Source organism: Serinicoccus sp. CUA-874, from assembly GCF_001942225.1.
Taxonomy (GTDB): Bacteria; Actinomycetota; Actinomycetes; order Actinomycetales; family Dermatophilaceae; genus Ornithinicoccus; species Ornithinicoccus marinus.
This window is the reverse complement of the sequence record NZ_MKJZ01000033.1, coordinates 56677-114347: the sequence shown is the minus strand read 5'-3', so window position 1 is coordinate 114347 and position 57671 is coordinate 56677. Positions and strand designations below refer to the sequence as shown.

Annotated in this window: 47 protein-coding genes and 9 pseudogenes (2 of these 56 only partly in view); 35 read left to right on the top strand and 21 right to left on the bottom strand. The window is 72.9% G+C overall.

The window, feature by feature from the left end; genetic code table 11:
- Positions 1–8: pseudogene (locus BJF80_RS21580) on the bottom strand (NupC/NupG family nucleoside CNT transporter) (it extends 1281 nt beyond the left edge of the window).
- Positions 9–123: 115 nt separating this feature from the next.
- Between BJF80_RS21580 and BJF80_RS09410 the strand changes: the two are divergent.
- The 9 genes from BJF80_RS09410 to BJF80_RS09370 all read left to right on the top strand — a co-directional run bounded on the left by BJF80_RS09410 (position 124) and on the right by BJF80_RS09370 (position 7070).
- Positions 124–546, top strand: coding sequence for a hypothetical protein (locus tag BJF80_RS09410; protein ID WP_075813115.1), 423 nt, complete (start codon positions 124–126; stop codon positions 544–546).
- A gap of 34 nt (positions 547–580) precedes the next feature.
- Positions 581–898 carry a hypothetical protein gene (locus BJF80_RS09405; RefSeq protein WP_075813113.1) on the top strand — a complete coding sequence of 106 codons (318 nt, stop codon included), beginning with the start codon at positions 581–583 and terminating at the stop codon, positions 896–898.
- Positions 898–2850 (top strand): DNA/RNA non-specific endonuclease, encoded by a 1953-nt coding sequence (locus BJF80_RS09400; protein WP_075813111.1) that lies wholly within the window; start codon positions 898–900, stop codon positions 2848–2850. The genes BJF80_RS09405 and BJF80_RS09400 overlap by 1 nt, the downstream gene beginning before the upstream one ends.
- Positions 2851–2859: 9 nt before the next feature.
- Complete coding sequence (locus BJF80_RS09395) at positions 2860–3363, top strand: hypothetical protein (RefSeq protein WP_022925777.1); 504 nt, start codon at positions 2860–2862, stop codon at positions 3361–3363.
- A 102-nt stretch (positions 3364–3465) separates the two neighbouring features.
- Positions 3466–4536: a hypothetical protein gene (locus BJF80_RS09390; protein WP_075813109.1), complete on the top strand. Its 1071-nt coding sequence runs from the start codon at positions 3466–3468 to the stop codon at positions 4534–4536.
- Positions 4529–5023 (top strand): hypothetical protein, encoded by a 495-nt coding sequence (locus BJF80_RS09385; RefSeq protein WP_075813107.1) that lies wholly within the window; start codon positions 4529–4531, stop codon positions 5021–5023. Before BJF80_RS09390 ends, BJF80_RS09385 begins: the two co-directional genes overlap by 8 nt.
- Positions 5023–5541: a hypothetical protein gene (locus tag BJF80_RS09380; protein WP_143554060.1), complete on the top strand. Its 519-nt coding sequence runs from the start codon at positions 5023–5025 to the stop codon at positions 5539–5541. The genes BJF80_RS09385 and BJF80_RS09380 overlap by 1 nt, the downstream gene beginning before the upstream one ends.
- Before the next feature lie 170 nt (positions 5542–5711).
- The gene (locus tag BJF80_RS20785) at positions 5712–5834 is read left to right on the top strand and encodes a hypothetical protein (RefSeq protein ID WP_269087392.1); all 123 of its coding nucleotides are present in this window, start codon (positions 5712–5714) and stop codon (positions 5832–5834) included.
- A gap of 270 nt (positions 5835–6104) precedes the next feature.
- Complete coding sequence (locus tag BJF80_RS09370; protein ID WP_143554059.1) at positions 6105–7070, top strand: hypothetical protein; 966 nt, start codon at positions 6105–6107, stop codon at positions 7068–7070.
- 10 nt (positions 7071–7080) lie between these two features.
- Here the strand turns inward: BJF80_RS09370 and BJF80_RS09365 are convergent, their stop codons facing one another.
- Positions 7081–7863, bottom strand: coding sequence for an IclR family transcriptional regulator (locus BJF80_RS09365; RefSeq protein ID WP_075813103.1), 783 nt, complete (start codon positions 7861–7863; stop codon positions 7081–7083).
- A 38-nt stretch (positions 7864–7901) separates the two neighbouring features.
- The gene (locus BJF80_RS09360; protein ID WP_075813101.1) at positions 7902–10451 is read right to left on the bottom strand and encodes a glycogen/starch/alpha-glucan phosphorylase; all 2550 of its coding nucleotides are present in this window, start codon (positions 10449–10451) and stop codon (positions 7902–7904) included.
- A gap of 106 nt (positions 10452–10557) precedes the next feature.
- Here BJF80_RS09360 and BJF80_RS09355 point away from each other — a divergent pair, with 106 nt between their 5' ends.
- Together BJF80_RS09355 and BJF80_RS09350 are read left to right on the top strand one after the other, a co-directional pair.
- A complete protein-coding gene (locus tag BJF80_RS09355; protein WP_075813099.1) occupies positions 10558–11577 on the top strand; it encodes an NADP-dependent oxidoreductase in 1020 nt (339 codons plus the stop codon).
- Between the two features lie 68 nt (positions 11578–11645).
- Positions 11646–12544: pseudogene (locus tag BJF80_RS09350) on the top strand (RtcB family protein); the annotation flags it as partial.
- 34 nt (positions 12545–12578) lie between these two features.
- Here the strand turns inward: BJF80_RS09350 and BJF80_RS09345 are convergent.
- Entirely contained in the window at positions 12579–13214 is a 636-nt protein-coding gene (locus tag BJF80_RS09345) for an ASCH domain-containing protein (RefSeq protein WP_075813097.1), read from the bottom strand.
- A 25-nt stretch (positions 13215–13239) separates the two neighbouring features.
- Between BJF80_RS09345 and BJF80_RS09340 the strand changes: the two genes are divergently transcribed.
- On the top strand, positions 13240–13974 hold the full coding sequence (locus tag BJF80_RS09340) for a glutamine amidotransferase (protein WP_075813095.1): 735 nt from the start codon (positions 13240–13242) through the stop codon (positions 13972–13974).
- A gap of 1438 nt (positions 13975–15412) precedes the next feature.
- On the opposite strand, the gene BJF80_RS19290 is transcribed toward BJF80_RS09340, so the two are convergent.
- A complete protein-coding gene (locus BJF80_RS19290) occupies positions 15413–15898 on the bottom strand; it encodes a glycosyltransferase (RefSeq protein ID WP_202817179.1) in 486 nt (161 codons plus the stop codon).
- 901 nt (positions 15899–16799) lie between these two features.
- Between BJF80_RS19290 and BJF80_RS09325 the strand changes: the two genes are divergently transcribed.
- The 6 genes and pseudogenes from BJF80_RS09325 (at position 16800) to BJF80_RS09300 (ending at position 23019) form a co-directional block, all read left to right on the top strand.
- Positions 16800–17138, top strand: a complete 339-nt coding sequence (locus BJF80_RS09325) for a hypothetical protein (RefSeq protein ID WP_143554058.1) — start codon at positions 16800–16802, stop codon at positions 17136–17138.
- A 107-nt stretch (positions 17139–17245) separates the two neighbouring features.
- On the top strand, positions 17246–18862 hold the full coding sequence (hutH, locus tag BJF80_RS09320) for a histidine ammonia-lyase (RefSeq protein ID WP_414899292.1): 1617 nt from the start codon (positions 17246–17248) through the stop codon (positions 18860–18862).
- Positions 18863–18959: 97 nt separating this feature from the next.
- Positions 18960–20616 (top strand): annotated as a pseudogene (gene hutU / locus BJF80_RS09315) (urocanate hydratase).
- Between the two features lies 1 nt (position 20617).
- The gene (locus BJF80_RS09310; protein ID WP_075813089.1) at positions 20618–21940 is read left to right on the top strand and encodes a YjiH family protein; all 1323 of its coding nucleotides are present in this window, start codon (positions 20618–20620) and stop codon (positions 21938–21940) included.
- A gap of 36 nt (positions 21941–21976) precedes the next feature.
- Entirely contained in the window at positions 21977–22399 is a 423-nt protein-coding gene (locus BJF80_RS09305; RefSeq protein ID WP_075813086.1) for a PPOX class F420-dependent oxidoreductase, read from the top strand.
- 77 nt (positions 22400–22476) lie between these two features.
- The gene (locus BJF80_RS09300) at positions 22477–23019 is read left to right on the top strand and encodes a Uma2 family endonuclease (protein WP_158068511.1); all 543 of its coding nucleotides are present in this window, start codon (positions 22477–22479) and stop codon (positions 23017–23019) included.
- A gap of 26 nt (positions 23020–23045) precedes the next feature.
- Here BJF80_RS09300 and BJF80_RS09295 read toward each other — a convergent pair.
- Positions 23046–23512, bottom strand: a pseudogene (locus tag BJF80_RS09295) (aminoacyl-tRNA deacylase).
- A 121-nt stretch (positions 23513–23633) separates the two neighbouring features.
- Here BJF80_RS09295 and BJF80_RS09290 point away from each other — a divergent pair.
- From BJF80_RS09290 to BJF80_RS09260, 7 genes and pseudogenes are all read left to right on the top strand, one after another.
- Entirely contained in the window at positions 23634–24887 is a 1254-nt protein-coding gene (locus BJF80_RS09290) for an allantoate amidohydrolase (protein ID WP_237767521.1), read from the top strand.
- Positions 24884–26293, top strand: a complete 1410-nt coding sequence (locus BJF80_RS09285) for a formimidoylglutamate deiminase (RefSeq protein WP_075813084.1) — start codon at positions 24884–24886, stop codon at positions 26291–26293. Before BJF80_RS09290 ends, BJF80_RS09285 begins: the two co-directional genes overlap by 4 nt.
- Before the next feature lie 23 nt (positions 26294–26316).
- Positions 26317–27531 carry an imidazolonepropionase gene (gene hutI / locus BJF80_RS09280; RefSeq protein WP_075813082.1) on the top strand — a complete coding sequence of 405 codons (1215 nt, stop codon included), beginning with the start codon at positions 26317–26319 and terminating at the stop codon, positions 27529–27531.
- Positions 27532–27617: 86 nt separating this feature from the next.
- On the top strand, positions 27618–28946 hold the full coding sequence (locus tag BJF80_RS09275) for a sensor histidine kinase (RefSeq protein ID WP_075813080.1): 1329 nt from the start codon (positions 27618–27620) through the stop codon (positions 28944–28946).
- Entirely contained in the window at positions 28943–29644 is a 702-nt protein-coding gene (locus BJF80_RS09270) for a response regulator transcription factor (protein ID WP_075813078.1), read from the top strand. The genes BJF80_RS09275 and BJF80_RS09270 overlap by 4 nt, the downstream gene beginning before the upstream one ends.
- Before the next feature lie 135 nt (positions 29645–29779).
- Positions 29780–30558: pseudogene (locus BJF80_RS09265) on the top strand (ABC transporter ATP-binding protein).
- A gap of 10 nt (positions 30559–30568) precedes the next feature.
- A complete protein-coding gene (locus tag BJF80_RS09260) occupies positions 30569–33226 on the top strand; it encodes an ABC transporter permease (protein ID WP_083673575.1) in 2658 nt (885 codons plus the stop codon).
- A gap of 11 nt (positions 33227–33237) precedes the next feature.
- Here the strand turns inward: BJF80_RS09260 and BJF80_RS20780 are convergent, their stop codons facing one another.
- The 7 genes and pseudogenes from BJF80_RS20780 to BJF80_RS21785 all read right to left on the bottom strand — a co-directional run.
- Positions 33238–33360, bottom strand: coding sequence for a hypothetical protein (locus BJF80_RS20780; protein ID WP_269087391.1), 123 nt, complete (start codon positions 33358–33360; stop codon positions 33238–33240).
- 544 nt (positions 33361–33904) lie between these two features.
- A complete protein-coding gene (gene recD / locus BJF80_RS09250; RefSeq protein WP_414899291.1) occupies positions 33905–35470 on the bottom strand; it encodes an exodeoxyribonuclease V subunit alpha in 1566 nt (521 codons plus the stop codon).
- On the bottom strand, positions 35356–35823 hold the full coding sequence (locus BJF80_RS20070) for a hypothetical protein (protein WP_237767520.1): 468 nt from the start codon (positions 35821–35823) through the stop codon (positions 35356–35358). Before BJF80_RS20070 ends, recD begins: the two co-directional genes overlap by 115 nt.
- Complete coding sequence (locus BJF80_RS20775) at positions 35795–39208, bottom strand: UvrD-helicase domain-containing protein (RefSeq protein ID WP_321166376.1); 3414 nt, start codon at positions 39206–39208, stop codon at positions 35795–35797. The genes BJF80_RS20070 and BJF80_RS20775 overlap by 29 nt, the downstream gene beginning before the upstream one ends.
- A pseudogene (locus BJF80_RS21170) lies at positions 39136–39294 on the bottom strand (UvrD-helicase domain-containing protein); the annotation flags it as partial. The pseudogene BJF80_RS21170 and the gene BJF80_RS20775, both read right to left, overlap by 73 nt.
- Positions 39291–41616 (bottom strand): annotated as a pseudogene (locus BJF80_RS21790) (hypothetical protein). The pseudogenes BJF80_RS21170 and BJF80_RS21790, both read right to left, overlap by 4 nt.
- A 234-nt stretch (positions 41617–41850) precedes the next feature.
- Positions 41851–42924: pseudogene (locus BJF80_RS21785) on the bottom strand (exodeoxyribonuclease V subunit gamma); the annotation flags it as partial.
- Here BJF80_RS21785 and BJF80_RS09235 point away from each other — a divergent pair.
- On the top strand, positions 42923–43789 hold the full coding sequence (locus tag BJF80_RS09235) for a methylenetetrahydrofolate reductase (RefSeq protein WP_237767519.1): 867 nt from the start codon (positions 42923–42925) through the stop codon (positions 43787–43789). The pseudogene BJF80_RS21785 and the gene BJF80_RS09235 overlap by 2 nt on opposite strands.
- Positions 43790–43924: 135 nt before the next feature.
- The gene (locus BJF80_RS09230) at positions 43925–44719 is read left to right on the top strand and encodes an IclR family transcriptional regulator (protein ID WP_075813076.1); all 795 of its coding nucleotides are present in this window, start codon (positions 43925–43927) and stop codon (positions 44717–44719) included.
- Positions 44720–44846: 127 nt separating this feature from the next.
- On the opposite strand, the gene BJF80_RS20050 is transcribed toward BJF80_RS09230, so the two are convergent.
- From BJF80_RS20050 to BJF80_RS09220, 3 genes are all read right to left on the bottom strand, one after another.
- Complete coding sequence (locus BJF80_RS20050) at positions 44847–45020, bottom strand: hypothetical protein (protein ID WP_237767518.1); 174 nt, start codon at positions 45018–45020, stop codon at positions 44847–44849.
- Positions 45005–46219 (bottom strand): aminomethyltransferase family protein, encoded by a 1215-nt coding sequence (locus tag BJF80_RS09225; RefSeq protein WP_237767517.1) that lies wholly within the window; start codon positions 46217–46219, stop codon positions 45005–45007. The genes BJF80_RS20050 and BJF80_RS09225 overlap by 16 nt, the downstream gene beginning before the upstream one ends.
- Positions 46220–46379: 160 nt before the next feature.
- A complete protein-coding gene (locus tag BJF80_RS09220; protein WP_075813074.1) occupies positions 46380–46946 on the bottom strand; it encodes a TIGR03086 family metal-binding protein in 567 nt (188 codons plus the stop codon).
- A gap of 51 nt (positions 46947–46997) precedes the next feature.
- On the opposite strand from BJF80_RS09220, the gene BJF80_RS09215 reads away from it, so the two are divergent.
- The 4 genes from BJF80_RS09215 to BJF80_RS09200 all read left to right on the top strand — a co-directional run bounded on the left by BJF80_RS09215 (position 46998) and on the right by BJF80_RS09200 (position 48829).
- Positions 46998–47852, top strand: a complete 855-nt coding sequence (locus BJF80_RS09215) for a helix-turn-helix domain-containing protein (RefSeq protein ID WP_075813072.1) — start codon at positions 46998–47000, stop codon at positions 47850–47852.
- 75 nt (positions 47853–47927) lie between these two features.
- A complete protein-coding gene (locus tag BJF80_RS19065; protein WP_075813070.1) occupies positions 47928–48197 on the top strand; it encodes a hypothetical protein in 270 nt (89 codons plus the stop codon).
- A complete protein-coding gene (locus tag BJF80_RS19060; RefSeq protein ID WP_075813068.1) occupies positions 48194–48409 on the top strand; it encodes a hypothetical protein in 216 nt (71 codons plus the stop codon). The genes BJF80_RS19065 and BJF80_RS19060 overlap by 4 nt, the downstream gene beginning before the upstream one ends.
- 48 nt (positions 48410–48457) lie before the next feature.
- A complete protein-coding gene (locus BJF80_RS09200) occupies positions 48458–48829 on the top strand; it encodes a nuclear transport factor 2 family protein (protein WP_075813066.1) in 372 nt (123 codons plus the stop codon).
- A gap of 38 nt (positions 48830–48867) precedes the next feature.
- Here the strand turns inward: BJF80_RS09200 and BJF80_RS09195 are convergent, their stop codons facing one another.
- Positions 48868–49125 (bottom strand): FitA-like ribbon-helix-helix domain-containing protein, encoded by a 258-nt coding sequence (locus BJF80_RS09195; RefSeq protein ID WP_075813064.1) that lies wholly within the window; start codon positions 49123–49125, stop codon positions 48868–48870.
- A 264-nt stretch (positions 49126–49389) separates the two neighbouring features.
- Here BJF80_RS09195 and BJF80_RS09190 point away from each other — a divergent pair, with 264 nt between their 5' ends.
- The 3 genes and pseudogenes from BJF80_RS09190 to BJF80_RS09180 form a co-directional block, all read left to right on the top strand.
- Positions 49390–51993, top strand: a complete 2604-nt coding sequence (locus tag BJF80_RS09190) for a GcvT family protein (protein WP_237767516.1) — start codon at positions 49390–49392, stop codon at positions 51991–51993.
- Positions 51993–52763, top strand: a complete 771-nt coding sequence (locus BJF80_RS09185; protein WP_075813062.1) for an electron transfer flavoprotein subunit beta/FixA family protein — start codon at positions 51993–51995, stop codon at positions 52761–52763. The genes BJF80_RS09190 and BJF80_RS09185 overlap by 1 nt, the downstream gene beginning before the upstream one ends.
- Positions 52760–53553: pseudogene (locus tag BJF80_RS09180) on the top strand (electron transfer flavoprotein subunit alpha/FixB family protein); the annotation flags it as partial. The gene BJF80_RS09185 and the pseudogene BJF80_RS09180, both read left to right, overlap by 4 nt.
- Positions 53554–53564: 11 nt before the next feature.
- Here the strand turns inward: BJF80_RS09180 and BJF80_RS20770 are convergent.
- The 3 genes from BJF80_RS20770 to BJF80_RS18405 form a co-directional block, all read right to left on the bottom strand.
- A complete protein-coding gene (locus BJF80_RS20770) occupies positions 53565–53699 on the bottom strand; it encodes a hypothetical protein (protein ID WP_269087402.1) in 135 nt (44 codons plus the stop codon).
- 61 nt (positions 53700–53760) lie between these two features.
- Positions 53761–54195, bottom strand: coding sequence for an aminoglycoside phosphotransferase family protein (locus BJF80_RS18410; RefSeq protein WP_075813060.1), 435 nt, complete (start codon positions 54193–54195; stop codon positions 53761–53763).
- Positions 54126–54695: a hypothetical protein gene (locus BJF80_RS18405; protein ID WP_075813058.1), complete on the bottom strand. Its 570-nt coding sequence runs from the start codon at positions 54693–54695 to the stop codon at positions 54126–54128. Before BJF80_RS18405 ends, BJF80_RS18410 begins: the two co-directional genes overlap by 70 nt.
- 41 nt (positions 54696–54736) lie before the next feature.
- Between BJF80_RS18405 and BJF80_RS09165 the strand changes: the two genes are divergently transcribed.
- Positions 54737–56599, top strand: coding sequence for a cell wall-binding repeat-containing protein (locus BJF80_RS09165; RefSeq protein WP_143554054.1), 1863 nt, complete (start codon positions 54737–54739; stop codon positions 56597–56599).
- A 12-nt stretch (positions 56600–56611) separates the two neighbouring features.
- On the opposite strand, the gene BJF80_RS09160 is transcribed toward BJF80_RS09165, so the two are convergent.
- Positions 56612–57671 carry the 3' portion of a dihydrolipoamide acetyltransferase family protein gene (locus tag BJF80_RS09160; RefSeq protein WP_321166389.1) on the bottom strand. Its footprint extends 341 nt past the window's final position, so 1060 of the gene's 1401 nt are visible here — the last part of the coding sequence; its start codon lies beyond the right edge, outside the window — the gene reads right to left on this strand; it ends in the stop codon at positions 56612–56614.

Sequence of the window (57671 nt, the reverse complement as noted above, 5' to 3'; positions counted from 1 at the left end):
ACGTCCATCGTGACCTCCTGGTATGCCTCGTCGTGGGTAGCGCCGACCGTACCGCGTGGTGCGGGGTCGGGGTCAGGGTGGTTAGTCTGTGGCCACGACCAGTCGACAGCGAGGGGAGCGGTCGTGGAGCCGAGTGAGCAGCAGCAGGCGGTGCGCGCGGTCGCGCAGCGCTTCGTCGAGATCGCGCCGGCCGGGTGGGCCCGGCTCGTGGGCAACTGGGAGGCGACCCGGGTCGACGGCCAGGTCAACCTCAACTACCTGACCCTGGCGGTGGTCGACCTGCAGGACCGCTGGGGGATCGGGCAGCTCGACTTCGACGAGCCGCTCTACGACCTGGTCGTCGAGCTGCACGAGGGCATGGGCTCCTCCGGGGATCGGTGGAGCGTGCTCGACCTCGAGGTGGACGCCGACGGGGCGTTCCGCACCTCCTTCGGCTACGGCCAGCCCAAGCGCAGCCTCGGCATCGAGGACGAGGAGTCGATGGGGCGGTTCCAGAACTACCTGGCGACGTGGGTCGCCGAGCACGGCGAGCGCCCGCAGCGCTGAGCGCGCGGGCATACCAGGACGAAGGGGGAGCGCGATGGCGGGCGACGACGAGGTCACCATGGTGCCCAACCCGTACCGGACGGCACTGGAGCAGGCGCGGAACCGGTCGGTCGACCCGGCCGGTGACATCAAGGAGGCCCTCGACAAGGCCGACCGGGCCATGTCGTCGGGGTGCTGGGTGAGCACGACGGCCGACGACTTCGGCGCGGCGCTGGCGGAGCACAAGCGGACCCTGGGGCGGGTGCGTGGCGACGCCATCCAGGACTTCGACGACGCGATCGCGGGCCAGCCCGAGCGGGTGGAGTCGACCGCCTGGCAGACCCGGTGGCAGAATATGGCGGGGTTGCGCTGATGGCGACCTGCTCGATCCACATCCCGGGCTTCACCGACCTCGTCGCGGGCGTGGAGAAGGTGCGCTCCGACCTGCCGCTCGACCGGAGCACGGTGTCCGGCAACCTCAGCGGGGTCATGCTCGGGACCGGCTCGCTCTCCCGGGTCGACGACGTGCTCAGCTGGGCCGACGATGAGGTGCGCGGCCTACACCGGCGACTGGCGATGGCGCAGCAGATCGAGGCCTCGACCCCGGGCGTGCAGATGTATGCCCAGTTCGACGAGGACGACGTCTCCACCAAGAGCCAGGCCCAGGTGGAGGCCGACGCGAAGAAGGTCGCCGACTACCTCGAGGAGGGCGGGGAGATCCCGCAGGAGATCCTCGACCTGCTCGCGGAGGGCCAGAACGACCCCTACTTCGCGCAGGCCCTGGCCGAGCGGGTCGACCTGGAGGACCTGTCCAACACCATCGCTGGCGCCGGGACCCCGCCGGTGAGCACCGGCTACGACCCGGACTACCAGGAGAAGGTGGAGGCCTGGCGTCAGGACTACGACGCGCTGCTGGACGGTCTGGGGCAGACGATGGGTCTGGCCTCGCGCGGCACCGGCGACGTGGCCCCTCCGGAGGGGTGGAGCCAGCAGTGGATTGACGCGATCACCACGACCGAGCCGCCCGGTCAGGCCTCCCGGCTGGCGGCGGTGGTGTCCCGTGGCCGGTGGTCGACCGACTTCACCGTCGACCTCACGCAGGCGCTCTACGACTACGAGACGGGGGACGAGGGCCACAAGGGGATGTGGAACGCCAGCGCGCATCCCATGGGCACCTATGCCGGTGCCACGCTGCCGGACGGCACGCAGGCCTACGACCCCATGGCACTGGTGCTAGAGGCTGTCGCGAAGGATCCCGAGGCGGGGATGCGGATCTTCGAGGAGTCGGGCACGACGACGGTGGAGGTCGACGGCGAGGACCACGAGGTGAGTGTCTTCATGGACTACCTCATCTCGCAGCGGAGGTGGCCCGTCGACGACGGTGAGGCCGCAGGCCAGATGATCCTGGCCGCCGCCACCCCCTACGAGGGGGGATCGGTCTACTCGGCCGAGGTCGCCGACGACGCCTACTGGGCGAGCGAGGCCTTCAAGCAGGAGGTGGAGTCGCGCGGCGAGGACGACCCGTGGTGGTCCTCGGCCGGGCACATTGTCCTGGACGCCCTTGGCCTGATCCCCGGGATCGGCGAACTCGCCGACCTCGCGAATGGCGCCTGGTACTACGCCGAGGGCAATGTCGTCGACGGATCGCTGTCGATGGTGGCACTGGTCCCGCTCGGTGGGCAGGCAGCCACCGGTGCCAAGTGGGGGCGGAAGGTCCTGACGGGCGAGGCGGCAGAGGCCGTCCTCAAGAACCTCGACAACGTGCCGCTGAACCAGATGGATGAGTCGGTGCAGCTGCTCGCCAAGGCCGACAACGTCGAGCCCGGCGTCTTCCGGTTCGACTCGATGGACGACTTCAACCGGGCTGCCAACAATCCCCACCCCAACGTGCGCTACGAGTACGACGGGATGTCCTGGCGCACCGATGTCGAGGGCAGGCCGATCGAGGTCGGTGGGGAGCTCAAGCTCAACCCTGTCGGCCGTAACGACCCCAAGCTGCAGACCGACATCGGGAAGGGCCCGGGATCACGCGACTCCGATGTGGGCTTCCACCTCATCGCCGACTCCCTCGGTGGCCCGACCAACCGGCTCAACGTCCTGCCCGGCAACGGCAAGCCGATCGACGACGGGCTGGCGAACCTCAACCAGGGCGCCTACGCGAAGATGGAGCGAGAATTGCGGGACGCCCTGAAGCACGGCAAGAGTGTCAACATCGACATCCGACCGATCTACCCCGACGCCAGCGATTGGAGACCGTCCGAGTTTCGAGTCACTGCGTTTGTCGATGGCCGGCTCCGGCGCTTCGGGCCGTTCGTCAACAAGTAAGGAAGCACTATGAGCCAGGACATGCTGATTGATGAACACGTTGAGCACATTGTTGCAGTCCTAACTGCCGAACACTCGCAGTGGATTCGAGCGGTGGCGTGGGTGGGGCGGCTGCAGGACAGCGCTGGGACGCCAGCTGAAGGTGACATTTACCTCAATCGCGTTTTGTGCTGGGAGGACGGGGAGGTCGTTCCGAAGTACTACGCCGGCGTCGACGACTACGACGCCTATCTCGCTATTTCGCAGATGACTTCTGACGTCGATTGGACCCAGTTCAGGCTGGTCGCAGATCGAGATGGCGGCCGACAGGTCGAGTTCGTGACGAACGAGCCGCGGCGTCAGGTCGAAGGCTCAGCAACCGACCCGTACTGGCACCAGGTCGACGACTACCTCGAACTGAACCGGGAGGAGGTCGATGCGCTTGTGGATCGGCTGCGGGACAGTGGCGACCTACCAGGAGAGAAGAAGAAGTCGGGCCGAGGGGTGCTCAGCTATTTTCGACCAGGCACCTGACGGCGAGCGCCGGGGGGGTCTGACAGCGACACAGCGCAAAACGCTAGTTGGACGCCCTCATGCGTGCAGAGTATGTCGGTCCATCAGCAAAGAGGAGAGACGATGTCTTCAAGCGAGCTCGAGACGGCCGTTGGCGACATCGTCGATGCCTTCGCTGAGTCGTTTCCGAACTGGATCAGAGTCGTGCTCTGGATCGGCCGTCTGGACTACGAGGCGCGCCCCACCGACACCAACATCCGGCTCAATCGAGTCTTGTCGTACACAGGTGGCGAGGTGGTCGCCGACTACTACACCGTGATGCGCACGATGTCTCCGATCTATCGGCGTATCGATGCGCTGACGCATGACGTGGACTGGGCCCAGTGCCGGATTGTGGCTGACCGCGACGGCAAGCACCAGATCGACCTTGTGACCGACGAGCCGCCGCGAAACCTTGAGGGCGCAGGGACTGACCCCTACTGGCGCCAGGTCCACGACTATCTGGAACTGAACCGTGAGCAGGTCGATGCTCTTGTGGAGCGGCTGCGAAGCAGCGGCGCCTGCCCGGTGGGGAGAAGAAGCGGGGCCGAGGGGTGCTCAGCTACTTCCGCCCGGGTACATGATCAGAGACCACGAGAGCATGTTCACATGAGCGACCCAGCATCGGTGGACCGGCAGGTGGAGGTGATCGTCTCCCTCGTCACCTCCGAGCACCCGCTGTGGATCCGCGCGGTGGTGTGGGTCGGCCGACTTCAGAATGATGACGGCTCACCTGCCGAGAGCGACATCTACCTCAACCGGGTCCTGTGCTGGAAAGACGGTGATGTCGTCGCTGAGTACTACACCGGGTTTGACGACTACGACGCCTACCGCGCGATTTCGCAGATGACGTCTGACGTCGATTGGACCCAGTTCAGGCTGGTCGCAGACCGAGATGGCGGCCGACAGGTCGAGTTCGTGACGGACGAGCCGCGGCGTCAGGTCGAGGGCTCGGCAACCGACCCGTACTGGCGTCAGGTGCATGACTATCTGGAACTGAACCGTGACGAAGTCGATGCGCTCGTGGAGCGGCTGCGGGCAAGCGGGGATCTTCCCGGTAAGGAGACGCGTGGCGGACGCGGTCTGCTCAGCCTCTTCCGACACCGTCGCGGCCAGCCGTCAGCTTCGACCCGAGAGGACTCTCGCGATGGATGAGCAAGCGCGGCTACACCTTCAGCGCTTCGCCGAGGCCTACCGCGAGTCCGCGCCCGAGGGCTGGGTGCGCATCGTCACTTGGTGGGCCAAGTTGGGCGACAGTGCTGATGAGGCGTCTATGAGCGCGGTCCAGTCGCCCGCGGAGGTAGTCGTCAGGGGAGCCGATGGTGTGCTACGGCAGGAGTCGCTGGCCCCAGATTTTCCCTGGATGCACGTCAAGGCGATGGACGAGGCGCTCAAGGGGGAGCCGGAAGAAGGATGGCTGGTCATGCGGGTCGAGATCGACGCCGACGGCCACGAGCCGCGCGTGGGGTTCGACCACGACACGCTGGTCCGGGCGGAAACATCGCTCCAGGACCCGTGGGCGGACGAGGTACATCACTACCTGGAGCGGCACCGTGAGGAGCTGGAGCGGATGAGCGGACCGGCCACGACAAGCACACCGGAGGACCAGCCGCGCCGTCGGTGGAATTGGTGCAGGTCGTGATGAACAAGGTGGAGGGAGTTGCAGTGCTGTCAGGCGAGCTCGATGCGCAGGTCGGCCAGATGGTCACCGCCTGCACCCAGGACTTCCCCGACTGGATCCGGGTGGTCATCTGGGTGGGCAGGCTCATGGACGGCAGCGAGCCCACGGACACCACCATCCGCCTCAACCGTGTGCTCTCCTACCGAGGCGGCGGGGTGGTGGCCGACTACTACACCGGCCTGGGGACGGCACCGATGTACCGACGCATCGACGAGCTGACACAGGACGTGGACTGGACGCAGTGCGGGATTGTGGCCGACCGCAATGGCGCACGCCAGGTGCAGTTGGTGAAGGACGAGCCTCGGCGTCAGGTCGAAGGCTCGGCAACCGACCCGTACTGGCACCAGGTCGACGACTACCTCGAACTGAACCGGAAGGAGGTCGACGCGCTCGTGGAACGCCTCCGAGCGAGCGGGGACCTGCCCGGGGAGAAGAAGTCGCGACGGGGAATTCTCGGGCTGCTTTCAGGTGGAGCATGAGTGCCGACACTGGCGATCTCCAGGGGACTCTTGCCCCGCACCTCGACGAGATCGTCGCGACGCTGGTCGGGGGCCAACCGGCGTGAATCAGGGTGATCTTCTGGATAGCACGTCTGGCCGAGCCGGACGGGTCCCCGGCACCTGCTCATCTCAGGCTCAGGCTCAACCGGGTGGTGTCCTGGGTGGACGGCGCGGTCGGCGCGGTCGGCGCGGCCTATGGCAAGGCGTTCGGGCTCTCGGACGAGCTGCGGGCCGTGGACGACAAGACAGTCACTGTCCGTGGACGCAGTTGAGACTGGTGGCAGATCGTGATGGCCAGCGCGAGCTGCGGCTGGTCGATGATGAACCTCGCCGACAGTTCGACGACTCGGCGAGCGGCCCGTACTGCCGACAGGTTCACGACTACCTGGACCTGAATCGTGACCAGGTCGATGCACTCGTGGATCGGCTGCGGGCAAGCGGGGATCTACCGGGTGAGAAGAAGAAGTCGGGCCGAGGGGTGCTCAGCCTCTTCCGACACCGTCGCGGCCAGCCGTCAGCTTCAAACCGAGAGGACTCTTGCGATGGATGAGCAAGCGCGGCTACACCTTCAGCGCTTCGCCGACGCCTACCGCGATGCAGCCCCCGACGGCTGGGTGAGAATCGTCACATGGTGGGCCAAGATGGGCGACTCGCCCGACGAGGCATCTCTTGACGCGACCATGACGCCTGCTGTCGTGATCTTCCGGGATCGCAGCGGTGTCTTGGTGCAGGAGCCCATCGAGCCGGCGAGCGAGCCGCTGCAGGACCTGCTCCAGCTCGAGGCTCTGGATCAGGACGACACCGGTTGGCTCGTCATGCGGGTCGAGATCGACGCGGACGATCCCGAACCACGCGCGGAGTTCGACCACGACACCCTGGTGAGGGCCCAGACGTCGCTCCAGGACCCGTGGGCGGACGAGGTACATCACTACCTGGAGCGACACCGTGAGGAGCTCCGGGGGCTGCCGGCGGAGCCGACGACGGAGGAGGCCAGGCCCGCCCTGGTCGACGTTCCCGGCGTGCACGAGATCGCGGACCGGATCGTGGACGGCCTGACCGGTGACCACTCGTCGTGGATCCGCGTCGTGATGTGGATCGGGCGACTCCAGCAGGAGGACGGGTCGACGGCACCGAACAACCTGCGGCTCAACCGGGTGATCACCTGGGACGGAGCGCAGCTCGCGGCAGAGTACGGCCGCACCTCGACGGCTCATGACGCTATCGAGGCGCTGTACGAGGCCGCCGGTGGCGTGGACTGGACCCAGCTGAGACTGATCGCCGACCGGGACGGTCCCTGCTCGATCGTCGCCGTGATGGACGAGCCGCGACGACCGGAGGAAGGGGCGGCGACCGATCCCTACTGGCGGCAGGTCCACGACTACCTCGAGCTCAACCAGGACGAGGTGGAGGCGCTGGTCGAGCGGCTTCAGGACCACGGCAACCTGCCTGGTGACCGAAGCGGGCAGAAGCGTGCCGGTGTGCTCGGCTGGCTGCGGCGCCGGGGTTGATACCTGTCGGTCAGCCCACCGGTGAGCGCCCCTGGCCGCGGTGACCGAGCCGCGCCGACAGCTCGGACGCCGTCTGCCGGACCAGCCGGACCACGGCGTCGATCCGCAGGTCACGGTCCGCGGGGTAGGTCACGGCGACCCCGGCCACCGGATGGCCGGAGTGGTCCAACACGGCTGAGGCGACCGACGCGAGCCCGGGGGTCACGAGGCCGTCCTCGACGGCATACCCCCGTGCGCGGGTCTCGGTGAGGACCCGCCGCAGCTCGACGAGGGAGCGCGGCCCCTCCTCGTGCCGCTGCACGAAGGCCTCGCGCGAGGGGAAGAGCGCGCGCACCTGCGCCGCCGGGAGCGCCGCCAGGATCGCCAGCCCGCTCGCGGTGAGGGTCGCGGGCAGGCGCACCCCGGCGTCGGTGACCAGCGAGGGTCGCCCGGCGACCCGCTCCTCGATGACGTAGAGCACGTCCGGCCCGTGCAGCACCGCCAGGTGCGCGTTGTGCCCGCACGCGTCGGCGAGCCGGGTCAGCCGCGGGCGGGCCAGCCGTTGCAGCGGCGCCTGCCGGGTGTAGGCCGAGCCCAGCTCGTAGGCGGCGACACCCAGGCCGTAGCGCCGCTCCTCGGGCAGGTGCACGGCATACTGCTGCTCGACGAGGACCGTGAGCAGGTGGTAGGTCGTGGACCGCGGCAGCCCCAGCTCGCGGGCGATCGTCGCCGCCGCGACCGGTGTCGCGTGCCGAGCGAGCAGCGTGAGGATGGCCAGCGCGTGACCCGCGGCGGGTGCATTGCTGGTCCCCATCCTCCCGAGGGTAGGCGCTCACCCGCCTCCGCGGGCGCTCACGCGTCCCCGGGCAGCCAGATCCGGTCGAGGTAGTCGCGCATCGAGCGGTCGGAGGAGAAGAACCCGCAGCGGGCGACGTTGAGGATCGTCGAGCGGCTCCACGCCTCGGGGTCGGCGTAGGCCCGCTCCACGCGGTCCTGGGCTTCGAGGTAGGACCCGAATCCTGCCAGCGCCATGAACGGGTCGTGGTTGAGCAGGTTGTCCAGCACCGCCGAGACGGCGCCCCGGTCGCCGCCGGTGAAGTGGCCGCTGCCGATGAGGTCGATCGTGGCCTTGAGCACCGGGTCCGCCTCGTAGAACGAGCTGGGGACGTAACCCCGCTGGCGCAGTTTCTCGACCTCCGGCTCGGTCATGCCGAAGAGGAAGAAGTTGTCCTCGCCGACGAGGTCGAGGATCTCGACGTTGGCGCCGTCGAGGGTGCCGATCGTCAGGGCGCCGTTGAGCGCGAACTTCATGTTGCCGGTGCCCGAGGCCTCCTTGCCGGCCAGCGAGATCTGCTCGGACAGATCGGCGGCCGGGATGACCTTCTCCGCGAGGGTGACGTTGTAGTTGGCCGGGAAGAGCACCTGCAGCCGGCCGTCCATCACCGGGTCGGTGTTCACCGTCTCCGCGACCGAGTTGATGAGGAAGATGATCTCCTTGGCCATGTGGTAGCCCGGCGCCGCCTTGGCGCCGAAGAGCACCGTGCGCGGGGTCACCTGGTCGATCGGAGTGCGGCCCGAGAGGACTCCCTCGTAGACCGAGACGACGTGCAGCAGCTTGAGGGTCTGCCGCTTGTACTCGTGAAGCCGCTTGACCATGACGTCGAGCAGGTGGTCCTGCGAGAGCTCGATGCCGTCACGGACGCGCAGCAGCTTGCCGAGCCGCTCCTTGTTGGCGTCCTTGACGTCCCGGAACCGCTGCCGGAAGTCGGCGTCGTCGGCATACGGCTCGAGCTGGCGCAGCTGCTCCAGGTCGGTGACCCAACCGGTCCCGATGGTCTCGTTGATGAGGTCCGACAACCGCCGGTTGGCCAGGTAGAGGAAGCGGCGCGGGGTGATGCCGTTGGTGACGTTGGTGAACTTCTCCGGCCACATCGCGTGGAAGTCGGGCAGCACGTCGTCGCGCAGCAGCTGGCTGTGCAGCTCGGCGACGCCGTTGACCTTGGCGCCCGCGACGGTGGCGAGGTAGGCCATCCGCACCGCGCGCTGCGGCTGCTCGGCGATGATCGACATCCGCCGCACCCGGCCCTCGTCGCCCGGGAAGGCGTCGCGCACCTCGAGCAGGAACTCTTCGTTGATGCGGTAGATGATCTCCAGGTGGCGCGGCAGCAGCCGCCCCAGCAGGTCGACGGGCCACACCTCGAGCGCTTCGGGGAGCAGCGTGTGGCAGGTGTAGGCGAAGCACTGCTGGGTGATGTCCCACGCCTCGTCCCAGTCGAAGCCCTTCTCGTCGACGAGGATGCGCATGAGCTCGGGCACCGCGATGACCGGGTGGGTGTCGTTGAGCTGGAAGATGATCCGCTCGGGCAGACGGTGGAGGTCGAAGTCCCGGGGCAGGGTGTTCTCGATGAAGTCGCGCAGGCTGCAGGCGACGAAGAAGTACTGCTGCTGCAGCCGCAGCTCCTTGCCCTGCGGCGTCGAGTCGTCGGGGTAGAGCACCTTGGAGATGTTCTCCGCGAAGATCTCCGCGCGGGAGGCCTGGGCGTAGTCGCCGGCGTTGAAGGTCTGCAGGTCGAAGGCCTGGTTGGCCTCGGCGCTCCACAGCCGCAGGGTGTTGACGACGCCGTTGCGGAAGCCGGGGACCATGTAGTGGTAAGGGACGCCGCGGACCTGCCAGGCGGGGACCCAGCGGGTGTGCTCGGTGCCGTCCTCGTCGCCCGAGGTCTCGGTATGCCCGCCGAAGCCGACCTGGACGGCGCGCTCGGGGTGCGGGAACTCCCACGGGCTGCCCAGGCGCAGCCAGCTGTCCGGCTCCTCGACCTGGCGGCCCTCGACGAAGGTCTGCCGGAAGATGCCGTACTCGTAGCGGATGCCGTAGCCGATGCAGGGCTGGTCCATCGTCGCGAGCGAGTCGACGAAGCAGGCGGCGAGCCGCCCGAGGCCGCCGTTGCCCAGGCCGGGCTCGACCTCCTGGCCGCGCAGCGCCGCCATGTCGATGCCGCACTGCTCCATCGCCTGCTCGGCGATGCCCTGCAGGTCCGAGGCGAGCAGGTTGTTGCCGAGCTGGCGGCCCAGGAGGTACTCCGCCGAGAGGTAACCGACCATGCGCGTGGGGTTCTTGCGGCGCCGGTGCCCGGTCTCCAGCCAGGACGCCATCAGGTAGGAGCGCACGGTCCGGGCGAGCGCGAGGTACTGGTCGTTGATCGTCGACTGCGACAGCTTGACGCCCTGCCCGAAGTTGAGCTGGTCCAGGAACTCACGGACGAAGCCGTCGACGGTGCGCGGCGGCGAGGTCACCGGGCCGGTCGCCAGCTCGTGCGACGCCTCGAAGCTGGGGCCGCGCCGGTTGGCGTCGGCGGACGGGCTCTCGTCGGTGATGACGGGGTGCGGGTGCGTGGAGGTCACGAGTCGTAACCCTAGGGCCTCGCTGGTTCCCGGGCATACCTCGCGCGGGGCGTGTGTTGGCAACCGGGCCCGCCCTGAGAGCACCCGAGACCGGAGGAGACCGACAGTGACCCCAGCCGACCAGTCCGCCCCCGCCCGTGAGGTCCGCCTCGTCGCCCGCCCGCACGGGTGGCCCGAGCCGTCCGACTTCGAGCTCGCGACGAGCGAGCTGCCCGAGCTCGCCGACGGGCAGGTGCGGGTGCGCAACGAGCTGATCTCCGTCGATCCCTACATGCGCGGTCGGATGAACGACACCCGGTCCTACGTCGCGCCCTTCGAGCTGGGCCGGGCGATGGAGGGCGCCGCCGTCGGGGTCGTCGAGGAGTCCCGCGCCGAGGGGTATGCCGTGGGTGACCACGTCCTGCACCAACTCGGCTGGCGCGAGGAGGCCGTCGTGGACGCCGAGTCCGCGCGCGTCGTCGACACCGACGCGGCGCCCGCCCCCGCCTACCTCGGGGTGCTCGGCATGACCGGGCTCACCGCCTACGCCGGGCTGGTCCGCGTCGCGCAGCTGCGCGAGGGCGACGTCGTCTTCGTCTCCGGGGCCGCCGGAGCGGTCGGCAGCGTGGCCGGCCAGGTGGCCAAGGCGCTCGGCGCGTCCCGCGTGATCGGCAGCGCCGGCTCCCAGGAGAAGGTGGACCACCTCGTGGACGAGCTCGGCTTCGACGCCGCCTTCAACTACAAGGACGGCGACGTCGCCGCCCAGCTCGCCGAGCACGCGCCCGACGGGATCGACGTCTACTTCGACAACGTCGGCGGCGAGCACCTGGAGGCCGCGATCGGGGCCCTGCGGCAGGGTGGCCGGATCGCGATCTGCGGCGCGATCTCGAGCTACAACGACACCGAGCCCGCGCCCGGGCCCCGCAATCTGGCCCGGCTCATCCAGGTGCGCGGCACGATGACCGGCTTCCTCGTCTCCGACCACCAGGACCTGGCGGGCGAGTTCGCCGGGCAGGCCGCCGGGTGGCTGTCCTCGGGTCAGCTGCGGTCCCGCGAGACGGTCGTCGAGGGCATCGAGCACGCGGTCGACGCCTTCCTGGGCCTGCTGCGCGGCGACAACACCGGCAAGATGCTCGTGCGCGTCTGAGGCTGAGTCGCTCAGCGGTATGCCGGAGCGGCCCGCCGCGGCAAGAACCAGGAGGGGGGCGCAGGCATACCGAAACCGACCTGCCGGCCGACCGCACCCCCGTGCGGGAGGCGATCGAGCGGGCGATCCCGCTGCACGCGGGCGCCGCCAACCGCGCGGTGAGCCGCGAGCACACCGAGACGCGGCTGGCGACCCTGCGCGCGCTCGCCGAGGAGACGGGCTTCGACCCGGCCGAGCACGCCCGGCGCTGGGAGCTGCAGCTGGGCACCCTCGGCTCCGGCAACCACTTCATCGAGGTGAGCGCCGACGAGCAGGCCGGTGTCTGGCTCTTCCTGCACTCCGGGTCGCGGGGTGTCGGCAACAAGATCGCCCAGCAGCACATCCGCGTCGCCGCGCAGCAGTGCGAGGGTGTCGACCTGCCGCACCGGGACCTGGCCTACCTCACCGAGGGCACGCCCGAGTTCGACCGCTACATCGCGCAGATGCGGTGGGCGCAGACGTATGCGCTGCTCAACCGCGAGGAGATGATGGGCCGGGTCGTGCGCCAGGTGGCGGAGTGGCTGGCGGTGGACGTCGCCGCGGTGGAGCGGGTGGAGGAGATCAACTGCCACCACAACTACACCGAGCAGGAGGTCCACTTCGGCGAGACCGTGTGGCTGTCCCGCAAGGGCGCCATAACGCCGAGGTCGGTCGACCGGGCCTCATCCCGGGGTCGATGGGCACGGCGTCCTACGTCGTCGTCGGCAAGGGCTGCCGGGAGGCCCTCGACTCGGCACCGCACGGTGCCGGGCGGACCTGCTCCCGGCGGCGGGCGCAGCGGGAGTTCACCGTGGAGGACCTGCGGGCAGCGATGAGCGGGATCGAGTACCGTGACACCGACGCCTTCATCGACGAGATCCCGGCCGCCTACAAGGACATCGACCAGGTGATGGCGGACGCCACCGACCTGGTGGAGGTCCGGGCGACTGAGCGCGGCCCGAGCCGGCACCTGACGTGGGGAGTCAGCGGTAGGCGCGGGCGGCCCGCCGCGCAGACGCCGGCACGAGCACCTCGAAGCGCTCGAGGACCACGAGGGTGTCGTCGTCGACCGGCTCGCCGTGCGGCGCGGTGGCCGCGAACGCCTCGCGGTGGATGGCCCGCCAGTCGGCGAGCGTGCCGTTGCCCTCCCCCTCGAGCCGGGCGTGCTCGGCGGGGACGTCGGCGAAGCGGCACACGTCCACGTCCGTGATGCGGACCAGGGCCCGGGGTCGACCGGAGCCGTCGAGCAGGATGGACAGCAGCCCGGGCTCGGGCAGCGCCAGGTCGAGGCCGACGCCGGTGCGGGTGAGGGTGTCGCCCTCGGCGGGCCCCTCGCCCAGGGCCTGCCGGGTCCGCGCGTCGGCCTCGTAGTCCCGGTAGGCGCTGGCCGTCGCGGTCTTCCGCCCGGCGAGCACCAGCCCGAGCAACCGGTCCGCGGTCTGCGGGTCGTCCTCACCGCCGAAGCTCCACGCCGGCGGCGGGAGGGTGTCGCTCACCTGGGCACCGGCATACACCTCGATGCGGTTGAGCTTGCCGCGGATCCGCGCGTCCTCCCAGAACGCGGCGATCGCACGGTCGTGCCGGCTGCGCTCCGCTCCGCCCGGTGTCTGCTCGCTCATGCACCCCACCCTAGGCTCAGCCGGTGTGAGGCCCTTCCTGTTGCTCGGCACGCGCGCCGAGGACGACGCCGCCGACGACGAGTATGCCGGGTTCCTGCGCTACGGCGGCCTCACGGAGAGCCAGCTGCACCGGGTCCGGGTCGAGGCGGGGCCGATGCCTGCGATCGACCTCGACGACTACGCCGGGCTGATCCTCGGTGGCAGCCCCTTCAACGCCTCGGACGAGCGCAAATCACCGGTCCAGGTGCGTGTCGAGCGCGAGCTCGGCGAGCTGGTGAAGCGGGTGGTCGCGGCGGACAAGCCGTTCCTCGGAGCGTGCTACGGCATCGGGTTGCTCGGGCAGGTCTGCGGCGGCGTCGTCGACCGGAGGTATGGCGAGGCGCCGGCGGCGGTGGAGATCTCCCTGACGGTGGACGGGCGGATCGACCCGCTGCTGCTGGGGATGCCGAACCCGTTCCACGCGATCGTGGGCCACAAGGAGGCCTGCGCCGTGCTGCCCCCTGGCGCGATCCTGCTGGCCTCGTCGGCGGGCTGCCCGACCCAGATGTTCCGGATCGGGCAGCACGTCTATGCCACGCAGTTCCACCCTGAGCTGGACGCAGACTCCTTGGAACACCGGCTGCACATCTATGCCGGTCACGGCTACTGCGAGCCGGACGAGGTGGGCCCGATCGTCGCACAGGCGCGGGAGGACGCGCTGGACGACGTGCGGCGGATCCTGGCCAGCTTCGTGACGATGGCGACGCAGGTCAGCCGCTGACCAGGTCCTGGTGCGTCTCGTCCGAAGCTCCCGCCGGCATGAGCAGTCGAAAGTGCCTCGCTCGCAGGATCTGGATCTGCATCGAGGCACGTTCGACTGCTCATGAAACGTGGGCGGCGGCATACAGCACCGGCAGAATGTCCTGCGTCCGCCCCGTTTCCTCGATGTTGTGGGTAGTCCAGTGATCGGCCGTCTCGCGGAGAAGACCTGCGGCCCGACCGCCCGGTTGAGGAGCGGCCCGACCAGCGGCACCTCGAAGTCGACTGCGGTCTCGGCGTAGAAGCTGACCCCGCCGGGGACCTCGGCGTATCGATGGGTGATCCGGCCGGCTGGCCGGTCCCCTGGGCCAAGGATGTCGAAGGTGAACTCCGACTCGTCCAGCGTCGTCGTGTGCATGACCTGGTGGATGCGGTCCCGGTAGTCGTTGAACTGCTCGTCGATGCGCGAACGGGCACCGACCGCGAAGCCACGGTTGGGTGTCCCCTCGGGAGCGTCGGTCATCGGAGTGACGCGGATGTGGTCCCGGTGGTGCCACAGGTGGTACACGAGGATCTCCGGGCCGGAGAAGTCCTCACCGTTCCATGTCGTCGTGCCCGCGAGGTTCTCGAACCACCACTTCAACATCGCTGGCGTGACCCCCGCGATGTCGTCATGCTCGAGCTGCACCAGCAGGGCGCCCCGCTTGTCGACCGAGACGTTGGTCCACTTCGTGGAGGAGATGGGTTTGAAGGGCAGTCGGCCCGCCCGTTGCAGGGCCTGGCGGGCCAGGAGTCGCTGCTCGCGCAGGGTGTCGTCGACCTCGATCATGGTGATCCTTCCGTCCGGGTATGCGCCGGGTCGCGCCCAGGCCGCCGATGACGCTGTGGAGCACGAGGCCGCGGATGGACCCGTGAGTTCGTGCAGCGGTGCCGGATCGTCGTCCGTGAGCCAGTCGAGCATCGTCCAGGCGACGGCGGCGGCGAGAGCACGCGAGGTGAGCTCCAGGGGCAGAGGGCCACCGGCCAGGGCGCGGGAGACGGGGGTGTTGGTGGCGATCCTGGCGGTGAGAAGCGCGACGATTTCGGCCTGCACGATGTGCCCCCCGTGGCCGCTCAGCACCCCCCGGGAGAAGTCGCGGTGGGGTGCGATGCGAGCCAGCATGCGGCTGATGGTCTCCCCCATGACCTGCTCGCGGTGCTCCTCCGCCTGGGGCTCGGCCTCGCCCTCGAGGGCTGCGCTGATCCGCGCGACAGCAGCTGCGGCATACAGCGACGGCAGGTCGCCGAAAGTGGCGTAGAACGTCGGCCGGGTCAGGCCAGCACGGGTCACGACCCGGGTGATGGTGATGCCAGCGGGATCACGCTCGTCCAGCAGGCTGGTGGCCGCCGCGACGAGGGAAGCGCGGGAGCGCGAGGAGCTGGTGGGCACGGGTGTGTTTACATATGTAAAGCATGCTTCCTCAGTCGCCCGCGATGAGGTCGATGACCTCGTCCCGGCTGGGGCCGGCCGCGATCTGATCGGCGAGTTCGCGGGCACGCTGACGGTATGCCGGGTTCCTGAGCACCCGCTCGACCGCCCTCCGAGCGCGGGCCGCGTCGATGCTGCGCCGGGTGGTGCCGAGCCCCACGCCGGACCAGGTGACCCGGGCCGCCACGTCGCGCTTGTCCTCCGTCGCGCCGACGGCGACGAGCGGCACGGCATACCGGAGCGCGTGGTTGACGCTGCCGTAGCCACCGTTGGTGACCATGACGTCGCACCGCGGCAGCAACTCGTCGTAGGGGAGGAAGTCGGCGACGCGGGCGTTGTCGGGGAGGCGGTCGAGGGCCAGGTCGCCCCCGCCGGTGCTGGCGACGACGAGCACCTCGGCGTCGGCGAGGCCCTCGATGACCGGCCGCACGAGCTGCCCGAGGTCGGTGTTGGCGACCGTGCCCTGGGTGACGTGCACGACAGGGCGGTCGTCGTCCAGATCGGCCCACCAGCCGGCAGCGGGTGCTCGGTCGACGCGCTGGTCGTGGTCGGGCCGACGAAGTGGACCGGGGCTGGGACCTCGCCGGGCGAGCGTGGGTACTCGAATCCGGGAGCGGTCATCTGCAGGATGCCGTCGCTGTGGCCGGGCCAGTCGAAGGGGACCAGGTCGGTCCGGATGCCCTCGAGCTCGGCGACCTGGCGGTGGGCGAGTGCGGTGATGGGCGCCAGCACGCGGTGGGCGACGCGGCGGATCAGGGCGTTGCGGACGCGGTCGACCGGGCCGGCCGGCGGCGGAAGAGCAGGCAGCGGCGGGACCAGCGGCAGGAAGCCGAGCGCGAGCACGCGCGGCCGTGAGGCGCGCGGTCGCAGGACGAGCGGCATACCCGCGAGGAAGAGGGGGTCGCAGAGCACGACGTCGGCTCCCGCCCGCAGCTCGTCGTCGACCACCCGCAGCTGCGCGGGCATGGCGCAGACGAACTGCGTGAGGTCGAAGCGGGCGAGCTTCGGGCCGCGCAGGCCGGCGCGACCGGGGATCGAGCCGTCGAGGTCGGTGTCGTCGAAGTCGACCTCGGGCGGGAGCGGGACGGTGCGCGCCCCCAGCGCGTCGAAGGTATGCCGGTAGTGGGCGCCGGTGATGACGGTCACCTCGTGGCCGCGCTCGCGGAGGGCGACGACGATCGGTGCGGTCGGCCCCACGTGGCCGCGGGCGGGCTGCACGCAGACGAGGACGTGGGCCATGGCAAGATCTCCCCTCGCAGTGATGCTGCCCATCGTGACATGCGGCCAGCATGAGGCGGCGGGCTCACCGGCCTAGGGTGGGGATCATGACGACTGCGACGGACCTTCGGACCAGGGCCCTGAGCGGCGGCCTCGCAGGTGTGTTGACGCTCTATCCGATCGGGCGTGCGCCACGCTGGGCCCAGGCGGCCTTCGTGGCGGTGCCGACCGCCCTGGCCGCGGCCGGGGGCGGCGTGGTGGCGGCGAGCGTCGACTGGTCGACGTCGAGGAAGGTGGCGGTGGCCGTCGGGGCACCCCTGTGGATGGCCGCGACCTCCGCCCTGTCGGTCGACCTGGACCGCCGCGTCGAAGAGTGGCTCCGGCCGCGGGTGAAGAGGCCCCGGGTCGTGATGGCGGCCGGAGCGGCGGTGCTCGCGGCCGCCATGTCGATGGCGGACGGGGACGGTGCTCCGCGAGAGGACCACGGCGCCGGAGGGTAGAAGGCGCCACGGCTCGGACCGACTGATCCCTCGATGCCGTCCCCTGTCTGAGATCTGAGACGCTGGGAGTCGTCGCGGGGGTGACGCGGCGCGACGCGGGCGGTCCAATGGTGGTCATGAGCCAGCACCCCCGCACCGACCTGCCGACCGAGGTGACCGTCGGCGTCGGCCCCCTGTCCCACGCCGAGGTCGTCGCCGTCGCCCGGCATGGTGCCCGCGTGAGCATCGCGGGCGACGCCGTCGAGGGCATCGCCGCGACCCGCCGCATCATCGAGGACCTGGCGAGCGACACCCAGCCGCACTACGGCATCTCGACCGGCTTCGGCGCGCTGGCCAACACCAGCATTCCGCTCGAGAAGCGGGCGCAGCTGCAGCGCAGCCTGGTCCGCAGCCACGCCGCGGGGTCCGGCCCGGAGGTCGAGCGCGAGGTCGTGCGGGCGCTCATGCTCCTGCGCCTGTCGACCCTCGCGACCGGCCGCACCGGGGTGCGGGTCGAGACGGCGCAGGCGTATGCCTCGCTCCTCAACGCCGGCATCACCCCCGTCGTGCGCGAGCACGGCAGCCTCGGCTGCTCCGGCGACCTCGCGCCGCTGGCCCACTGCGCCCTGGCCGTCATGGGCGAGGGCATGGTCCGGGTCGGTCCGGAGGCGGGCGCGGACCAGGAGGCCTGGCAGGCCTCCCCGCAGGAGCTCATCCCCGCCGGTGAGGCGCTGGCCCGCGCCGGCATCGCCCCGGTCGAGCTGGCCGAGAAGGAGGGCCTGGCCCTCATCAACGGCACCGACGGCATGCTCGGCATGCTCGTGCTCGCCCTGCACGACCTCGACACCCTGCTCACCACCGCCGACGTCGCCGCCGCGATGAGCGTCGAGGGCCTGCTCGGCACCGACGACGTCTTCGCCGCCGACCTGCACGAGCTGCGGCCGCACCCCGGCCAGGCCCGGTCGGCCGAGAACTTGCGAGACCTCATGTCCGACAGCGCGATCCGCGAGTCGCACCGCACCGAGGCGTGCACCCGCGTGCAGGACGCCTACTCGCTGCGCTGCTCGCCCCAGGTGCACGGATCCGCCCGCGACACCTGCGGGTATGCCCGCACCGTCGCCGACCGCGAGCTCGCCGCCGCCGTCGACAACCCGGTCGTCACGCTCGACGGACGGGTCGAGAGCAACGGCAACTTCCACGGTGCGCCGGTCGCCCACGTGCTCGACTTCCTCGCGATCGTCGCCGCCGACGTGGCGAGCATCAGCGAGCGGCGCACCGACCGCTTCCTCGACGTCGCCCGCAGCCATGGGCTGCCGCCCTTCCTCGCGGACGACCCCGGGACCGACAGCGGGCACATGATCGCGCAGTACACCCAGGCCGCGCTGGTCAGCGAGCTCAAGCGGCTGGCCGCCCCGGCGAGCGTGGACTCCATACCCTCCTCCGCGATGCAGGAGGACCACGTGAGCATGGGCTGGGGTGCGGCCCGCAAGCTGCGCCGCGCCGTCGACGGGCTGACCCGCGTCGTCGCGGTCGAGGTCCTCACCGCCGCCCGCGCGCTCGACCTGCGCGCGCCGCTCACCCCCGCCCCCGCGACGGCGGCCGTCGTGGCGCTGCTGCGCGGGTCCGGCGTCGAGGGCCCCGGCCCGGACCGCCACCTCAGCCCGGAGATCGAGACCGTCGTCGATCTCGTCGCGGACGGCCGCGTCCGCGCCGCCGCCGAGAGGGTCACCGGACTGCTGCACTGACGCAGACCGGGCGGCCGGTCCGCGCAGACCGTGCGGCCGGTCAGAAGAAGTGCCACAGCCAGAGCCAAGCCAGAGAAACGAGTCGAAGGAGACCACCATGGAAGGCGCCCGTCCTGTCCGCGCACCGCGCGGCACCCAGCTCACCGCCCGCTCCTGGGCCACCGAGGCCCCGCTGCGGATGCTCATGAACAACCTCGACCCCGAGGTCGCCGAGCGCCCCGACGACCTCGTCGTCTACGGCGGCACCGGCCGCGCGGCGCGCGACTGGCGCAGCTTCGACGCCATGGTCCGCACCCTCACCGACCTGCGCGAGGACGAGACCATGCTGGTCCAGTCCGGTCGCCCGGTCGGGGTCATGCAGACCCACGAGTGGGCGCCGCGCGTGCTCATCGCCAACTCCAACCTCGTCGGCGACTGGGCGACCTGGCCCGAGTTCCGCCGGCTCGAGCAGCTCGGGCTGACGATGTACGGCCAGATGACCGCCGGCTCCTGGATCTACATCGGCACCCAGGGCATCCTGCAGGGCACCTACGAGACGTTCGCCGCGGTCGCCGCCAAGAAGTTCGGCGGGTCCCTCGCCGGGACGCTCACCCTCACCGGTGGGTGCGGCGGCATGGGCGGCGCCCAGCCGCTGGCGGTGACGCTCAACGGCGGGGTATGCCTCGTGGTCGACGTCGACGAGGCCCGGCTGCGCCGTCGGGTGAAGAGCCGCTACCTGGACGAGGTCGCCGACTCCCTCGACGCCGGGGTCGAGCGGGCGCTGGCCGCCAAGCAGGCGCGCGAGGCCGTCTCGATCGGCGTCGTCGGCAACGCCGCCGAGGTCTTCCCCGAGCTGCTGCGCCGCGGTGTCGCGATCGACATCGTGACCGACCAGACGTCCGCGCACGACCCGCTGTCCTACCTGCCGACCGGCATCGACCTCGCCGACTGGCAGGACTACGCCGAGAAGAAGCCGGAGGAGTTCACCGACCGGGCACAGGAGTCGATGGCCCGGCACGTCGAGGCGATGGTCGGCTTCATGGACGCCGGCGCGAGGTCTTCGACTACGGCAACAGCATCCGTGACGAGGCCCGCCAGGGCGGCTACGACCGGGCCTTTGAGTTCCCCGGCTTCGTCCCGGCATACATCCGGCCGCTGTTCTGCGAGGGCAAGGGCCCGTTCCGCTGGGCCGCGCTCTCCGGCGACGAGAAGGACATCGCCGCCACCGACCAGGCCGTGCTCGACCTCTTCCCCGACAACGACCACCTGCAGAAGTGGATCCGGGGCGCCCAGGACAAGGTCGCCTTCGAGGGGCTGCCCGCGCGGATCTGCTGGCTCGGCTACGGCGAGCGGGACAAGGCGGGCGTGCGCTTCAACGACATGGTCGCCTCCGGCGAGGTCAGCGCCCCGATCGCCATCGGCCGGGACCACCTCGACTGCGGCTCGGTGGCGAGCCCCTACCGCGAGACCGAGGCCATGGCCGACGGCTCGGACGCCATCGCCGACTGGCCGCTGCTCAACGCCATGGTCAACACCGCCTCCGGCGCGTCCTGGGTGTCGCTGCACCACGGCGGCGGCGTCGGCATCGGCCGCTCGCTGCACGCCGGGCAGGTCAGCGTGGCCGACGGCACCGACCTGGCCCGGCAGAAGCTGGAGCGGGTCCTGACCAACGACCCCGGCATGGGCGTCATCCGGCACGTCGACGCCGGCTACGACCGTGCGACGAGGTGGCCGCCGAGCGCGGCGTGCGCGTCCCCATGCGGGAGGGCGACTGACATGAGCACCACCATCCGGCCCGACGACGTGCCGGACACCGCAGTCCCCATGTGGAAGTTCTTCGTCCTGTCCGCCATCGGCGTCGTGATGTTCTTCGTGCCGGTCACGATCGGCGGGCGCAGCACGATCCCGCTGGACCACATCGTGTCCTGGCTGCGCGAGGCGATCCCCGGCATCCTGCCCTGGTATGCCCTCGCCCTCATCGCGGCGGGTGCCGTCTACCCCTGGGTCACCGGGTCCTGGCGGCGGAGCACGACCGACGCCGTCTTCGCCGTCGCTCGCGTCATCGGTCTGGTCGTCGGGGTGATGCTCGTCCTCGAGGTCGGGCCGGCGTGGCTCTTCGCCGAGGGCATGGGGCCGTTCCTGCTGAACGCCCTGGTAATCCCGGTCGGGCTGCTCGTGCCGATCGGGGCGGTCTTTCTGGCGCTGCTCGTGGGCTACGGGCTGATGGAGTTCATCGGGGTGCTCGCGCGGCCGCTCATGCGGCCCGTCTTCCGCACCCCCGGCCGCTCGGCGATCGACGCCGTCGCCAGCTTCGTCGGGTCCTACTCGCTCGCCCTGCTCATCACCAACCGGGTCTACCTCGACGGGAAGTACACCCGGCGCGAGGCCATGGTCATCGCCACCGGCTTCTCCACCGTCTCGGCGACCTTCATGATCGTCGTCGCGAGCGCGCTGGACCTCATGGACCACTGGACGGTCTACTTCTGGTCCACCCTGCTCATCACCTTCGTCGTCACCGCCGTCACGGTCCGGATCCCGCCGCTGGGCCGGATGCCGGACGAGACGGCGCCCGGCGTGGAGCACCAGCCGGAGCAGCCGACCGAGGGCGGCCGGTTCGCGACCGCGTGGCGGGAGGCCAGGCATACCGTCGCGGTGGACCCGGGCCTGCTGCGGACGGTCCGGTCCACCTTCCTCGACGGGCTCCGGATGGCCATGGCGATCCTGCCGAGCATCCTGTCGATCGGGCTGCTGGGCCTGGTGCTCGCCGAGTTCACGCCGGTCTTCGACTGGCTCGGCTACGTCTTCTACCCCATCACCTGGGCGCTGCAGATCCCCGAGCCGCTGCTCGTCGCCAAGGCCGCCGCGCTGGGTGTCTCGGAGATGTTCCTCCCGGCCGCGCTCGTCGCGGAGTCCGCGATGTCGGTGAAGTACGTCGTCGCCGTGGTGAGCGTCAGCCAGATCATCTTCTTCTCCGCGATGGTGCCCTCCCTCGTCGGCACCCAGATCCCGGTGTCCATCCCGCGGCTGCTCGTCGTCTGGTTCGAGCGGGTATGCCTGAGCCTGGTCCTCGCGATCCCGGTCGGGCTGCTGCTGTTCTGAGACGCGAGGGACGCTACCCGCCGGTACGTTCGGCGCATGGGCAACGTCGCAGTGCGGCACCTCGGTGCCGAGGAGTTCATCTCGTTCACGACCTTCCGCCGCAACGGCGAGCCGGTGCCGACGCCGGTCTGGGTGGTGCCGCTGCGCGACGGCGAGCGGGTCGGGTTCTACACGACGATGGGCACCGGCAAGACGAAGCGGCTCCGGCATACCTCGCGGGTCACGGTGCAGCCGTGCGGTCGGACCGGGACGCTGAAGCCGGGTACCGAGCCGGTCGAGGGGACCGCTGAGATGGTGCAGGGCGGGGCGGACTTCGACGAGGTCAGGGCCGCGGTGCGGGCGAAGTACGGCTGGCAGACGCGGGTCTTCCGGCTCGTGGGCAAGCTCATGATGCGCGGCAAGGGCCGGACCTACGGCGACACCGTCGTGCTCGTCACCCCGGGGGTCCTGCCCGGCTGACCTGTGGACGACGCCGGTGCGGTCGTGCCGGACCGGCATGCTGGACGTCATGACGGGGGAGGGGCACGATGGAGATCATGAGCATGACCGAGGTCGGCATCTACACGGTCGAGGACCTGTATGCCTACCGCGAGCAGCGGGACGACATGACGATCCAGCTCATCGAGGGTGAGCTGGTCGTGTCCCCCGGTCCGAGCATCGTCCACCAGGCGGTCAGCGGGGAGCTCTTCGCCCTCCTGCGTGCCTCCTGTCCGCCGCACCTGCGCGTGCTGGCCGCACCGCTGGACCTGCGGGCCGGGGAGCGCAGCATGATCCAGCCCGACCTCATGGTGATCCCCCGGGAGATCCGCGAGGGCGGACAGGTCGAGGTCCCACCGGTCCTCGCTGTCGAGATCCTGTCGCCGTCGAGCCGCCGGACCGACCTCGTCGCGAAGCCGCACGTGCTCGCCCGCTTCGGCTGCCCGCACTACTGGGTGGTGGACCCGGAGGCGCCGGGCATCCGGGTCTACCGCTTGGTGGGCGACGCCTACGAGTCCGGCGAGGTCGTCATGGGCGATGTGGCGTTCCGCGTGACCGACCCCTTCGAGGTGTCCTTCCGGCTCTCCGACCTCACCCGCTGATCCGCGGCGGGTGTGCCGCCGGCCGGTCAGTCGGTGACGTCCGCCACCTGCGCGCCGAGAGCCGTCAGCGCGGCCTCGGCCTCGAGGGTCACCGCGACCCCGTGCGCGCCCGCCCCGAGCGAGATCTGGCGTCCCTGCTCACCGGTCAGGCTGGCGTCGGCGACGACGGGCCAGGCGGTGGTCGAGCCGAAGGGCGTGATCGTGCCGCGCTCGTAGCCGGTCGCCTCCTTGGCCGTCCCGCGTCCGGCATGGAGAGTCTGTTGACGCCGAGCAGCGACCGAAGCTTGGGCCAGGCGATCTCCCGGTCGCCCGGCACGAGGACGAAGAGGTAGTCCTCCTCGCCGCGCCGTACCACCAGGGTCTTGACGATGTCGCGCGGCTCGACGCCACGCACCTGGGCCGCCTCCTGCAGGCTCCCGACCCGGCCGTGGCGGGTGACGGCATACTCGAGCCGAGCCGCCTCCAGCGCGGCCAGGGCGCGTTCCTCACTCATGGGACCGAGGGTATGCCCCGCGCGGGCGATGGCATCTGGGTCCTGTCGTGTCTGATATCCGAGACGACGACGGCAGCTCGGCACTGTCAGCGCCCGCCGCCGGACACCTAGGGTCGGGACCGTGAGCACCGCAGCCGCCCTCGCCGCCTTCGACCGCATGTGGGCCGACCTCGACCCGGTGGGCCGGGTCGGCAGCGGCGGCTACCGCCGGTTCGCCTGGACCCGCGAGGACGCGATGCTGCGGGAGTGGTTCGCCCAGGAGGCGGCCGCACGCGGGCTCGATCTGGTCGAGGACCGGGTCGGCAACCAGTGGGCCTGGTGGTGGGACGGCCCCGGCACCGTGGATGACGCGGTGCGGGCCGGGCATACCGGTCTCGTCGTCGGCTCGCACCTGGACTCCGTGCCCGACGGCGGCGCCTTCGACGGGCCGCTGGGGGTGGTCAGCTCGTTCGCGGCGCTCGACCTGCTGCGCAGCGAGGGGGTCGCGCCCACCCGGCCGGTCGCGGTGGCGAACTTCGTGGACGAGGAGGGCGCGCGCTTCGGGATCGCCTGCGCAGGGTCGCGGTTGCTCACCGGCGCGCTCGACGCCGACCGGGCACGCGCGCTGACCGACGCCGACGGCGTGAGGTATGCCGACGCGCTCGCCGCGGTGGGCCGCGACCCGGCCGACCTGGGGCGGGACGAGGAGACGCTGGCGCGCGTCGGCGCCTTCGTCGAGCTGCACGTCGAGCAGGGCCGGGCGTTGGTCGACCTCGACGCACCGGTCGCGGTGGCGAGCGACATCTGGCCGCACGGCCGCTGGCGCTTCGACGTCCCCGGCGAGGCCAACCACGCCGGGACCACCCGGCTGGAGGACCGTCGGGACGCGATGCTCGGCTATGCCGACCTCGTGCTGGCGGCCCGCGCGGGCGCCGCCGGGCGGGGCTGCGTCGCCACCGTCGGCAGGGTGGCGGTCACCCCGGGCGGCGTCAACGCGATCCCCTCCCACGTCACGGGGTGGCTGGACGCGCGAGGACCGGAGGAGGACCAGGTGGAGGCGCTCGTCGCCGAGCTCGAGGAGCGGGCGGGGCGGCACGGTGCCAGCCTCACCCGCGAGTCCTGGACGCCGACCACCCGCTTCGACGGGGCGCTGGCCGACCGGCTGCGCCGAGTCCTCGGCAGCGCGGACGAGCTCAGCGTGCCCGTGCTCGGCACCGGGGCGGGGCACGACGCGGGCATCCTCGCGGGAGCGGGCATACCCACCGCGATGCTCTTCGTGCGCAACCCGACCGGCGTCTCGCACAGCCCCGCCGAGCACGCCGAGGCCGCCGACTGCCACGCCGGCGTCGAGGCGCTCGCGGCGTGCGTGACCGACCTCGTGAGCGAGCAGCCGTGAGCACCGCCTTCCACGCGCGGCACGCGCACCTGCCGACCGGTGTCGCCGCCGACGTCGGCATCACGGTCGAGGACGGCCGGATCACCGGGGTGGAGGCGGGCATACCGCCGCAGGACGGGGACCACCGGCTGCCCGGCGTCGTCCTGCCCGGCCTGGCCAACGCCCACAGCCACGCCTTCCACCGCGCGCTCCGGGGTCGGACGCACCACGGGGGCGGCACGTTCTGGTCCTGGCGCGAGACGATGTATGCCGTCGCAGCCCGGCTCGACCCGGACCGCTACCTCGCCCTGGCGCGCGCGACCTACGCCGAGATGGCGCTCGCCGGGATCACGGCGGTGGGGGAGTTCCACTACCTCCACCACGGGCCCGGCGGGAAGCGCTACATGGACCCCAACGTCATGGGGAAGGCTCTGGTGCAGGCCGCCGCCGACGCCGGGATCCGGCTGACGCTGCTGGACACCTGCTACCTCGTCGGCGGGCTCGACGGCGCCGGTCACCGGGAGCTGGAGGGCCCGCAGCTGCGCTTCGGCGACGGCGACGCACGGACCTGGGCGCTGCGCGTGGACGACCTGCGCGACCACACCGACGGCGGGCCCGCGCACCTGCGGGTCGGTGCCGCGATCCACTCGGTGCGCGCCGTGCCCCGCGACCAGCTCGCGACCGTGGCTTCGTGGGCGCGCACCGCGCCCGCGACCCTCGACCGGACAGCGCCTCTGTCAACACCCCCCACGTCCGGTCGCGGGGAGGGCGGGCGGCCGGTGCACGTGCACCTCTCGGAGCAGCCCGCGGAGAACGACGCGTGCCTCGCCGCGCACGGGCTCACCCCCACCGGTCTGCTCGAGGCCGAGGGCGTGCTCGGGCCGGACCTCAGCGCGGTGCACGCCACCCACCTCACCGACGAGGACGTCGCGCTGCTCGGCCGGCACCGGTCGTATGCCTGCTTCTGCCCCACCACCGAGCGCGACCTCGCCGACGGGATCGGCCCCGCCCGCGCCCTGCGCGACACCGGGGCGCGACTGTCCCTCGGCTCGGACCAGCACGCCGTCGTCGACCTGCTGGAGGAGGCCCGGGCCCTGGAGATGCACGAGCGGCTCGACAGCCTCGAGCGGGGCCGGTTCACGCCCGCCGACCTGCTGGCGGCGGCCACCGCGCACGACAGCATCGGCTGGCCGGACGCCGGGCGCATCGAGGTCGGCGCGCGGGCCGACCTCGTCGCCATGCGCGACGACACCGTCCGCACCGCCGGCACCGACCCCGGTCAGGTCGTCCTCGCGGCGACCTCGGCCGATGTCGACACGGTCGTCGTCGACGGGCGGGTGGTCGTGCAGGACGGGCGCCACCGGCTGGGCGACGTCGGGCGCCTGCTGTCCGAGGCCATCCACCCGCTGGTCGCACCGACCGACTGATCGCGGCACGAGAGGATCGACCCATGAGCATGCTCATCACCGGCATCAGCGAGCTGTCCACCTGCGACGACAGCCAGGAGGAGCGACCAGCCACCTCGGAGGAGGCGGCGCTCACCCGCGGCCTCGGTGTCGTCCGCGACGCCGCCGTCGTCCTCGGTGGCGGGGGCGAGGACTCGGCGCCCGTCGTGGAGTGGATCGGCCCGGCCGACCAGGCACCGGCCGCGGACTGGGCGATCGACCTCGGCGGCAAGGCGGTCCTGCCCGGCTTCGTCGACAGCCACGCCCACCTCGTCTTCGCCGGCGACCGCTCGGCCGAGTTCGCCGCCAGGATGACCGGGCAGCCCTACGACGGCGGCGGCATCGCGGTGACGATGGCGGCGACCCGCAAGGCCGGGGACGCCGAGCTGCGCGACCTGCTCGCCCGGCGCGTCGCCGAGATGCGCTCCCAGGGCACCACGACGGTGGAGATCAAGAGCGGCTACGGGCTCGACGTCGAGCACGAGGTGCGGGCGCTGCGACTGGCGCGCGAGGTCACGCCGGAGACGACCTTCCTCGGCGCCCACGTCGTGCCCCCGGACCGGAGGGAGGACGGCGGGCGGGAGGCATACCTCGACCTCGTCTGCGGCGAGATGCTCGCCGCCTGCGCGCCGTATGCCCGCTGGATCGACGTCTTCTGCGAGCCAGCGAGCGCGCACGCCTTCGACGGCGAGGAGAGCCGGCGCGTGCTCGAGGCGGGTCGGGACGCCGGGCTCGAGCTGCGGGTCCACGGCAACCAGCTGTCGCACGGCCCGGGCGTGCGGCTCGCGGTCGAGCTCGGCGCCGCCAGCGTCGACCACTGCACCTTCCTCACCGACGAGGACGTCGACGCGCTGGTCGGGAGCGACACTGTGGCGACCCTGCTGCCGGGCGTGGAGTTCTCCACCCGGCAGCCCTACCCGGACGCCCGCCGGCTCCTCGACGCGGGCGTCGACGTCGCCCTGGCGACCGACTGCAACCCCGGCACCTGCCACTCCTCCTCCATGCCGCTGATGATCGCGCTCGCGGTCCGGGAGATGGGGATGACCCCCGCCGAGGCGGTGCGGGCCGCCACCGTCGGCGGGGCGCGCGCGCTGCGCCGGGACGACGTCGGCCGCATCCGCGTGGGCCGGCGCGCCGACCTCGCCGTGGTCGACGCGCCCAGCGTGCTGCACATCCCCTACCGCGTCGGGGTGCCGATCGTGCGTGCCCTGGAGGTCTGAGCAGTCCCGACGTCAGACCACGGGGGGACGTGAAGGGCGACCGCGGTATGACGCGGGCCGGCTGCCGCAGCGCCTAGGGTCGGACCGTGGACCAGACGGCGCAGGGACCCCGCCAGCGAGCGGCGGACGCGTGGCGCCGGGCGCGTGACGTGCCCTGGCTGACCGACGCCGCGCTCGTGGGTGTGCTGCTGTTCTTCCTGCTCTTCCTCGGCGCCGGGCTGGGCAGCCCGGCCTCTCTCGTGCTGAGCGTGCTGCAGATCGTGCCGCTGCTGTGGCGGCGCAGGCGTCCGCTTCCGGTCGCGCTGGTCGTGGCCGGTGGCTGCGCCCTGCAGGTGGTCTTCATGGACACCCCGATGCCCGCGAACGTGGCCGTGCTCATCGCGGTCTACAGCGCGGCGGCGTCCGGGACCCGCACCACCTCTCGCGTTGTCCTGGGGCTGGGCCTGGCAGGTGCGCTGATCGCCGCCATCGACTGGACCGGCCCGATCTACACCGGTACGGACCTCGGGGTCCTAGCCGTCCAGGCCGTCTTCATGGCCTGCTTCGTCGGGGTGGCCTGGACCCTGGGGGACGTCATGCGGCGGCGCCGCGAGGTGGTCTCCCGGCTGCAGGAGCAGAACCGTGCGCTCGCGCGCGACCAGGCGCAGCGTGCCCGGCTCGCGGCCCAGGACGAGCGCGCCACGATCGCGCGGGAGATGCACGACGTGGTGGCACACTCGCTCGCGGTCGTGGTGGTGCAGGCGGACGGCGGTCTGTATGCCGCGCGGCAGGCGCTCTCGCGCGGCACCGGCGAGGCGGCTGATCAGGACCGGCAGCGGGCCGCCTTGGAGCAGGCCGCCACCACGCTGGAGACCTTGGCCGAGACCGCCAGGGCGTCGCTGGCGGACACCCGGCGCCTGGTGGGGGTGCTGCGCGACCCCGGGTCGGACCCGGAGTATGCGCCGCTGCAGGGACTGGCGCACCTGGACGACCTGGTGCAGCGGGTGCGCGCCTCGGGGGTCGACGTCTCCATGCACGTCCGCGGCGAGGTGGACGGACTGTCGACCGAGGCCGACCTGGCGGCCTACCGCGTCGTCCAGGAGGCCCTGACCAACGCCATGAAGCACGCAGGCCCGGGCGCCTCGGTCGACGTGGACCTGCTGCGCACGCCCGAGGTCCTTCTCGTGCGGGTCACCGACGACGGCGACGGGGCCGCCCAGGACGACCACGACGGCGAGGGCAACGGTCTCATCGGCATGCGCGAGCGGGTCGAGGTCCTGGGGGGCAGCGTGAGCGCCGGGCCCCGGGCGCGGCGCGGCTGGGAGGTCGTGGCCACCCTGCCGGTCGCGCGCGCCACGGACGAGCCGGGTGCGCCGCGCGACCGGTCCGACGACGCCGAACCGGCAGCACGGCATACCTCAGGAGGGACCCGATGACCCCGATCCGCCTCTTCCTCGTCGACGACCAGGCGCTCGTGCGCGCCGGGTTCCGGATGGTCCTCGACGCGCAGGACGACATGACGGTCGTCGGGGAGGCGGGGGACGGCGTCAGCGCCCTCGAGGCCATCGCGCAGACCCGGCCGGACGTCGTGCTCATGGACATCCGGATGCCGCGGATGGACGGGGTGGAGACCACCCGGCGCCTGCTGGCGGACGCCCCGGCCGACCGGACGCTCAAGGTCCTGGTGCTGACCACCTTCGACCTGGACGAGTACGTCTTCGCGGCCCTGCGCGCGGGGGCCTCCGGCTTCCTGCTCAAGGACGCGGGACCGGCCGAGCTGCTGGCGGCGATCCGGGCGGTGCACCAGGGTGACGCCGCGATGGCGCCGTCGACGACGCGTCGCCTGCTCGAGCGCTTCGTGCCGGACCTCCCGGACGCCCAGGGCGAGCAGGAGGGAGCGGCGAGCCGCCGCGCGGCCGCGGCCCGGCTGGAGTCGTTGACCGAGCGGGAGCGCGAGGTGCTCGAGTCCGTCGGGCGAGGGCTCACCAACACCGAGATCGCCGCCGAGCTCTACCTCGCCGAGGCGACGGTCAAGACGCACATCGGGCGGGTCCTGGCCAAGCTGTCGCTCCGCGACCGGGTGCAGATGGTCATCACGGCCTACGAGACGGGCCTCGTCGGCCGCCCCGAATAGCCACCGAGCGTCGCCAGTGGTGGCCTCTTTCGGCACCGGGCGACGCTCGGTCATACCTGGGGCGGAGGGACGGGGGCGCAGGTCGAGACCTGGGGCTGACGCCGGGGGCGACGTTCGCTCCCTAGCGTCGCCGGTATGACGTCCACGACACATCGACAGAGCGCCGCCGAGGCGCGCCCGGGCCGGCGGATGGCCGCCAGCGCGGTCGACCTCACCAAGACCTACGGACGCGGCGAGGCCGCCGTCACCGCCCTCGACCGCGTCTCGGTCGGCATCGAGGCAGGCCGCTTCACGGCCATCATGGGCCCGAGCGGCTCGGGCAAGTCCACCCTCATGCACCTGCTCGCGGGGCTGGACACCCCCACGTCCGGTCGGGTCCACCTCGGCGAGCACGAGCTCACCTCGCTGTCCGACGCACAGCTGACCCGCCTGCGCCGCGACGCGGTCGGCTTCGTCTTCCAGGCGTTCAACCTGCTGCCCGCGCTCACCGCGCGTCAGAACCTCCGGCTGCCGCTGGAGCTCGCCGGCCGCGAGGCGACGCGGCCTGGGAGAAGACCGTCGTGGACGCCCTGGGGCTCGCAGGACGGCTCGACCACCGGCCCGGGCAGCTCTCGGGCGGGCAGCAGCAACGGGTCGCCCTGGCCCGCGCGCTGGTGGCCCGGCCGGCCGTCATCTTCGCCGACGAGCCCACCGGTGCTCTCGACTCCACCACGGGAGCCGAGGTGCTCGACCTGCTGCGCCGGTCGGTGGACGAGTGGGCCCAGACCGTCGTCATGGTCACCCACGACCCGACGGCAGCGGCCGTCGCCGACCGGGTGCTCATGCTGGCCGACGGCAAGATCGCCGGCGAGATTCTCGACCCGGACGCCGACACCGTCCTGGCCGCGATCCGCGAGCTCGGGAAGGTCGCCTGATGGCGGCCCGGTGGATGGCGCCGGCCTGGCCTCGCGCGGCCGGCGGCTGGTCTCGGCGGCGGTGGCGATCTTCATCGGGGTGGGCTTCCTGACCACCAGCCTCGTGGTCGTCTCGACCGCCCAGGCCGGGCTCGAGGACGCGGTGGCCGGGGGGCTGCGCGACGCCGACCTGGTCGTGACCGGGGCGGACGACACGTGGCTGGCGGCCGACGACGTGGACCGGGTGGCCGGGACGCCCGGGGTGGACCGGGTCGTGGCGGACGCGACGGTGGGCGTCGACCGCGGCAGCAGCTTCCTCGCTGCGACCTCGGTGCCGGCCGGGGGGATGACCCTGCTCGAGGGCCGGATGCCGACGGGTGCCGACGAGGCGACCGTCAACCAGGCCCTGGCCGGTCAGGTGGCCGTCGGGGACGAGCTCACGCTCACCACGCGCACCGTGGACGGCGCGGCCGGCGACCCGTTGACGCTCACCGTGGTCGGGGTGGTGGACCCCGGGGAGGTGCACACGCTCAGCTACACCGAAGGGTTCCTCACCACCGACGCCACGCTGCGCGAGCTCGACCCCGGGGTGTCCTACGAGTCCGCCCAGGTCACGGTGGCCGGGACGGCAACCGTCGACGAGGTGCGCGAGGCGCTGGCCGAGGCGGTGCCGGGGGCCGCGCTCCAGACCGGCCCGGAGGCCGCCGCGGACCGGGTCGCCGGCCTGACCGGTCAGACCTTCGTGCTCGGGTCGGTCCTGCTGGGCTTCGGCGCGGTGGCGCTGGCCACCGCGGCCATCGTCATCGCCAACACCTTCACCATCACCCTGGCCCAGCGGACCGGGGAGCTCGCGCTGCTGCGCTGCGTCGGGGCCACCCGCGGTCAGGTGCGCCGCTCGGTGCTCCTGGAGGCGCTGGTCCTCGGGGCCGCGGCCTCGGTGGTCGGGGTGGGCGCCGGGCTCGGGGTCGCCCAGCTCATGCTGAGCCTGGCCCGCGGGGCGGATCTCGGCATCCCGCTGGGCACCGGTCTCGAGGTCGGGTGGCTCAGCCTGGTGGTGCCGGTGGTCGTGGGTGTGGCGATCACCCTGCTGGCCTCCTGGTGGCCGGCGGGGCGGGCCACCCGGGTGTCGCCGCTGGCCGCGCTGCGGCCGAGCGGGGAGCCGGCAGCCGCCGCCCGGGTGAGCCGGGTGCGGGTGCTGCTCGCGCTGCTCCTCGTCGTCGGTGGCACCGGTCTCATGGTGCTCGCCGCCCTCCTGCGGCAGGTGCTCGTCGGCGTGGCCGGCGGGCTGGTCTCCTTCGTCGGCGTGCTGCTGGCCGCGGTGGTGCTCGTGCCCCCGCTCGTGCGCCTGCTCGGCCTGGCCGCACGGCCGGCCGGGGTGCCGGGCCGGCTCGCGGTGACCGGGGCCGTGCGCAATCCTGGCCGGGCGGCGGCCACCAGCGCCGCCCTGCTCGTCGGGGTCACCCTCATCACCATGACCTCGGTGGGTGCCGCCTCGGGGGAACGTACCGCGCTGGGTGAGATCGACCAGGCGTATGCCGTCGACCTCGTGGCGCAGACCGAGCCGGGGCTGGACGGGGACGTGCCGGTGACCACGGCCGTCGACGAGGGTGTGGTGCAGCGGCTGGCCGCGGTGGACGGAGTCCGTGCCGCGGAGCCGGTGGACACGGCATACCTCGAGGTCGGTGAGGTCGACGCCGTCCCGGTGGCCGCGCTCGACCGGGACACCGCGGAGCGCGTCATGCGCAGCGAGGACCTCGTCGCCGCCCTGGCGCCGGGCACCGTCGGCCTCGGTCCCTACGACCGGGTCAACTACGGGGTCGAGGCGGGGGACACCCTGACGGTGAGCGGCCCCGGCGGGAGCCGCGACCTCACCGTCATCGAGCTCGGGCTGGGCGCCGCGGGGCTCGCGGTGCAGCCCGCGGACCTGGAGGCGCTGACCGGCGAGGCGCCGCAGCCCGGTGCGGTGCTCCTCCGGCTGGACGACGACGCGGACGTCGGCGACACGATGACCGCGGTCGGCGAGGTCGCCGAGGACAGCGGCATGACCGTCCAGGGGGCGGCCGCCGAGCGCGCGCTCGTCGCCCAGGTGCTGGACGTCATGGTGCTCGTCGCCACGGCCCTGCTGGGTGTGGCGGTCCTCATCGCGGTCGTCGGGATCGCCAACACCCTGTCGCTGTCGGTCATCGAGCGGCACCGGGAGCACGCCCTCCTGCGCGGGCTCGGGCTCACCCGGGGCCAGATGCGGGGGATGCTGCTCACCGAGGGCGTCCTGCTGGCGCTGGTCAGCGCCGGGCTGGGCCTCGCGCTCGGGATCGGGTATGCCGCGCTCGGCGTCCAGACGATCCTCCCGGAGCACCCCGCTGGCGCTGGCGGTGCCCTGGGTGCGCGTCGGCGTCATCGTCGGTGTGGCGCTGCTGGCCGGGGTGCTGGCCAGCGTGCTGCCCGCCCGGCGGGCGGCCCGGGTGAGCCCCGCGGAGGGGCTGGCGGCCGCCTGAGACCGGTCGGGGGCGGTGCAGGGACTCATCGCCCCCGACCCGGGTCCCCCCGCGTGGCGGGTGGCAGACCCGACGGGGCCGGCCGGGCAGGGACTCCCGGCCGGCCCCCGGCACGTCCCGCGCCCTTCCGGGCCGGAGGTATCGGTTCCGGCGGTGCAGGGACCCACCACCCCCGGCCAGGGTCTCCCGCGTAGCGGGTGGCGGGCTACGCCCGCAGGAGCTTGTAGTGCAGGCGCACGGCCGCGGCCGACCACAGGCGCAGCACGTGGTCGGTCCGCAGGGTGCCCTCGTCGTCGACGTAGACCCGGAAGGTCTCGTGCAGCGGCACCCGGGCGGCGTGCGTGCCGCGGTGGTCCACGACGACGTAGGCGCCGTCGTCGCCGAAGCCACCCGGGGTGAGGACAGCTCCAGCCCGCCACCGGGCAGCAGCGCCGGTCGCAGGAAGACCTGCACGTTGCCGCGCTCGAGCGGGAAGGCGACGTGCACTCCGGGCTGGCTGCTGCCCGGACGCGTCCGGGCGGAGTAGCAGCCGCTGTAGACGTACTCCCCGGTCGAGCCCAGCGTGCGCAGCCACGCGGCCGCACGCTGCTGGCCGGTGGAGTCGGTGAGGACGGTGATGCGGCTGTCCATGCCTCGGGCCACGTCGAGCGGAGGGGTCGGCAGGGCGAGCTGCTGCACCCTGCGCGCGAAGAGGCGGGACACGAGCTCGCCACCGTGCGCGGCGGCCGCGGCGCGCACCTACGCGTCGCCGACGGTGGCGCCCGCGCTGACCGGCGCGGCCAGCCACGCCTCCGGCCCCTCCAGGTCCACCGGGCGGCCCGTGACCCGCCAGAACCGACGCGTGAGGCGATCCATCCCCGCGGCGACCGTGCTCACGGGGGGCCCGCCAGTCGCTGCCGCAGACCGCTCGCCCGGACGACGCGACGCGCCACCGCCGTCCGGACCTCCTCCTCCGAGCCGACCACGCGGATCCGCTTCTCGGCGCGGGTCACCGCGGTGTAGAACAGCTCGCGCGTCAGCAGCGGGCTGTCGAGCTCGGGCAGCAGCACCGTGATCTCCTCCGCCTGGCTGCCCTGCGCCTTGTGGATCGTCATCGCGTGCATCGTCTCGACGTCGCCGAGGCGGGAGGGGGCATACCTGCTCCGCCCACCGGTGCCGTCGACGGCCGCCATCCGCACCGGGACACCGGCGGACGTCTGGGAGGCGACGACGACGCCGGTGTCGCCGTTGAGCACCCCCGTCGCGTAGTCGTTGGCGGTGATGAGCAGCGGACGGCCGACATACATCGGGTCGTAGAGGGTGAGACCGGTCTCCTCCGCGAGCCAGGTCTCGACGAGGTGGTTCCACCGACGCACCCCGCGCTCCCCCTCGCGGTGGGCGCAGAGCAGCCGGTGGCGGTGCAGCGCCGCCAGCGCGGCGTCGTCGTCGCCCCGCCGGGCGGCCCGGAGGACCTGCAGCGCCTGCCGGGTCAGGTCCTCCCGCAGGTATGCACTCGCGTCGTCCTCCTGGACCCACACCACCTCGTCCCCGGGCGTCGCGAGGGCGCGCACCACCGCGTCGGCGTCGCCGAGGCGCAGCGCCTGCGCCAGCGCGCCGATCGTCTCGCCGAAGCGGTGCACCGTGCGCAGCCGCGCCAGGGCCAGCGGGGCGGCACGGTGCGTGCTCTCTCCCCGCCCGGTCGCGTCGCTGGTCTCGTCCTCCGTCTCGCCGTCCGGGCAGGTGACCTCCGGTGCCCCCGGCTGGGCCAGCCCGACCGACCGCTCGGGCACCGCGGCGACGAGGTCGGCGAGGACCGCGCCGGCCTCCACCGAGACGAGCTGGTCGGCGTCGCCGACGAGGATGAGTCGGGCCGAGGGCCGCAGCGCCTCGAGCAGCCGGGCCATGTGCGTGAGCGACACCATCGAGGCCTCGTCGACGAGGACGACGTCGTGCGGCAGGCGGTTGCCCCGGTGGTGGCGGAAGCGGCTGCGCGACCCCGGGCGCCAGCCCAGCAGGCGGTGCAGCGTGCGCGGCTCGACGCCACGCAGCCGCTCCACGACCTCACGGCCCTCCGGCTCCAGGGTGCGCGCCTCGATCTCGTCGAGGGCGCGGTCCACCGCGGCCTTCACCCGCGCCGCGGCCTTGCCGGTGGGCGCGGCCAGCCCGACACGCAGCGGGCGCTGCCCGGCGAGCGCCGCCTGCTCGGCCAGCAGGGTCAGCACGCCGGCCACGGTGGTCGTCTTGCCCGTGCCCGGGCCGCCGGTGATGACGCCGGTGCGGGAGCGCACGACGACCTCCGCGGCGGTGCGCTGCTCGGCATACCCGACGCCGGGGAAGATCCTGGTCAGCCCGGCTGCCAGCACCTGCTCGTCCACCGGTGGCGCACCGAGCTCGGCTCGGGCCCGCAGGTCGGCCACCACCTGGACCTCCTGGTGGTGGTAACGCTGGAGGTAGACCAGACCGGTCGGCTCGTCGACGACCAGCCCGCCCTCGGCGGCCAGCCGGCTGCCGGCCACGTCGCGGTCCAGCGCTCCGGGTCGGGCCAGGGCAGGTCGGGCAGCGCGAGCGCGCCCTCGGTCGCGAGGGCCGCGAGGTCGACGGCCACCGAGCCCGAGCGCACCGCCCGGGTCGCCACCGCCGCGGCGAGCACCACCTCCACGTCCTTCTCCCCGGCGGCGCGGGCCAGCCCGGTCGCGACGTGCACGTCGGCCGCGGTGAGCAGGCCGGCAGCGTTGAAGTCGCGCAACGGCCCGGTGGCGGTCAGCGCCAGGCGGCGGTCGTGGTCATCGACCGGCTCGAAGAGCTCCACCATCGGCGCTGCCCGCTCCGGGGCGTCCCCGGCCGGTCCGGTGGTCGGGTCGCCGGTCATCGGGTCCCGCCTCCTGCGCGTGCGGCGCCATCGAGCAGGTCGGACAGGGCGAGCACCAGGCGACCGGCGGGCGCCAGGAGAAGACGCCGCACGGCATACCGTCCACGACCGGGGTGTCCGGCCCGCACATGCCGCGCAGGTAGAGGTAGAGCACGCCGCCCAGGTGCTGGTCCGGGTCGTAACCGGGCAGCCGCCACCGCAGGAAGCGGTGCGCCACGACGGCGTAGAGCAGCGCCTGCAGCGGGTAGGAGGAGTGGCCCATCGCCTCGGCGAGCCGCTCGGGTCGGTAGTCGGCGGCGGTGAGGGCCTCCTCGGGGGTGCCGAGCCAGTTGGTCTTGTAGTCCGCCACGAGGAAGGTCTGCCGCCCGTCGACCTGGACCCGCAGCACCACGTCGACCGAGCCGGTGAGGTAACCGCGCAGCTCCTGACCGGCCAGGTCGGGAGCGGCGTCCAGCACCTCCGCCCAGGCGCGGACCGGGTCGCCCGCCGGCAGGTGCTCGCGGAGCAGGGGTGCCAGGTCACCCAGCACGGCGGATCGCCCCGTCGTGTCACGCCGCAGGTCGCCACCACCGAGCGGCAGCTCGAAGTCCAGCTCGCAGAGCCGGTCGCTCGCCCCGATCTGCCGAAGCGTCGTGCCACCCGCGAGCGGCCCGAGCGGCGTGTCGCAGACGGCGACCAGGGCCTCGACGAGGAGGTCCTCGCCGCCCTCGCCGAGCTCCACCGGCCACAGCACCCGCTGCTCGTGCAGGTGGCGGCGCAGCTCGGCGCCCAGGTCCGCCGCCTGGGGGTCGGCGTGCTCGAGCACGGCGTGGACCAGCGAGCCGAAGGTCGCACCCACGGGGAGCTCGGCCATCGGCGAGGGCACCTCCGAGCCGACGGCGGGCGCGGCGGCGCCCAGGCCGGGCAGGGCCGGGGTGCTCTCGGCCACCGGGTCCGGCCCGGTCGGCTCGTCCTCCCGCCCGGTCAGCCCCACCTCCGGCTCGCTGCCGACGCCGGCGACGGCCGGTCCGCTCTCGGCGGGCGTGGACAGGGCGGTGTAGGACGTGCGCCGCCAGTCGTGGTCGACCCGGCGGGTCCAGCCGGCCAGCCGCAGCTCCGGCTCGGCCGGCACCGGGGCGGGGGGCAGCTCGGTCGCGTGGTCGGCCCGCTCCAGCGCGAAGGCGCCGGTGTCGGCCCAGCGGCGCAGCAGCTCGGTGGCCGCGTCGTCCTGGCGCGGGACCCGCACGCGGTGCGGCACCTCCCCGTGGCCAGGCTCGCGGCCGAAGAGCACGCGGTGCAGGGCCGAGCCGCTGGCGTTGTTGACCGGCGCCCACCATGTGACGACCTGGCTCTGGGCCCGGGTGAGCGCGACGTAGAGCAGCCGGAGCGACTCCCCGGCGTCCTCGTCCTTGTGGCGCCTCACCGACTCCGCCCACCCGGGGTTGGCCCCGTGCTCCCCGCCCACGTCGAGGCACCGGGTGCGCTCGGGCGGTTCGTCGTGGAAGAGCGGGATCGTGGGGGAGTCGCTGACCCACCGGTCGGCCAGCGAGGGCAGGTAGACGACGGGGTACTGCAGGCCCTTGCTGCCGTGGATGGTGGCCAGCTGCACTGCCGCGGCGTCGCTGTCCAGCCGCCGCGTGCGGGCCCCGGCGCTGCTCGGAGCGTCCTGCGCCATCCCGGCCCGGAGCCATTCCAGCAGCGCGACCAGCCCGAGCTGGTCGCGCCGGGCGGTCTCGTGCAGCAGCTGGGCGACGTGCCGCAGGTCGGTGAGCGAGCGCTCGCCCCCGACCTGGCCGAGCACCCGGTCCGGGAGACCGCGGACGGTCAGCAGCTCGAGCACGGCGGCGACCCCCTGCCGGGCGTAGACGCCTGCCAGCTCGCGGCAGGTCTGCGCCAGCTCGTCCTCGAGGTCGGCGTCCGGCTGCTCGCCGCGCTCGCCGACGCGGGCGACGGCATACCCCAGCAGGTCGGTGAGGGCTGCCGCCCGGGTGAGCACCGGTCGGTGCGGCGCGACCATCGCCTCGAGCAGCGCCAGCCAGTCGTGCGCCGCCCGGCTGTGCAGCACGGTCGAGCCCCCCGTGGTGACGGCGGGTATGCCCAGCTCGGCCAGGGCGTCGCGCGCCGCGACGAGGTCCTTGCCGCGGTGGGCGAGGACCGCCACGTCCCGGGCCTGGACCGGGCGTCCCTCGAAGGTGGCCCCGGAGGCGAGCAGGGAGGCGACGTCGTGCGCCAGGTCGCGGGCGATCCACGGCCGCACCGTCGGCATCCGGGTGTCACCGCCCAGGTGGTCGCGCAGCAGCACCTGGCGCAGCCGCACCGGGGCGGTGCTCGGGGCCCCGGCCAGGCGCGAGCCCTCCCGGTGCGCGGTGACCGGGTGCACGAGGATCTGCTCGTCGCCGAGCTGGGCGCCGGTCAGCATCGACCCGAGCGCCTGCGTCACCCCGGGGTCGGAGCGGAAGTTGCGGGGCAGGGTGCGCCGGTCGCCGGCGGTGTCGGCGGCCATGAGGTAGGTCGGGACGTCGCCACCGCGGAAGGCGTAGATCGCCTGCTTTGGGTCGCCGATGAGCACCATCGCGTGCGCGTGGCCGGAGAAGGCGCGGTCCAGCACGGACCACTGGATCGGGTCGGTGTCCTGGAACTCGTCGACCAGCACGACCTTCCAGCGCCGCCGCATCCGGACCCGGGCGGGGGAGTCCTCGCCGGCCAGCGCGTCGGCGAGCTGGGTGAGCAGGTCGTTGTAGTGCATGACCTGCAACCGCTCCTTGCGCAGGCCGAGCTCGTGCCGGACGGCCCGCGCGAAGCGCACCCGCCGGTCCGGGACCGAGCGCGGCTCCGCGCCGGTCGGCCGCAGCTCGGCGTGGACGTCGTCGACGACGGTGCGGGCGATCTGCAGCGCCTCGCGCCGGGAGAAGAAGGGCTCGTCCTCGCGCTGGGCGAAGGCCCGCAGGTAGAGGTCGTCGACGACCTCGACGAGCAGCCGGTCGAGGTCGTCCACCAGCTCGGCGTCGGCGTCCGCCGTGCCCGCGACCCCGAGGCTGCGCAGGACCTGCTGACAGAACTGGTGCGTGGTGGCGATGGTGGCGGCGTCGATGTCGGACAGGGCGGTCCGCAGCGCCGGCGACGCAGCGCCCGCTCCTCCTCGTCCACGTCGAGCAGCAGCGTCAGCAGGTCGTCGCGGTCGCCGGCGGGCGGGGGATCGGCGAGGGCCCGCTCGGCCGCCACGAGCTGCTCGCGCACCCGGGCGCGCAGCTCCTGGCTGGCGGCCCGCCCGAAGGTCACGACCAGCATCTCCGGCAGCAGCACCACCCCCTCGGCGACGTAGCGGGTCACCAGCGCCGCGATCGTCCACGTCTTGCCGGTGCCGGCGCTCGCCTCGAGCAGGACGGTGCCGGTGGGCAGCGGGTCGGTGATGGAGAAGTGGGGCAGCGCGCTCATACCCGCTCCCGCCGCTCGGCGCCCCCGGTCAGGACCGGGCCCCAGACCCGCAGCGCGAGCTGACCGAGCCGGTGCTCCACGCCGGTCGCCCACCGCTCGTCCTCGCGGGGGACCCCGAGGATCTCCTGCAGCGGCACCGCGCCGCCGTGGACGTAGGACTGGCTCGGGTCGTCCTGCTCCTTGGGGAAGGCCTGCTCGAAGGTGTCGTCGGTGCGCCACTCACGGACGGCGTCGAGCGTCGCGGCGCGCTCGTCGCCCGGCCCGCCGAGGTAGGACTCCGCCCACCGCAGCGAGGTCTGGACCGGCAGCGGCAGCGGCTCCACCAGGCCCCGTGCCCGCAGGTCGACGAGCTGGTCGAGCAGCTCGAGGGCACGGTCAGGCTCGTGCGGCCCGTGGGTGTAGTGCACGCCTCCCGGGTGGCGGCCCCACCGGTGCCGTCCGAGCAGGTGGCTGGTCGCGTCCGGTCCGAGGGCGGCGGCCAGCACGAGCGAGGTGATCCAGGAGCGCAGCCGCTGCTTGGCCTTGACCGTCGAGTAGGTCGCCCTCACCGCGCGTCGCCCGACCATGCCGGTGACGGTGCCGGTGAGCCGGGCGCCGCCGGGCAGCGTCAGATCCACGTCCAGGGTGTCCCGCTCGAGCGGCACCCCCCAGCCACCCTGCCCCGTCGCGCGCCACGTCGCCTCGGCCACGAGCTGGGTCTGCCGGGTGACCTCCTTCATCACCCCCGTGCCGAGCGCTCCCGGCGGCAGCTCGCCGCGCCACAGCTCGCGTCGACGGTGGCTCCGGGCTCGCGGCCGGCCAGGACCGCCTGCAGCACGCGCTCGCCGACCCCCCACTTGTCGAGCCCGTCCAGCTCGATGGGTATGCCCTCGCTCGCCTCCTCGGGCACCTGCGGCAGCAGCAGGCCGAGCCGGTCGCGCAGGTAGGCCCGGGCGGGGTTGTCGAAGAAGCGGAGCAGGGCGTCGAGCTCGACGGCGTCGTCGGCACCGTGGTGACGACCCAGCGGTGCGTCCACCGGTCTGGGCCGCGGCGCCCGCTCTCCCACGGCGGCCCGGCCGCCACGCAGCGCCGCCGGGTCGTGGCTGAACGGCCGGTCCTGCGGGAGGAGCGGGGTCGTGTCCGCGCCCGCCGCGCCCAGGTTGCGCGGGTCGAAGGGCTGCAGCGGGTGACGGGTGAGCACCCGGGCGACCCCTGGCGAGGCGGGGTCGGCGGTGCGGCGCACCGCGTCGAGCAGCTCCCCGAGCGGCACGGCCGGGGGGCGGGGGGCGCCGGTGTGCTCGTCGAAGCCGGTGTAGGTGACGACCAGGGCGTCGCGGGCCGCCATGAGCGCATCGAGCAGCAGCTGGCGGTCCTCGCTGCGCGGGTCCCGCTCACCGGTCACCGGACGCCGAGCCGTGGCGTCGTCGCCGTCGGCCGCAGTCGTGCGGGGGAATACCCCGTCGTCGAGACCGACCAGCGCGACCACGCGGTGCGGCACCGAGCGCATCGGCACCATGGTGCAGACGGTGAGCGTGCCGGTCCGGAAGTTGGACCGGGTCGCCCGGCCGGCGGCCTGCTCGTCCAGCAGGGCATGCACGTCGGAGAGCGCCAAGGTCGTGCCCGACGCCGTGCCCCCTGGGCCCGGGTCCGAGGCGCCACCGGCATGCCTGCGCAGGAGGTCCAGCTCGCGCCGCAGCTGCGTCACCTGCCACGCCTCGGTGGGGGCGGTGTCGGCCAGCCCGAGCACCCCCTCCTCGAGGACATCCGCCCACCCGACCGCCTCGGACGCGACACGCATCGCCCGCAGCGTCCGCCCGAGCCGCGCGACGAGCTCGGCCATCCGCCCCGCGAGGTCGAGGTCCCCGCTGTCCAGGTCGTCGAGACCGAGGGTGGTGCCGAGGTGGTCGACCTCCTCCCCGTCGACCGCGGCCCCGACCAGCACCCGCGCCAGCCCGCCTGCCAGGTGTTCTGCGTCAGCCCGGGGAGGGCGTAGTCGGCGCGGTGCTCCTCGTCCAGCCCCCAGCGGACCCCGACCGAGCCCACCCAGTCGCCGAGCCGCTCGAGGTCGTCGTCGTCCAGCCCGAAGCGTCGGCGCACCGGCGCGCTGCGGGCGAGGTCGAGCACCTCGCCCGCGGTCAGCCGCCCACCGGCCAGCCCCACCAGACGCGCCGCCAGGGCGAGCAGGGGGTTGGCCTGCGTGGGGGCGCGGTCGGCGAGGCGCACCCGCAGCGAGTGCGCGGGGTGGGTCGCGGGCGATCCGTCGCCGGGCCCCTCGCGGACCACCTCGCCGAGACCGAAGCCGGCGTGCACCAGGGGGGCGTAGGTGTCGATGTCGGGGCACATGACGAGGATGTCGCGCGGCTCGAGGGTGGGGTCGTGCTCGAGCAGGTCGGCGAGCACGTCGCGGAGCACGTCGATCTGCCGCGCCTGGCCGTGGCAGGCGTGGACCTGGAGGCTGCGGTCGTCCGCGCCGATGTGCCGGCCCGCGACCTCCTGGGGTGAAGGCACGTGGTCCCGGGCGAGGTCGGTCTGCAGCAGGTGCAGCAGTGAGCCCGACGGAGGTGGCGGGGAGGGTGCGGGCACCTCGGGAGCGGTGTGCGGCACCAGCGACAGCGTGCGCTGCAGCTCTCGTGCGTCGCGGCCCAGGCTCGCCAGCAGCGGGTGGTCGACGAGCAGCGCCGTCTCGTCCTCGTCGCGCGGCACCGGCCCGGCCGACACCTGCGGTGCCAGGGCCTGCCAGGCGGCGGGGGAGGCCTGCGGCAGCCAGAGGTGGACGTCGCGGTGCTCGGCGAGCGCGGCGAGCACCTCGACCTCGCTGCGCGCGATCCGGGTATGCCCGAACAACGAGAGTCGGCCCGGCAGCTCCAGCCCCGGGAGGCTCGGTGCGTGCTCGCCCGAGCGCAGCGCGGCGACCACCCGCTGCTGCCGCACGTCCGGCGGCTCGGCGTCCACCAGCTCCAGCACGCGGCGCCACAGCGGCGGCTGCCAGCCGAGGTCATCCTCGACCTGGCCGCCGAGGCCGTCGCCGGAGCCGCCCTCGCGCCAGTCGGTGATCATCGCGGGGCGGGAGGCGGCATACCCCGCGAGGAGACCGGCCAGCCGCCGGGCGACGGCATACCTCCGACCGCGCCGCAGGGCTGCCCGCTCGGCGTCCACGCCCTCGCCCCGCCCGAGGTGACGGGCGAGGGTGTCGGCCCACGGCTCGCCCAGGCTCGTGTCGATCGCCTCCAGCATCGGCCACACCAGCCGGTCCGGGTGCCAGGGGTCGTCCCGCTCGATCCCGAGCACCATCGACACCAGCGAGTGCGGGTTGAGGAAGCGGATGCCCGCGCACACCCCGTCGTGTCCCGCCGTGCCGGCGCCGAGGGTGTGCGACAGCCGCTGCGCCAGCCACCGCTCGACCCCCTTGGCGGGGACGGCGACGACCTCCTCGGCGAAGGGGTCGGGCAGCGGCTCGGCCAGCAGCGCGGCCAGCCCCTCGGCCAGGGCCGCGGTGCTCACGTCCCGATGCACGACCAACGTCACGTCGCCGACCCTATCCGCGCCCACCGACGGGCCTGGGCGTCGATCGGCCCAGTGACCCGCCGGGCAGACTCTTGTCAGCGAGGGCACGTGACTCCTAGGCTGTGCGTATGGCGAGGCGCGTTGCATGATGGGCAACACCTACCCCTCAGTGGTGCTCGAGCGGCTGCTGCGGGGGGCGCGGCTGGAGATCCTCCCCACGGCCGCGGTGGCGGACCAGGTGCACGGTCACGTGGAGCCCGGCCGCACCCTGACCGTCACGGCCTCCCCGGCCAAGGGGCTGGAGGCCACGCTGCAGCTCGCCGAGCAGCTGGTCGGCGCCTACCACGTGGTCCCGCACCTCGCCGCGCGCATGGTCGAGCGGGCCGCGCTGCCCGACCTCGTCGCCCGGCTGACCGAGGCCGGTATCACCGAGATCTTCGTGCCGGGTGGGGATGCGGAGCCGACCGACCAGACCTTCACCAGCGCGCTCGACCTGCTCATCGAGCTTGACTCCCTGGGGTCGCCGTTCACCGGGGTCGGGATCACCGGCTACCCCGAGTCCCACCCCGGGATCGACGACGACGTCATCGTGCAGTCGATGTGGGACAAGCGTCGGTATGCCACCGCGGTGGTCTCCAACATGACCTTCGACGACGACAGGGTCGGTCAGTGGCTGGAGCGGGTGCGCCGGCGGGGGGTCGAGCTGCCGGTGTGGGTCGGGGTCCCCGGGCCGGTCGACCCCGCGAGGTTGCTGCGCATGGCCAGCACCATCGGGGTCGGCGACTCGATGCGCTTCCTGCGCAAGCAGCGCAACGTCTTCACCCGCATGGTGATGCCCGGCTTCTCCACCACCCGGTTCGCCCACCGGATGGCGGTGCTGGGGACGGCGGACCGGCTCGGCATCGCCGGGCTGCACCTCTACACCTTCAACCAGGTCGCGCAGACCGAGGCGTGGCGCCGGACCCAGCTGTCGAAGGTGGCCGAGCTGCGTGACCCCGCCTCGGGGCCGTGACCCGGTGGCGAGGAGCGATCCGGCTGCACCGACGCGCTGCGCGGGAACGGTCGTGAGAGGGTGCAGTAGGGAGGCTGCGACGCGCCGGGGATCTCGCACCGGCACGGCGTCGCGTATGGCGCGTAGAGTTGCGGAATGCGCAACGACGACGAGACCACCGGTGCCCTGGTCCAGTCCGTGGACCGGGCGCTGACCATCCTGGAGATCCTGGCGCGGACCGGTGAGGCCGGTGTGGGCGAGGTGGCGACGGAGCTCGGGGTGCACAAGTCGACGGCGAGCAGGCTGGTGGCGACGCTGGCCGCGCACGACCTGGTCGAGCTCGGCGGCGAGCGGGGCCGCGCGACCCTGGGCGTCGGTGTCCTGCGCCTGGCTGGCGCCACCACGGCGCGGCTGGACCTCGTGCAGGAGGCTCGCCCGATCTGTCAGGAACTGGCCGCGGAGACCAACGAGACGGTCAACATCGCCGTGCTCGGGGGTCACTCCGCGCTCTACATCGACCAGGTCATCGGACCCTCGACGATCACGTCCTACAACTGGGTGGGGCAGCACATCCCGCTGCACGCGACGAGCAACGGGCGGGTGCTGCTGAGCGAGCTGCCCCGCGGCGAGCGGCACGACGCGTGGGGCGACCTCACCAGCTACACCGAGCGCACGGTCACCGACCAGGCACAGCTGGACGAGCTGGCCGACCGGGCGCGGGACCAGGGGTATGCCGTCGTCCGGGACGAGCTCGACGTGGGGCTGACGGCGATGGCGGCCCCGGTCCGTGACGCGCACGGGCAGATCTGCGCCTCGATGAGCCTGTCCGGTCCGACCTTCCGCATGGACGAGGCACAGGTGGAGCAGCTGCTCCCCGCGCTGCTGCGGGCCGCGGCTCAGGTGTCGGTCCGGCTCGGCTGGCACCAGGCCGCGGCGACCGCCGGCTGCTGAGCTCGACCGCCTTTCGTCACGGCCGCGCTGGGTCGCGGCCGTCGCTTCGTCACGATCGCCGCCTGCAGCACGCAGCCGGGCCCCGACCGCAGCGGCGGTCGGGGCCCGGTCAGCCCGATCACTCAGGTCAGAGGAAGGCCTGACCCTCCTCCTTGAGCACCTCACGCGTGTTGGGGTTCACCGAGGGCCGGAAGGGCACCTCGACGACCGTGGCGCCGACCGGCTGGCCGGGGGTCTCGGCATACTGGTCCGGCAGCCACACCCGCAGCTCGGTGCCGACCCCGCTCAGGCCGAACGGCACGTAGCCGAGCGCGATGTTGGTGTCGAGCTCGGGGGAGAACCACGCGAGGTGAGGTAGCCGACCGGGTCGTCGGACTCGACCGTGCTCACCAGCCAGAAGTCCGGGGCGTAGTCGGTGATGGGCTTGCCGCCCAGCCGCAGGCCGACGAGCATCTGGCTGAACGGCGGGTTGCCCGCCTCCAGCTGCTCGCGCTGCGCCTCCAGCGCCGCCTTGCCGATGTAGTCCTCCTCCTTCATCCGCGGCACCTGGTAGGCCAGGTTGGTCTGCAGGGGGGAGGTCTCGGCGTCCAGGTCCTGACCCCAGGACAGGATGCCGGCCTGGACCCGCCGGGGGTGGGCCGGCGCGATGACCCGCAGGTTGTGCGCCTCACCCGCGGCGAGGATGGCGTACCACATCTGCTCGGCGTGCAGCGTGGCGTCGTAGAGGTAGATCTCGTAGCCCTTCTCCCCGGTGAACCCGGTCTGGGACACGATGACCGGCAGTCCCGCCACCTCGGCCGCGGCCAGCCCGTAGTTGGGGATGTCGGAGACCATCGGGCCGATGAGGTCGCGCATGAGCGCCTCGGACTTCGGTCCCTGGATCTGCACCGGGCACACGTCGATCTCCTGGATCGTCACGTCATACCCCTTGCCGACGTTGACCCCCTGCAGCCAGAGCATGAGGTCGGAGTCGGACAGGCTGAACCAGAACTCGTCCTCGCTGATCCGCAGCAGCACCGGGTCGTTGAGCACGCCGCCGGCCTCGTTGCACAGGATGACGTAGCGGGCGTGCATCGGGCTGATCTTCTTGGCCTGCCGGGTGATGACGTAGTTGACGAAGTCCTCGGCGTCCGGCCCCTTGACCTGGATCTGCCGCTCGACGGCGACGTTCCACAGCGTCACGTCGTGCACGACCGACTGGTGCTCGGTCAGTGCGGCGCCGTCGTCCCTGCTCACGTAGCCCCGCGGGTGGTAGGTGCGGTTGTAGACCTCGGCGCGCCAGGCGCCGGACTCGACCGACAGGTGCCAGTAGGGCGACTTGCGGATGCGGGTGGAGATGAGCATCTCCACCGGCGTGGGTCCGGACTGGCGCAGGTTGACCGGGACGGTGCGTCCCTGGTCGACCGTCGGGTAGTTGTGGTTGAGAGCGTCCGGACCGTCCGGCTGCTCGGGTGCGGGTGTGTCGCTCTGGGTGGTTGCGATGCTCGGGGTTGCCGCCATGGGCCGCCCTCCTGTCATGCGGGGTCGACTTCGCAGGGTCGACCGGTCGGTGGGCTGTTTTCCAGCGTGCTCGCGACGCTACACCTGAAGTTTCGTCCTATGCAATGGTATGCGCGATACGCAACTCGGCGTGTCGCCCCGGCGCGGATCCCGACGCCGCTCAGGGCTGTCCGCCGGTCGGCCAGCCTGGGTCGCGGCCGAGCCGGGCCAGGAGGCGGTCCGTCGGCGGGGCGTCGTCCGGGACCGAGACCGCGGGGCCGCAGATGCCCTCGCTGTAGAGCGCCGCCCCCCAGCCGTCGGCGGCGGCGGTCAGCGCCGCCGCCTCCTCCTCGTCGACCGACCACGGCTGGCCCGTGGCGCGGGCCACGTCCGACCCGTGGATGACGAGGTCCCAGCCGTAGAAGTCCGCCATCGTGGCGCCCAGGGTGGTCGGGCCGAAGTAGCCCGCGTACTCCCGCTCCGCCACCCCGTCCTGCCTCACGATGCTCACGGCCTGCTCCGCGTGCTGCGCCCAGGCCTGCGCGGGGTCCCCGAGGTCGGGGGCGGCCCCGAGGTCGAAGCCCTGCTGCCCGAGGAAGTCGCGCTGGGTCTGCACGACGTGGGCGACGACGTCCCGCGCGGTCCACCCCTCGCAGGGCGACGGGGCGTCCCAGCGGCCCTGTGCGCCGCTGACGATCTGCGTGAACTGCTCGGTGCGCTCCATGAATCTCTGTGCTGTCTGGTCCATGCCCCCACGATGGCGGCACCGCCGGTGCCCTCTCTTGTCATAATCCGACACATGCAAGCCGACCAGGGTCGCGTGCGTCTGACCGACCCGGTGGACCGGGCGCACCTGACGGGGGTCAGCCGACCCTCGCCACCGATCCACCGCTACCCGCCCTCGCCCCACCTGCGCGACCTGGTGGAGCGCTACTGGATCCCGGTGTGGTCGCTGGCCGAGCCCTCGACGCAGAGCACGCTGCAGCACCCGGTCTGCCTCGTCGTGGTGAGCAACACGTATGCCCGGTTCTACGGCGTCGTCCGCGGCCGGTCGTCGGTGACGCTCGAGGGGGAGGGGTGGGCGGTCGGGACGATGCTGACCCCGGCCGCCGGACGGCTGATCCTGGGTCGCTCGGTCGCGACGGTCACCGACGCGTACCTCGACCTGGGGCAGCTGCCGAGCCCTGACGCGCACGCGCTCGTGACGCAGATCCGCGGCGCGATGGCGGCCGACCCCGCTTCGCCGCGAGCGCACGCCGAGGCGGTCGCGGCGACCGAGCGGTGGCTGACGGCATACCTGCCCGTCGACGACGCGGGTCTCCTCGTCAACGACCTCGTGGCCTGGGTGCGGGACCACCCCGAGGTGACCCGGGTCGACGAGCTCGCACGGCGCGCGGGGCTGGGGGAGCGGGCGCTGCAGCGGCTCGTCGAGAAACGCGTCGGCCTCAGCCCCAAGTGGCTGATCCAGCGGCGGCGGCTCCACGACGCGGTCGCCGCGCTCAAGGACGGGACCGGGCCACGGTCGGGGTCAGGGTCGCTCGCGGACCTGGCGGCCCGGCTAGGGTATGCCGACCAGGCCCACTTCACGCATGACTTCCGGGCGGTGACGGGCCTCACTCCCGGCGAGTTCGGGCGGGACCAGCCGGTGCGCTGAGCGGGGACTGTCGGTCGCCCGTGCCAGTCTGTCGATGACCTGGACGCGCAGGCACCGAGGGGGAGACGATCAGACATGAGCACGGGACACGGCCGGCAGCTGCTGGTGGGCACGACCAAGGGAGCTTTCGTCCTCGAGCCCAGGAGCGACGCGGAGGGGTCGTGGTCCGTGCGGGGACCGTTCTGCGACGGCTGGCCGATCAACCACGTGGTCGGCGATCCGGCCACCGGGACCATCTGGGCCGGGGGTGGTGGCGCCTGGAGCGGTGCAGGCATCTGGCGGTCAACCGACGGCGGTGACACCTGGACCCTGGCCAAGCTCACGACGGGCGAGCTGGACGCGTGAGCGGCCGAGGACCCGGCTTCGCCGAGAGCATCGGCTGGGAGTCCGTCGAGGCGCCCTTCGGCGACGAGTTCAGCCAGGTCTGGTGGCTCGGTCTCGCGGGCGAGCGGGTGTATGCCGGGACCAAGCCGGCCGCCCTGCTCGCCATCGAGGACGGCCGGGAGACGGACACGGTGGCCGGCGCCGTGCTCTCCCTGCTGTCCCGCCTGCCCTGACACCCGCTTAGGGGCGGGCGTGTCCGTGGCCGCGCCTATTCTCGTCCCATGGATGCCTCCGCGGTGCTGCGCCGGCTGGTGGAGACGATCGACGACCGGGCGTGGGATGACCTGCCCGGCCTCCTCGCGCCCGACTTCACCAGCACGCTCGCGCACACCCGCGAGCGCTTCGACCGGGACGGTTGGGTGCGCCTCAACGCCGACTACCCGGGCTTCGGTCGGGCGACGCTCGCCCAGATCGTCGGTGACGGTGACCGGGCTGCGGCGCGTGCCCACGTGGCGGGGATGATCGACGGCGTCGAGGCGCACTTCGAGGTCGCGATGTTCGCCACCACCCGCGACGGACTTGTCACCGAGATGGTCGAGGTGTGGGCGGACTGCGACGCCGACCCGCCAGCGGGGACCCGGCCAGCCCTCTGAGGTCGGGCCGCGGCGACGGTGTACGGGCAGGCGCGCGGTCAGGCGCCGAACGGGTCGACCAGTCGCGCGCCAGTCAGGGCGACGTCGCGTCCTGAGTCGGCGACCCTCTGGAAGTCCTCGTCCTGGCCGACGTCCGGTATCGAGGCGAGCGTCGCCCTGAAGCCGGCCCCACCCAGGACGGCCTCACGCAGGATCACGCGGTGCTCGGCCTCGGCCGAGCGTCCTCGGGCAGCGGCGCGCTTCTGCAGCGCTGCCACGACCTCGTCCTCGATGTTGCGCACGATGAGCTCAGCCACGGTCACCTCCTCAGAGAGATGATGTCAGTGTTGCCGCTGGGCCGCACGCGCCCCTGGGCGGCACCACCCGGGTGAAGACCGCGCCGATCGCCAGGTGCCCCGTGCCGGGCGACGTGCGCCGCTGGCCTGCGCCTCGGCATACCTGCACACGGTTGAGACTTGTGCACGTCGGTCCGCGCGGAGCCTTGACACTCATCGCGCGACCGATGACACTGATTGCACGATACGCACAGCGTTGCATATTACGCACCAAGAAGGGCGACCATGACCTCCTCCCTCCCCGACCGCTGCGACGTGCTGGTCATCGGTGCCGGCATCGTCGGCAACTCCCTGGTCCACCACCTCGCCGAGCTGGGATGGACCGACATCGTCCAGATCGACAAGGGACCGCTGCCCAACCCGGGCGGCTCGACCGGCCACGCGTCCAACTTCATCTTCCCGGTGGACCACAGCCGGGAGATCACCGACCTGACCCTCGACTCGATGCGGCAGTACGAGGACATGGGGGTGCTCACCACCTCCGGCGGCATCGAGGTCGCCCGCACCGAGGAGCGGATGGAGGAGCTGCGCCGGCGGATGAGCTCGGCGCGGGCGTGGGGGATCGAGTCGCGTCTCGTCACACCCGAGGAGATCGCCGAGATGGTGCCCTTCCTCGACCCCTCCGTCGTGGTCGGCGGCTTCTACACCCCGAGCGTCGGCGTCGTCGACTCGCTGCGCGCGGGCACGATCATGCGGGAGAGGGCGCAGGACAAGGGCGTGCTCACCACGGTCCCCAACGTGGAGGTCACGGGGATGACCGTCACCGAGGGCCGGATCAGCGCCGTCCAGACCGACAAGGGCGACATCGAGGCGCCCGTGGTCGTCATCGCCTGCGGGGTCTGGAGCCCCCGGCTGGCCCGGATGGCGGGTGCGCACATCCCGCTCACCCCTGCGGTGCACCAGATGATCTCCGTCGGCCCCTGCGAGCAGCTCGCCGACAAGCCCGGCGAGATCAGCTTCCCGATCATCCGCGACATGGACACCTTCTGCTACGAGCGGCAGCACGGCTCGGACATGGAGGTCGGGTCCTACGCCCACCGCGCGATCCTGCACGAGCCGGACGAGATCCCCTCGATCGCCCAGGCCAAGCTGTCCCCGACCGAGATGCCCTTCACCGAGGACGACTTCGACCCCCAGCTGGAGCAGGCGCTGGAGCTCATGCCCGAGCTGCTCGGCGACGAGCGCGCCGAGATCCGGTATGCCATCAACGGTCTCCTCTCGCTCACCCCCGACGGCGCTCCCGTCCTCGGCGAGACGCCCGAGGTCAAGGGCCTGTGGAGCTGCGCCGCGGTGTGGATCAAGGAGGGACCGGGCGTCGGCCGCGCGGTCGCCGAGTGGATGACCCACGGCATACCCGAGATCGACCTCGGCCACAGCGACATCGCCCGCTTCTACCCCCACCAGCGCACGCGTGCGCACGTCCGCGCCCGCACCTCCGAGGCCTTCAACAAGACCTACGGCATCGTCCACCCCGGCGAGCAGTGGGCCAGCTCGCGCCCGGTCCGGAAGTCGCCGATGCACGAGAGCCAGAAGGCGCTCGGCGCGGAGTTCTTCGAGGCCGTAGGCTGGGAGCGTCCGCAGTGGTATGCCTCGAACGAGCCGCTGCTGGAGGAGTTCGGCGACGCGGTGATGCCGCGCGAGCACGAGTGGGATTCGCGCTGGTGGTCCCCGATCATCAACGCCGAGCACCTGGCCCTGCGCGCCCGCGGCGGGATCGTCGACCTCAGCGCCTTCGCGATGTTCGACATCGTCGGGCCCGCCGCGCTGGACGCGGTGCAGCGGATCATCGTCGCGCAGGCCGACGTCGCGATCGGGCGGGTGATCTACACCCCGGTGCTCGACGAGCAGGGCGGCTTCCGCTCCGACCTCACCGTCATGCGGCTCGCGCACGACCGCTTCCGCGTCGTCACCGGTGGCGCGCACGGCATGGTCGACGCCAAGTGGTTCGCCGACCAGCTCCCCGAGGGTGCCTCGCTGGTCGACCTGACCTCGGCATACACGACGATCGGGGTCTGGGGCCCACGCGCCGGCGACGTCCTCGGGGCGGTCACCGACGACGACCTCTCGCCCGAGAGGTTCAGGTTCGGCACCTGCCGGCTCATCGAGGTCGGCGAGCTGTCGGTCCTCGCCTCGCGGATCTCCTACGTCGGCGAGTTCGGCTGGGAGCTGTATGCCCCGATCGAGACCGGTGCGGCCCTGTGGGACCGCTTGATCGAGGCCGGCCGCGAGCACGGCGTCGTGCCGGTCGGCATCGGGGTCTACACCGCGACCGGGCGCATCGAGAAGGGCTACCGCGCCTACGGCGCCGAGCTCGACTCGGAGCGGACCCTCGCCGAGACCGGCATGCAGCGGCCGAAGATCAAGGACGCCGACTTCATCGGCAAGCAGGCGGTCCTCGCGCAGGCCGACGAGGAGCCGCGAGCCGTGCTCTGCGCGCTGACTGTCGAGGACCACACCTCCGCGAGCGGGGTGAAGCGCTACATGCTCGGCGGCGAGCCGATCCTCACCCGCGAGGGCGAGCCGCTCACCGACGGCCACGGGCACCACCCCTACGTCACCTCCGCGGCCTCCGCGCCGAGCCTCGGCAAGCACGTGCTCATGGCCTTCCTGCCGCCGGCGCAGGCGAGCGTCGGGACCGAGCTGGCGGTCTCCTACATGGAGGAGCTCTACCCGGTCACCGTGGCAAGCGTCGATGCGACACCGTTGGTGGACCCCGACAACCTGCGGGTCAAGGGCCGGTATGCCGAGCTCGGGCAGGAGGACCCTCCCGCCGACCCCGACGGCGCCGACCGCACCCACGCGGTGGCCGAGCCGGCGGGGGTGGCGTGATGACCGACGTCCTGGTCTGCGTCAAGCGGGTGCCGGACACCTCCGGCGAGGTGGTGCTCACCGCGGACGGCGGCGGTGTCGACGGCCGGTATGCCGGGTGGACGATGAGCGCGCACGAGGAGTGCGCGGTCGAGCTCGGCGTGCAGGTCGCCGGGGAGACCGGCGGCTCGGTCACGGTGCTGACGCTCGGTGACGAGGACAGCGTCGAGCAGCTGCGCGCCGCGCTGGCCGTCGGGGCGCACGAGGCGGTGCGCATCGACGCGGTCGCCGACGACTACGGCCCGGCCGACGTCGCCACCGCCATCGCCGACGTGGTCCGCGCCCGGGAGGCCGACGGGTCCGGCTTCGGCCTCGTCCTCGTCGGCAACGACGCCGCCGACACCGGTGACCACCAGGTAGGGATCCGGCTGGCGCACCTGCTCGACCGGCCTGTGGTGGCCGGGGCGCAGGAGGTGACGCTCGCCGGTGAGCGGCTCGAGGTGCGCTCCAGCGTGTCCGGCCCGACCGAGGTCTACGACGTGCCGCTGCCGGCTGTGCTCACCGTCTGGGAGGGCGGCGTCGAGCCGCGCTACCCCAACATCAGCGGGCGGATGAAGGCCAAGAAGGCGCAGGTCGAGGTGGTCCAGCCAGGGTCGGCGCCGCAGGGGTCGGGCCGGCTGGGCCTGCGGGTGCTGCCACCACCGGAGAGCAATGTCGAGGTGCTCGGCGAGGGGGCGGCCGCCGCGCCGCGCCTGGTCGCCGTGCTGCGGGAGATCGGGGTCGTGCGATGAGCGTGCTGGTGGTCGTGGAGCCGGACGAGGCGGGCGAGGGCCTGTCGGTCGTGTCCCGGGAGACGTTGACCTTCGCCCGGCAGCTGCCCGGCGGAGACCGTCTCGACGCGGTCCTGGTGGGGGCGGTCGGGGATCCCGACGATCCTGCGCTCGCCCACTGCCGCGAGCACGGTGTCGGCACCGTCCACGTCAGCGACGACGACCGGCTGGAGCGGTATGCCGCCCGCGGCTGGTCCCGCGTCGTCGACGCCGCGGCCGGGGCGTCCGGCGCGGCCTACCTGCTCGCCGGCGGGACCCCGCGCGGCAACGAGGTGCTGGCCCACGTCGCCGCCGCCCGCGGCGTGCCGATGCCGTGCAACCTCGTCGCGGTCGTGCAGGCCGAGCCGCTGGAGGTGGAGCGCCAGGTCGTCGGTGGTGCGGTGCTGGAGCGCGTGGCGCTGGGCGCCGACGGCGGTCTCGCGGTGGCCTCGGTCGCCGGGCACGCGGTGGCCCCGGAGCCCGCGGCGACGCCGGGTGAGGCACGCGTGGAGCGCGTCGCGGCCGAGCTCACCGAGGCCGACCTGGCGGCCCAGGTGGTGCGCGTCGAGGAGCGTGAGGGTGGCGACACCTCCGCGCTGACCGGCGCCGACGTCGTCGTGGGAGCCGGCCGCGGCGTGGGCGGGGCCGACCAGTTCGCCGACGTCGAGCAGCTCGCCAGCCGGCTCGGTGGCGCGGTCGGGGTCTCGCGGGTCGTCACCAGCCTCGGCTGCGACCGCACCACGAGCAGGTCGGGCAGACGGGCAGCCGGATCTCGCCCGACCTCTACCTCGCCTGCGGCATCAGCGGCGCCATCCAGCACTGGGCCGGCTGCAGCTCGTCCAAGACCATCATCGCGGTCAACACCGACGCCGAGGCGCCCATGGTCACCAAGGCCCGGTATGCCGTCGTCGGGGACATGCACGAGGTGCTGCCCGCGGTGCTGGAGGAGCTGGGCTGAGGATGCCCGTCACGCCGGGCCTCAGCCCGGTGTGAGCAGGCCGGCCGAGCGCAGCCAGCGCTCGCCCTCCTCGAGGAAGCCGAGCCGGTGCAGCCAGACACCGGTGCAGACGCGCTCGACGAAGGCCCACGCCTCGACCCGGTCCGCGTCCAGCCCGAGCCGCGCGGCGACGCGGCCGACCTGCGCCCGGTGCCAGGAGCGCACGGCGCTCGCGGGCTCGCTGCGCGCCAGGGCCTCCAGCTCGGCCATGAGGTCGCGCAGCGCCACGCCGGCGTCGTACTCCCGCTCGCACAGGAAGCCGTCCGGGTCGATGAAGGCATACCCCGACCCCGGCCGCTGCAGCACGTTGAGGCTGTGCGCGTCGCCGTGGACCACCACCCGGTCCGTCAGCGGGGCGGCGACCAGCTCGCGGGCCAGGGCGGCCGCGTGGGCGAGGGCGCGGGTATGCGCCCGCACCCACCCGCGTCGGCGACCTCGGTCTCGACGATCGCGAGCAGCTGGCTGGCCTTCTCGCCGAGCTGCTCGTCCTGGGCGACCGCGAGCGGCAGCTCCCACGCGGACTCCAGCAGGTCGACGAGCACCTCCACCTGCGCGACGCCGTCCGGGACAGTCCTCGCCAGCGAAGGACCGAGCCGCTCCAGGAGCGCCGACCCGATGTCCTCGGCGTGGTCCAGCACCCGGCAGTAGCCGCGCCCGTTCGCGGCGGTCATCACCCGCACCTGCTGTGTCAGGTCGGTGCCCGCGTCGTCGAACTTCACCGCGGCGGGCGACCCGCCGCGACGCACCTCCAGCACGGGAAGGCCGACGCCGTCCAGGTGCGCGCGCTCGATCGCCAGGTCCCACCGGTCCACCGTGCGGGCCAGGACGTCGGGGAAGGAGTCGAGGATCGGTGCCGCCCAGTCCTGGTCCGCCCAGGGCCGGGCGCGGGCGAGCGCCACCACCTCCGCCTGATCCACGAGGTCGATCGTGCCAGACGCCGGACCCTAGACTCCCGCGTGTGCCCACCCCCGCTCCTCCCGCTGGACCGAGCCCGCGCGCACGGCTGCGCGCGGTCCTCGCGCTGCTCCTGACGAGCGCGCTGATGCTCGCCGCGGCGCCCTCGCTCGCGCTGACCGGCGACGAGGACGATCTCGGTGCCCGCGCGCTGCGGGGGGACGGGTGGAGCGAGCCCCGGGCGGAGTTCGACGACCTCACGCGCGACGCGCCGGTCTTCCCGACGACCCCGCCCATCAGCGCCGTCACGCGGATGTACCCCGCCTACTACGCCGACGGCTGCCACGTCGGGCGCAGCGGCACGACGATCCGGCCCGGGTGCGTCTACGGCGACCCCGACGGCGACGTCGAGGTGGCCGTCCTCGGATCCTCCAAGGTCGGGCAGTTTTTCCCGGCGCTGGAGGAGATCGCGCTGCGCGAGGGCTGGCGGTTGCGGATGTATACCAAGCTCGCCTGCTCCTTCACCGACGAGCCGGAGCCCTCCTACCCCGAGTGCGACGCCTACAAGGCCGAGCTGCGGGAGCACCTGGAGGACGACCCGCCCGATCTCGTCATCACCGGGGGGATGCGCCAGGACGTCGCCGACGGCTACGTGCGCACCTGGACCTGGCTGCGCGGGCTGGGGGTCGAGGAGGTCGTGGGGCTCTGGGACTCGCCCGGTCCCACCGGCGGCAACCCCGCCGCCTGCGTCGCGCAGGCGATCGAGGGGGGCGAGAGCCTGAGCTCGTGCGCGGTCTCCCTGCTGGAGTCGCGCAGCGGCAACCCCTCGATGCGGGAGGCGGCCGAGCGGGTGCCGGGGGCCCTGTTCGTCGACCTGCGCGACTGGGTATGCCCGCGCTCTTACCTCGCCCCGAGGTGCGCGGCCGTGGTCGGCCGCGCCCAGCTCTACGGCGGCGGGTCCCACCTCGTCCCGAGCTACACCGCCACCCTCACCGACCCCCTGCACCAGCGCCTGCATGAGACCGGGGTGGCGGCATACCGCCCCTCGGTGGACCGGGTGGGCGGCACCGACCGGTTCTCCACCGCGGCCCTGCTGGCGCGGTCCGCCGAGCCGGGCGGCCGGGTCTTCCTCACCAGCGGGCGCGACTTCCCGGACGCCCTGGCCGCCGCGGCCAAGGCGGGCGCCCGGGGTGAGGCCGTGCTCCTCACCGGTGGTGCCCGGCTGCCGGCGGCCACCCGCGCGGCGCTGCTGCGGCTCGAGCCGAGCGAGATCCTCGTGGTCGGCGGCGAGGGCGCCGTGCCCCGGACCGTCCTGGATGAGGCCGCCGAGCTGGCCCCGACGGAGCGGGTGTCCGGGCCCGGCCGCTACGAGACCGCCGCCGCCGTGGCCCAGGTGGAGCCCGTGCAGCGGCGGGGCAGCGTCTTCATCGCCACGGGGGAGGACTTCCCGGACGCGCTCGCCGCAGCCGCACGGGCCGGCCAGCAGGAGGCGCCCGTGCTGCTCGTGCGTCACGACGAGATCCCCGAGGCGACCGCGGCCGCGCTGCGTGACCTCGACCCCGCGCGCATCGTCGTCGTCGGCGGGGAGGGCGCGGTGGCCGGCACGGTCGAGGAGGACCTGGAGGAGCTCGGCAGCAGCGTGCAGCGGATCGGTGGGGATGACCGGTACGCCACCGCAGCCCTGCTCGCGGGCCGGGGTGCCGAGGTGCTGCACGTCGGGTCCGGTCTGACCTTCGCCGACGCGCTGGCGGCCGGGCCGGTCGCTGCCGCCCAGGGCGGCGCCGTCCTGCTGACGGCCCCGGGCAGGGTGCCGACCGCGACCCGGGAGGCGCTGGAGCGGATCGCGCCCGAGCGGCTCGTGCTCACCGGCGGGGCCGGCGCGGTCGGCGAGGACGTCCGGCGGACCCTCCTGCGGCTGACCTCCTGAGGGTCAGGTGCCTCAGAGGTCGGCGAGGAGGGCCGCCGGCTGCTCCACGCAGTCAGCCACGAACCGCAGGAACCCGCCCGCCGTGCCGCCGTCGCACACCCGGTGGTCGAAGGTGAAGGACAGCTGGGTGACCTTGCGGAGCTTCACCTTGCCGTGGTGCGCCCACGGCTTGTCGACGATGCGCCCCACGCCGAGCATCGCGGCCTCGGGGTGGTTGATGATCGGCGTCGAGCCGTCCACCCCGAAGACGCCGTAGTTGTTGAGCGTGAACGTGCCTCCCGTCAGCTGCGCGGGGGACAGCTTGCCGTCCCGGGCGCGGACCGTCAGCTGACGCAGCGCGGCGGCCAGCTCGGCCGTCGTCAGGGCGTCGGCGCCGTGGACGACGGGCACCACCAGGCCGCGTGGGCTCTGCGCCGCGAAGCCCAGGTTGACCGCGCCGTGGTGGACGATCTCGCCGGCCTCGGTGTCGACCGAGGAGTTGAGGGCGGGGTAGGCCCGCAGCCCGGCCACGGTGATCCGGGCGAGCAGGGGGAGCACGCCGATGCCCGCGTCGGGGCGGGCCGCCTTCAGCGCGTCCTTGGCCTTCATGAGCCGGGTGGAGTCGACGTCCACCCAGGTCGTGGCATCCGGGATCTCGCGGCGCGAGGTCGAGAGCCGCTCGACCATGAGCCGCTGCACCCCCTGGATCGGGATGCGCCGCTCCTCGCGACCGGGCACCCCTGCTGTCTGCTGTCCACCGCGACCCGACACCCCGTCGGTCAGGTCGTCCTGGCGACCGGACACCCCGTCGGTCCGCTCGAGGTATGCCGTGAGGTCGGCTTTGCGGATCACGCCGGTCGGGCCGGGCGGCACCTCGGCGATGTCGACGCCCCGATCCGCGGCCAGCCGGCGCACCAGCGGGGAGATGACGCGGACGGCGGCCGGGTGGTCCGGGCGGGCAGCAGGAGTGTTCGGTCGGGAGGTGGTGTCGCGGACGGACGGGGTGTCCGGTCGGGTCGCCGCGGCGCGGCGGCGTCGGCCGCCGGTGCGGGCGCGGCGGGCCGGGCCCTCGCCCGCGCCGTAGCCGATGAGC

Bases quoted from the DNA above. Each gene is read 5' to 3' on its own strand.
- BJF80_RS09200 (WP_075813066.1), top strand. From the start codon at position 48,458: ATGGATGCCTCCGCGGTGCTGCGCCGGCTGGTGGAGACGATCGACGAC.
- BJF80_RS09370 (WP_143554059.1), top strand. From the start codon at position 6,105: ATGGATGAGCAAGCGCGGCTACACCTTCAGCGCTTCGCCGACGCCTAC.
- BJF80_RS09235 (WP_237767519.1), top strand. From the start codon at position 42,923: ATGATGGGCAACACCTACCCCTCAGTGGTGCTCGAGCGGCTGCTGCGG.
- BJF80_RS20770 (WP_269087402.1), bottom strand. From the start codon at position 53,699: ATGTCCCCGACGACGGCATACCGGGCCTTGGTGACCATGGGCGCCTCG.
- BJF80_RS19065 (WP_075813070.1), top strand. From the start codon at position 47,928: ATGAGCACGGGACACGGCCGGCAGCTGCTGGTGGGCACGACCAAGGGA.
- BJF80_RS09395 (WP_022925777.1), top strand. From the start codon at position 2,860: ATGAGCCAGGACATGCTGATTGATGAACACGTTGAGCACATTGTTGCA.
- BJF80_RS09185 (WP_075813062.1), top strand. From the start codon at position 51,993: ATGACCGACGTCCTGGTCTGCGTCAAGCGGGTGCCGGACACCTCCGGC.
- BJF80_RS09225 (WP_237767517.1), bottom strand. From the start codon at position 46,219: ATGGCGGCAACCCCGAGCATCGCAACCACCCAGAGCGACACACCCGCA.
- BJF80_RS09345 (WP_075813097.1), bottom strand. From the start codon at position 13,214: ATGAGCGAGCAGACACCGGGCGGAGCGGAGCGCAGCCGGCACGACCGT.
- BJF80_RS09305 (WP_075813086.1), top strand. From the start codon at position 21,977: ATGGGCAACGTCGCAGTGCGGCACCTCGGTGCCGAGGAGTTCATCTCG.
- BJF80_RS09215 (WP_075813072.1), top strand. From the start codon at position 46,998: ATGCAAGCCGACCAGGGTCGCGTGCGTCTGACCGACCCGGTGGACCGG.
- BJF80_RS09400 (WP_075813111.1), top strand. From the start codon at position 898: ATGGCGACCTGCTCGATCCACATCCCGGGCTTCACCGACCTCGTCGCG.
- BJF80_RS09310 (WP_075813089.1), top strand. From the start codon at position 20,618: ATGAGCACCACCATCCGGCCCGACGACGTGCCGGACACCGCAGTCCCC.
- BJF80_RS09270 (WP_075813078.1), top strand. From the start codon at position 28,943: ATGACCCCGATCCGCCTCTTCCTCGTCGACGACCAGGCGCTCGTGCGC.
- hutH (WP_414899292.1), top strand. From the start codon at position 17,246: ATGGTGGTCATGAGCCAGCACCCCCGCACCGACCTGCCGACCGAGGTG.
- BJF80_RS09300 (WP_158068511.1), top strand. From the start codon at position 22,477: ATGAGCATGACCGAGGTCGGCATCTACACGGTCGAGGACCTGTATGCC.
- BJF80_RS09365 (WP_075813103.1), bottom strand. From the start codon at position 7,863: ATGGGGACCAGCAATGCACCCGCCGCGGGTCACGCGCTGGCCATCCTC.
- BJF80_RS09190 (WP_237767516.1), top strand. From the start codon at position 49,390: ATGACCTCCTCCCTCCCCGACCGCTGCGACGTGCTGGTCATCGGTGCC.
- BJF80_RS09390 (WP_075813109.1), top strand. From the start codon at position 3,466: ATGTCTTCAAGCGAGCTCGAGACGGCCGTTGGCGACATCGTCGATGCC.
- BJF80_RS20070 (WP_237767520.1), bottom strand. From the start codon at position 35,823: ATGGTGGAGCTCTTCGAGCCGGTCGATGACCACGACCGCCGCCTGGCG.
- BJF80_RS09405 (WP_075813113.1), top strand. From the start codon at position 581: ATGGCGGGCGACGACGAGGTCACCATGGTGCCCAACCCGTACCGGACG.
- BJF80_RS09220 (WP_075813074.1), bottom strand. From the start codon at position 46,946: ATGGACCAGACAGCACAGAGATTCATGGAGCGCACCGAGCAGTTCACG.
- hutI (WP_075813082.1), top strand. From the start codon at position 26,317: ATGAGCATGCTCATCACCGGCATCAGCGAGCTGTCCACCTGCGACGAC.
- BJF80_RS09385 (WP_075813107.1), top strand. From the start codon at position 4,529: ATGGATGAGCAAGCGCGGCTACACCTTCAGCGCTTCGCCGAGGCCTAC.
- BJF80_RS09230 (WP_075813076.1), top strand. From the start codon at position 43,925: ATGCGCAACGACGACGAGACCACCGGTGCCCTGGTCCAGTCCGTGGAC.
- BJF80_RS09380 (WP_143554060.1), top strand. From the start codon at position 5,023: ATGAACAAGGTGGAGGGAGTTGCAGTGCTGTCAGGCGAGCTCGATGCG.